40 protein-coding genes, 2 tRNA genes, 1 rRNA gene and 2 pseudogenes (1 of these 45 running past the window's edge) are annotated in these 57,671 nt (G+C 65.2%); 15 read left to right on the top strand and 30 right to left on the bottom strand.

The genetic code is table 11. The annotated features are described in order from the left end of the window. Together U0177_RS17965 and U0177_RS17960 are read right to left on the bottom strand one after the other, a co-directional pair. A protein-coding gene (locus U0177_RS17965; protein ID WP_409572031.1) for an ATP-binding protein crosses the window boundary here: on the bottom strand, window positions 1-841 show its 5' portion. It extends 368 nt beyond the left edge of the window; only the first 841 of its 1,209 coding nucleotides appear in the window; the start codon lies at window positions 839-841; the stop codon falls past the left edge of the window. Between the two features lie 54 nt (window positions 842-895). Beyond that, window positions 896-3,589 carry a cache domain-containing protein gene (locus U0177_RS17960; RefSeq protein ID WP_409572030.1) on the bottom strand — a complete coding sequence of 898 codons (2,694 nt, stop codon included), beginning with the start codon at window positions 3,587-3,589 and terminating at the stop codon, window positions 896-898. Between the two features lie 312 nt (window positions 3,590-3,901). Here U0177_RS17960 and U0177_RS17955 point away from each other — a divergent pair, with 312 nt between their 5' ends. Further along, window positions 3,902-4,546: an SdpI family protein gene (locus U0177_RS17955; RefSeq protein WP_409572029.1), complete on the top strand. Its 645-nt coding sequence runs from the start codon at window positions 3,902-3,904 to the stop codon at window positions 4,544-4,546. A gap of 8 nt (window positions 4,547-4,554) precedes the next feature. Here U0177_RS17955 and U0177_RS17950 read toward each other — a convergent pair whose 3' ends face one another. Further along, on the bottom strand, window positions 4,555-5,619 hold the full coding sequence (locus U0177_RS17950) for a polysaccharide deacetylase family protein (protein WP_409572028.1): 1,065 nt from the start codon (window positions 5,617-5,619) through the stop codon (window positions 4,555-4,557). A gap of 198 nt (window positions 5,620-5,817) precedes the next feature. Between U0177_RS17950 and U0177_RS17945 the strand changes: the two genes are divergently transcribed. Further along, the gene (locus tag U0177_RS17945; RefSeq protein ID WP_409572027.1) at window positions 5,818-6,315 is read left to right on the top strand and encodes a hypothetical protein; all 498 of its coding nucleotides are present in this window, start codon (window positions 5,818-5,820) and stop codon (window positions 6,313-6,315) included. Between the two features lie 305 nt (window positions 6,316-6,620). Here U0177_RS17945 and U0177_RS17940 read toward each other — a convergent pair whose 3' ends face one another. Together U0177_RS17940 and smc are read right to left on the bottom strand one after the other, a co-directional pair. Next, window positions 6,621-8,213, bottom strand: a complete 1,593-nt coding sequence (locus U0177_RS17940; protein WP_409572026.1) for an amidase — start codon at window positions 8,211-8,213, stop codon at window positions 6,621-6,623. A gap of 41 nt (window positions 8,214-8,254) precedes the next feature. After that, a complete protein-coding gene (gene smc, locus U0177_RS17935; RefSeq protein WP_409572025.1) occupies window positions 8,255-11,974 on the bottom strand; it encodes a chromosome segregation protein SMC in 3,720 nt (1,239 codons plus the stop codon). 311 nt (window positions 11,975-12,285) lie between these two features. Between smc and U0177_RS17930 the strand changes: the two genes are divergently transcribed. The 3 genes from U0177_RS17930 to U0177_RS17920 all read left to right on the top strand — a co-directional run bounded on the left by U0177_RS17930 (window position 12,286) and on the right by U0177_RS17920 (window position 14,073). Next, window positions 12,286-13,766 (top strand): 16S ribosomal RNA (locus tag U0177_RS17930). An 82-nt stretch (window positions 13,767-13,848) separates the two neighbouring features. After that, window positions 13,849-13,925 (top strand) — tRNA-Ile (locus tag U0177_RS17925). A 72-nt stretch (window positions 13,926-13,997) separates the two neighbouring features. Further along, window positions 13,998-14,073: transfer RNA gene (locus U0177_RS17920), tRNA-Ala, on the top strand. 637 nt (window positions 14,074-14,710) lie between these two features. On the opposite strand, the gene U0177_RS17915 is transcribed toward U0177_RS17920, so the two are convergent. The 7 genes and pseudogenes from U0177_RS17915 to U0177_RS17885 form a co-directional block, all read right to left on the bottom strand. Further along, complete coding sequence (locus U0177_RS17915) at window positions 14,711-15,406, bottom strand: MBL fold metallo-hydrolase (protein WP_409572024.1); 696 nt, start codon at window positions 15,404-15,406, stop codon at window positions 14,711-14,713. A 58-nt stretch (window positions 15,407-15,464) separates the two neighbouring features. After that, window positions 15,465-18,527, bottom strand: coding sequence for an ATP-binding protein (locus tag U0177_RS17910; protein ID WP_409572023.1), 3,063 nt, complete (start codon window positions 18,525-18,527; stop codon window positions 15,465-15,467). 73 nt (window positions 18,528-18,600) lie between these two features. Continuing rightward, window positions 18,601-18,810, bottom strand: a pseudogene (locus U0177_RS17905) (alpha/beta hydrolase); the annotation flags it as partial. Between the two features lie 141 nt (window positions 18,811-18,951). Next, entirely contained in the window at window positions 18,952-19,608 is a 657-nt protein-coding gene (locus tag U0177_RS17900; RefSeq protein WP_409572022.1) for a class I SAM-dependent methyltransferase, read from the bottom strand. Between the two features lie 387 nt (window positions 19,609-19,995). Next, window positions 19,996-20,283: a hypothetical protein gene (locus tag U0177_RS17895; protein WP_409572021.1), complete on the bottom strand. Its 288-nt coding sequence runs from the start codon at window positions 20,281-20,283 to the stop codon at window positions 19,996-19,998. A gap of 276 nt (window positions 20,284-20,559) precedes the next feature. After that, window positions 20,560-22,239 carry an ATP-binding protein gene (locus U0177_RS17890; protein ID WP_409572020.1) on the bottom strand — a complete coding sequence of 560 codons (1,680 nt, stop codon included), beginning with the start codon at window positions 22,237-22,239 and terminating at the stop codon, window positions 20,560-20,562. A gap of 531 nt (window positions 22,240-22,770) precedes the next feature. Continuing rightward, window positions 22,771-23,388, bottom strand: coding sequence for a hypothetical protein (locus tag U0177_RS17885; protein WP_409572019.1), 618 nt, complete (start codon window positions 23,386-23,388; stop codon window positions 22,771-22,773). A 167-nt stretch (window positions 23,389-23,555) separates the two neighbouring features. Between U0177_RS17885 and U0177_RS17880 the strand changes: the two genes are divergently transcribed. Both U0177_RS17880 and U0177_RS17875 read left to right on the top strand, forming a co-directional pair. After that, complete coding sequence (locus tag U0177_RS17880; RefSeq protein WP_409572018.1) at window positions 23,556-24,416, top strand: EamA family transporter; 861 nt, start codon at window positions 23,556-23,558, stop codon at window positions 24,414-24,416. A gap of 78 nt (window positions 24,417-24,494) precedes the next feature. Next, window positions 24,495-25,109 carry a general stress protein gene (locus tag U0177_RS17875; protein WP_409572017.1) on the top strand — a complete coding sequence of 205 codons (615 nt, stop codon included), beginning with the start codon at window positions 24,495-24,497 and terminating at the stop codon, window positions 25,107-25,109. 67 nt (window positions 25,110-25,176) lie between these two features. Here the strand turns inward: U0177_RS17875 and U0177_RS17870 are convergent, their stop codons facing one another. Continuing rightward, window positions 25,177-27,522, bottom strand: coding sequence for an RNA-binding domain-containing protein (locus tag U0177_RS17870; protein WP_409572016.1), 2,346 nt, complete (start codon window positions 27,520-27,522; stop codon window positions 25,177-25,179). A 365-nt stretch (window positions 27,523-27,887) separates the two neighbouring features. Here U0177_RS17870 and U0177_RS17865 point away from each other — a divergent pair, with 365 nt between their 5' ends. Beyond that, window positions 27,888-28,223 carry a hypothetical protein gene (locus U0177_RS17865; protein ID WP_409572015.1) on the top strand — a complete coding sequence of 112 codons (336 nt, stop codon included), beginning with the start codon at window positions 27,888-27,890 and terminating at the stop codon, window positions 28,221-28,223. Window positions 28,224-28,278: 55 nt separating this feature from the next. Here the strand turns inward: U0177_RS17865 and U0177_RS17860 are convergent, their stop codons facing one another. Then, window positions 28,279-29,637 carry an FtsW/RodA/SpoVE family cell cycle protein gene (locus U0177_RS17860; protein WP_409572014.1) on the bottom strand — a complete coding sequence of 453 codons (1,359 nt, stop codon included), beginning with the start codon at window positions 29,635-29,637 and terminating at the stop codon, window positions 28,279-28,281. Between the two features lie 75 nt (window positions 29,638-29,712). Beyond that, entirely contained in the window at window positions 29,713-30,795 is a 1,083-nt protein-coding gene (gene ychF / locus U0177_RS17855) for a redox-regulated ATPase YchF (protein WP_409572013.1), read from the bottom strand. Window positions 30,796-31,181: 386 nt separating this feature from the next. On the opposite strand from ychF, the gene U0177_RS17850 reads away from it, so the two are divergent. Then, a complete protein-coding gene (locus U0177_RS17850; RefSeq protein ID WP_409572012.1) occupies window positions 31,182-31,844 on the top strand; it encodes an RNA polymerase sigma factor in 663 nt (220 codons plus the stop codon). Window positions 31,845-31,861: 17 nt separating this feature from the next. Then, window positions 31,862-33,640 (top strand): DUF5667 domain-containing protein, encoded by a 1,779-nt coding sequence (locus tag U0177_RS17845; protein WP_409572011.1) that lies wholly within the window; start codon window positions 31,862-31,864, stop codon window positions 33,638-33,640. A gap of 74 nt (window positions 33,641-33,714) precedes the next feature. Here U0177_RS17845 and ndk read toward each other — a convergent pair whose 3' ends face one another. The 5 genes from ndk to U0177_RS17820 all read right to left on the bottom strand — a co-directional run bounded on the left by ndk (window position 33,715) and on the right by U0177_RS17820 (window position 40,294). Next, on the bottom strand, window positions 33,715-34,164 hold the full coding sequence (ndk, locus tag U0177_RS17840; RefSeq protein WP_409572010.1) for a nucleoside-diphosphate kinase: 450 nt from the start codon (window positions 34,162-34,164) through the stop codon (window positions 33,715-33,717). 145 nt (window positions 34,165-34,309) lie between these two features. Beyond that, the gene (locus U0177_RS17835; protein ID WP_409572009.1) at window positions 34,310-34,657 is read right to left on the bottom strand and encodes a roadblock/LC7 domain-containing protein; all 348 of its coding nucleotides are present in this window, start codon (window positions 34,655-34,657) and stop codon (window positions 34,310-34,312) included. Between the two features lie 32 nt (window positions 34,658-34,689). Beyond that, the gene (locus U0177_RS17830) at window positions 34,690-38,829 is read right to left on the bottom strand and encodes a tetratricopeptide repeat protein (RefSeq protein WP_409572008.1); all 4,140 of its coding nucleotides are present in this window, start codon (window positions 38,827-38,829) and stop codon (window positions 34,690-34,692) included. A gap of 389 nt (window positions 38,830-39,218) precedes the next feature. Then, the gene (locus U0177_RS17825; RefSeq protein WP_409572007.1) at window positions 39,219-39,611 is read right to left on the bottom strand and encodes a response regulator; all 393 of its coding nucleotides are present in this window, start codon (window positions 39,609-39,611) and stop codon (window positions 39,219-39,221) included. 320 nt (window positions 39,612-39,931) lie between these two features. Next, window positions 39,932-40,294 carry a hypothetical protein gene (locus U0177_RS17820; RefSeq protein WP_409572006.1) on the bottom strand — a complete coding sequence of 121 codons (363 nt, stop codon included), beginning with the start codon at window positions 40,292-40,294 and terminating at the stop codon, window positions 39,932-39,934. A 406-nt stretch (window positions 40,295-40,700) separates the two neighbouring features. On the opposite strand from U0177_RS17820, the gene U0177_RS17815 reads away from it, so the two are divergent. Beyond that, window positions 40,701-42,179: a phosphotransferase family protein gene (locus U0177_RS17815; protein WP_409572005.1), complete on the top strand. Its 1,479-nt coding sequence runs from the start codon at window positions 40,701-40,703 to the stop codon at window positions 42,177-42,179. A gap of 94 nt (window positions 42,180-42,273) precedes the next feature. On the opposite strand, the gene U0177_RS17810 is transcribed toward U0177_RS17815, so the two are convergent. Next, window positions 42,274-42,666, bottom strand: coding sequence for a response regulator (locus U0177_RS17810; RefSeq protein WP_409572004.1), 393 nt, complete (start codon window positions 42,664-42,666; stop codon window positions 42,274-42,276). Window positions 42,667-42,892: 226 nt separating this feature from the next. Between U0177_RS17810 and U0177_RS17805 the strand changes: the two genes are divergently transcribed. Next, entirely contained in the window at window positions 42,893-43,033 is a 141-nt protein-coding gene (locus tag U0177_RS17805; RefSeq protein ID WP_409572003.1) for a hypothetical protein, read from the top strand. 135 nt (window positions 43,034-43,168) lie between these two features. Here U0177_RS17805 and U0177_RS17800 read toward each other — a convergent pair whose 3' ends face one another. Continuing rightward, the gene (locus tag U0177_RS17800; RefSeq protein WP_409572002.1) at window positions 43,169-43,552 is read right to left on the bottom strand and encodes a response regulator; all 384 of its coding nucleotides are present in this window, start codon (window positions 43,550-43,552) and stop codon (window positions 43,169-43,171) included. A 739-nt stretch (window positions 43,553-44,291) separates the two neighbouring features. Here U0177_RS17800 and U0177_RS17795 point away from each other — a divergent pair. Beyond that, window positions 44,292-45,215, top strand: coding sequence for an undecaprenyl-diphosphate phosphatase (locus tag U0177_RS17795; protein WP_409572001.1), 924 nt, complete (start codon window positions 44,292-44,294; stop codon window positions 45,213-45,215). Window positions 45,216-45,469: 254 nt separating this feature from the next. Then, window positions 45,470-46,423, top strand: coding sequence for an alkaline phosphatase family protein (locus U0177_RS17790; RefSeq protein WP_409572000.1), 954 nt, complete (start codon window positions 45,470-45,472; stop codon window positions 46,421-46,423). 86 nt (window positions 46,424-46,509) lie between these two features. On the opposite strand, the gene U0177_RS17785 is transcribed toward U0177_RS17790, so the two are convergent. From U0177_RS17785 to U0177_RS17765, 5 genes are all read right to left on the bottom strand, one after another. Next, entirely contained in the window at window positions 46,510-47,094 is a 585-nt protein-coding gene (locus tag U0177_RS17785) for a TMEM175 family protein (RefSeq protein WP_409571999.1), read from the bottom strand. A gap of 167 nt (window positions 47,095-47,261) precedes the next feature. After that, the gene (locus tag U0177_RS17780; RefSeq protein WP_409571998.1) at window positions 47,262-48,140 is read right to left on the bottom strand and encodes an alpha/beta fold hydrolase; all 879 of its coding nucleotides are present in this window, start codon (window positions 48,138-48,140) and stop codon (window positions 47,262-47,264) included. Further along, on the bottom strand, window positions 48,137-48,484 hold the full coding sequence (locus U0177_RS17775) for a hypothetical protein (protein WP_409571997.1): 348 nt from the start codon (window positions 48,482-48,484) through the stop codon (window positions 48,137-48,139). The genes U0177_RS17780 and U0177_RS17775 overlap by 4 nt, the downstream gene beginning before the upstream one ends. 1,153 nt (window positions 48,485-49,637) lie before the next feature. Then, entirely contained in the window at window positions 49,638-50,834 is a 1,197-nt protein-coding gene (locus U0177_RS17770) for a mannosyltransferase family protein (RefSeq protein ID WP_409571996.1), read from the bottom strand. A 73-nt stretch (window positions 50,835-50,907) separates the two neighbouring features. Continuing rightward, the gene (locus U0177_RS17765; RefSeq protein ID WP_409571995.1) at window positions 50,908-51,171 is read right to left on the bottom strand and encodes a hypothetical protein; all 264 of its coding nucleotides are present in this window, start codon (window positions 51,169-51,171) and stop codon (window positions 50,908-50,910) included. Between the two features lie 361 nt (window positions 51,172-51,532). On the opposite strand from U0177_RS17765, the gene U0177_RS17760 reads away from it, so the two are divergent. Continuing rightward, window positions 51,533-52,984: an ABC transporter substrate-binding protein gene (locus U0177_RS17760; RefSeq protein ID WP_409571994.1), complete on the top strand. Its 1,452-nt coding sequence runs from the start codon at window positions 51,533-51,535 to the stop codon at window positions 52,982-52,984. 643 nt (window positions 52,985-53,627) lie between these two features. On the opposite strand, the gene U0177_RS17755 is transcribed toward U0177_RS17760, so the two are convergent. From U0177_RS17755 to U0177_RS17745, 3 genes and pseudogenes are all read right to left on the bottom strand, one after another. Further along, window positions 53,628-54,416 carry a toll/interleukin-1 receptor domain-containing protein gene (locus tag U0177_RS17755; protein ID WP_409572105.1) on the bottom strand — a complete coding sequence of 263 codons (789 nt, stop codon included), beginning with the start codon at window positions 54,414-54,416 and terminating at the stop codon, window positions 53,628-53,630. A 66-nt stretch (window positions 54,417-54,482) separates the two neighbouring features. Next, window positions 54,483-54,713 (bottom strand): annotated as a pseudogene (locus U0177_RS17750) (pentapeptide repeat-containing protein); the annotation flags it as partial. Window positions 54,714-54,762: 49 nt separating this feature from the next. After that, window positions 54,763-57,585, bottom strand: a complete 2,823-nt coding sequence (locus U0177_RS17745; protein WP_409571993.1) for a class I SAM-dependent DNA methyltransferase — start codon at window positions 57,583-57,585, stop codon at window positions 54,763-54,765. Window positions 57,586-57,671: the final 86 nt, after the last annotated feature.

The raw sequence follows: 57,671 nt of genomic DNA, 5'->3' as shown, positions 1-57,671 counted from the left end.
CGCCAAGGTAGGGCTGCGTCGGCTGGAGCATGCTCTCGAGCCGGACGCCCAGGCTGGCGGCGCGCGCCCGGCACTCGGCGAGCAGGCGCAGCATCATGTCGTAGATCGACACCGGCACGCGCCGGATCTGCGACGAGCGCACCTCCTGCAGGTACAGCAGGTTGTTGAGCTGGCGCGTCAGCATGTGCGCATTGCGCGCCACGACATCGATCGCCTGGCTCTGAGCCTCGCTGAGCGGGCCGAGCGTGCCGCGCTCAAACAGGTCGAGGTAGCCGAGGATCGACGTAAGCGGCGTACGCAGCTCGTGCGAGAGCGTGGCCAGGAACTGGCTTTTGAGCTGGTCGAGCACCTGCAGCTCGGCATTGGCGGCCATCAGCTCGCGCACCTGGTGCTCAAGCCGCTCGACGAGCTTGTGGTTGTACTCGCGCAGCAGCGCCGCCTCGGCGCCATGCGGCAGCGCCTCGCGCTTGCCGGCGATGAACTCCTGAAGCTGCTCGGGCAGCGTGCGCGGGTCGATCGGCTTGGTGATGTACCCGTCGCAGCCTGCCACCAGCGAACGCTCGCGCGCGCCGCTGCGGCTATCGGCCGTCACCGCGACGATCGGCACCTCGCGCAAGTGCTCCATCCCGCGCAGCCGCGTGGTGGTCTCGTAGCCATCGAGGCCAGGGATGTTGATATCGACCAGCACCAGCGAGGGGTGCGACTCGCGCGCCTGCGCCAGGCCGTCCGGGCCATCGCTCGCCAGCATCACCGTGTAGCCGCGCGCCTCGAGGATGCGGCGCACCAGCCGCTGGTTGTCGGCATTATCTTCGATGTACAGGATCGACGATCGGTTGAGCATAGCGCTGGATCGCCTTTCGCGCAATGATGGCTACGTTCGACACTCGGCATACTGCTACGCTGCGCCAACTGCGCGCTCGCGCGGCTCTTCGGGCGGCGGCGCGGCCTCGGGCAGCGCGCACGGCAGCGTGAAGGTGAAGGTGCTGCCCTGGCCGGGCAGGCTCTCGACCCAGATCTTGCCGCCGTGGGCCTCGACAAGGCGCCTGGCGATCGAGAGGCCCAGGCCGCTGCCCTGCTTGTCGCCGCGCCGCGCATTCACCTGCCGGAACTCCTCGAAGATCAGCGGCAGGTGCTCGGCCGCGATGCCGATGCCAGTGTCGCGCACGCTGATCGCGATATACGGCGTCACCCAGCGGCCGTCGCGCGTACGCACCGCGCCCTCGCCGGCGCTATCGCCGGCCGGGGCGGATGGCACCACGCAGCGCGCCGCCAGCAAGATCTCGCCCTGGTCGGTGAACTTCACCGCGTTCGACAGCAGGTTCAGCAGAATCTGGCGTACCTTGCCGACATCGGCGCGCGCCAGCGGCAGCCCCGGCTGCACGCTCGTGCGCAGCTTCACCGGCTTGTTGTGCAGCAGCCCACCAACCGTGTCGATCACATCGCCGATCAGCTTGCGCATATCGGCGCGCTCGATCTGCAGATCCAGCTTGCCTGCATCGATCCGCGAGAGGTCGAGCAGCTCGTTGATCAAGTGCAGGAGAAAGCGCCCATTCTGATTGATCGTCTTGAGATCCTCGCGCTGCATGGCCGAGATCGGACCGTCGAGCTCGTCGAGCATCACCGTTGAGAAACCGATAATCGCGTTCAGCGGGGTACGCAGCTCGTGCGAGATCGCCGCCAGAAACTGGCCCTTCAGCTGGTCGGCCTGCTGGGCGCGCGCCAGCGCCGTGCGCAGCTCGGTGGTGCGCTGCACCACCTGGCGCTCCAGCCCGGTGTACAGCTTGATGTTTTCGATCGTCAGGCCGGCCATGCTGGCGTAGGCCAGCAACTGCGCGGCGTCGCGCGCATTCACCACCCGGCCGCTGTACTGGTAGTCGGCCGAGAGCAGACCGATGATCTTTTCGCCGCGGCCGAAGATCGGCACCTGCACATACGAGTCGCTGCGCGACACCTGCTGCTTGGCCTGGAGCACGCGCGGGTGCTGCCAGGGGTTATCGACGATGACCGCCTGGCCGCTGCGGATGATATCGGCCTCGACCGTCTCGCTCTCGATCGTTATCGCCTGGGCGTTGGCGGTGGCCATAAACTCGGCCGCCTCGTCGGCGTGGTCGGCGCCGAACGATGCGCCGACTACCTGCAGCGTGGTGCCTTCGAGCATATACAGCGCCGCGCGCTCGAAGCCGAAATCCTCGCACACCGCGCGCGGGATGGCATCGAAGATCTGCGGCAGCGATAGGATCGCCTTGAAGCGGTTCGACACAGTGTTCAGCGTCGCCAGCTGGCGCAGGTTATCTTCAAGCTCGGCCACCTTCTGGTTCAGCGCGTTCGTCATGGCATTGAAGGAGACCACCAGGTCGCCGATCTCGTCGTTGCTGGCCTGCGGCATGCGGTGCTGCAGGTCGCCGGCGGCCACGCGCTGCGCGCTGCCCTGCAGCTGCAGCAGCGGGCCGGTGAGCAGCCACGAGAAGATCGCGCCCAGCACCAGCACCGCCAGCACGCTCAGGCTGGCCACCAGCACAATCAGCTGGCGCAGCCGGTTCTGGCTGTCGGCGATCACCGCGCCGACGCTCTCGGCCGGGCGGATGATCTCGGCCTCGGGGATGACAATGCCCACGCTCCAGCCGGTGCTCTCGATCGGCGCATAGGCCAGGTACACGCTCTCGCCTTTGTAGTTCAGCCGCTCGGCGCCCTGCTGGCGGCCGACCATGCGCTTGAAGGCCGCGCGCAGCTTGTCGTCGCTAGTGGTCAGCAGGTTCTCGCTGGTGAATGGCTCGTTCCAGCTCTTGCCATTCGCGTGCATGTCGGGCCGCACCAGCACTTGCCCTTCGTTGTTCACCAGAAATGCGTAGCCCGACGGCCCCATGTCGAGCTTCAGCAGATCCTCCTGGATCGTGTCAAGCAGCAGGTCAAAGCCGACCACGCCCAGCAGGGTGTCGCGCCGGTCGTAGAATGGCGCGGCGCAGGTGGTGGTCAGCTTGCCGGTATTCGCGTCGATGTAGGTATCGACCCACACGGTATGGCCGCCGACGCGCGCGCTGGTATACCACGGCCGCGTGCGCGGGTCGAACGGGCGGCGCGGCAGCAGGTTGTCGATCACGTCGTGGTCGAATGCAATCACACCGCCGTCGTCGAGCGCGATATAGCCCAAGCTCAGCAGCTTGTAGCGCTGCACCACCGTCGCGAGGATCGGGATGAACTGGCGCGCGCGCGCGACCGACTGCGGGTACCTGGCCTCGCTGGCCGCGTCGGGGCCATTCGGCGAGATCCACACCCGCCCCGAGCCGCTGGAGGGCGGCTGGCTGGCGGCCATCAGCGAGGTGACGCTTGTGGCCACGCCCTCGACCTGGCGCTGGATGTCGGCGAGCGTGGCATCGTAGAGCCGGGCTTTGTCGGCCGCGCGCTTGGCCAGGTTCGCCTCGGCCTGGCTGCGCAGCGCGTCGATGCTGGTGTTCGTCGCGGTGTCGCGCGCGGCGTCCAGGCTCGAGAGCCCCAGCATGCTCACGATCAGCAGCGGCGTCAGCGCCAGCCCAAGCGCCAGCAGCAGCACCTTGGTACGAATGCTGAGACGAATTGATCGAAACAGCGACATAGGCGGCGTGCCTGTCTCTGGCGCGGTATGCAGCGAACGCCCAACTGCCGGCTGGGCGAGCGGCGAGCCATGCCCCGCACGGCCCGCAGAGCTATTTACAAAAACTGGGATCGGTGTTAACCTGCGGCAGATCGTAGCACGCGCGCAGATGCCCTCGCAAGGTGCGCGGATGAATATTCGTTTACAATTCTCAGCTGTGGTTCAAAACCTGCCGGCGGCAGCAGGATCTATCATTGTGCGCGGTCCTTCCGCGCTCCTCGCGGAAAAACCGCACACCCACGCTCTGCGCTCAATCGCTCTGCGATAAACGTTATGATGCGAAATCGCTGGATTGGCCCGCTGTGTCTGCTCGCGATCGTGCTGTTCGGCTTTGCCGTATACGGCCGGCTGCCCGAGCGCGTGCCCAGCCACTGGGATATCAACGGCCAGGTCAACGGCACCATGGGCCGCCTGGCGTCGGTGCTGTTTGTGCCGGTGATCGGCGCGATCCTGCTGGCGGTGTTCTACGCGCTGCCGCGCATCGACCCGCTGCGCCAGTCGTACCCGTCGTTTGCGCCCACATACCAGCTATTTATCAACCTGATCCTGATCTTTCTCGCGCTGGTGCAGTTGGGGATTCTGGGCACGGCGCTGGGCTGGCAGGTTGGCGTGCCGCGCCTGATCGGCGTGGGGATCGGGCTGCTGTTCGCCGGGCTGGGCAGCGAGCTGGGGCGGGTCAAGCCGAACTGGTTTGTGGGCATCCGCACGCCCTGGACGCTGGCAGATCCCGAGGTGTGGCGGCGCACGCACGAGGCCGGCGGGCGCGTGTTTGTGGCAGTGGGCGTGCTGATGGCGCTGGCCGGCCTGCTGCTGCCGCCAAGCCTGAGCGCCTATACGATCATCGGCGGCGCGCTCGTGGTCGCGGTGTTTTCGATCGGCTACTCGTACTTCGTGTGGCGCCAGCGCAGCTCCGGGTAGAGCCGCGCTCACCCCTCAGCCACGATCCCCACAAACCCATCGAGGGTTGTGTCGCCCGCGACACGCCGCCGCGGCAGCGCCAGCACGTCGCTGTAGTCGGCGTCCCAGCGCGTCGTGGTGGCGTTGGCATAGCCGGCTGCAGCCACCAGCGCCTCGATATTCGCATCATAGAAGCCGGCCGGGTAGCAGAAGCTCGCCACGCTCACGCCCAGCCGGCTCTCCAGATCGGCCTTGGAGCGGCCGATCTCGTCGGCTGCGCTGGCCTGGTCGAGCGTCGTGAGGTTCAGGTGGCTCACCGAGTGCGCGCCGATCTCCATGCCTGCGTCGCGCAGAAGCGCGAGCTGCTCCCAGGTCATGTACCCTGGCTGGCCGACAAAACTGTTGACAATGTAGAACGTCGCGCGCATGCCGTAGCGCTGCAGGATGGGCAGCGCGGCGGTATATGCGTCTTCGTAGCCATCGTCGAAGGTGAGCGCGATGGCCCTGGCCGGGCATCCGCCGCCACGCATGCAGCGCTGCGCCACGGCCATTGTTACGCCGCTGTAGCCCTGCTGCTGAAGCCAGGCGATCTGCTGCTCGAAGTTCTCCGGCGTCACCGATAGGTTGTAGCCCAGCGGGTCGGCCGCGGCGTCCACTGTGCGGATGTAGTGGTACATCAAGATCGGCACCAGCGTTGCCTGGCCACCACTCTCGGGCGCAGGCGCGGATGGCTGGGTTGGGAACAGCGTAGGCAGCGGCTGGTCGGGCGCGCCAATCGGCGCCAGCGGGATCGGCGTGATCGTCGGCGTGGGCGCGGGCGGGGTTGCGCTCGCCGCCACAGCCACAGGCGCCGGCGCAGGCGGCAGATTCACGGCATCCGGCACCGCCGGCGCCAGCCGCAGCCGGGTGCCTGCGGCCACCGCCACGCCTGCGGGCGCTTCGGGCGCGCGCACATACGCCGTGGGCAGCGCCGCCGCCCCTGCGCTGGGCGCCAGCTCGCGCCAGCGCAGCAGCAGCGCCGCCGACAGAATAACAATCAGGCCCACCAGCAGCACCACGGGCCACGAGCTGCCTGGCCGGCGGTTCTTTCTCATGCGATTAGACTCGTCGTTTGATGGCACGGCCGCTGATTATAGCGCAAAAGCCGCGCCCTATCCAACGGTACTGGCAAAGACAGGACCAGAGTGCGGTTGCCAGATAGTTAAAGATCGGTATAATGCTTTGTGCAAGTCCACTATGCCTGCGTCTAGCCAGCCAGGTTTCGCTGTTTAGCTCAGGTTGGAGACCGCACCATGTCGATACCACACCGGTTGAGTCATTTGAACCACTCGGCCGCAGCCACTGGCACAACCACGAATGTTGGCCGCGCCGCGCACCACGCGCCGGTGCTGTTCGCCCCGCTGAGCGATGACGCCGCCGCCCGGCTCCTGAGCCTGTTCGAGCAGATCGAGCAGTCGCTCGCGGTTCTACGAAGTCTCGCCGGCATTGTGTTAGTCGGGCCGGCCGCCGTGCCCACCGGGCAGCCGCTGCGGGCATGGCTCGCCCCCAACGCCCGCCAGGCCGAGGCAGCCATTCACGATCTGCGCGGCCTTGGGCTGATCGCCTCGCCCGCACTGACCGAGCTATCGCAGCATCTGACGGTGCTGGTGCTGGCAGCCGATATGCTCAGCAATGGCCAGCTGACCGGCTCGGACACGCTGGTGTTCTACGAGCTGCTGCAGCGCAACGCCGAGGGCGCCATCCGCGCGCTGAGCCACCTGCGCGCTCTCACCGGCGTTGAGTCGGCGTAGCGCGCCAGCCACCCTTATATTATATTGCGGCCACGGGCATAAGCCCGTGGCCGCTGTCGTTGGCCTAATGTTACAGGACTTACGCGGTGCGCGTTTTTGCCTTCGGCAGAGCGGTACTTTTTCATGGATGGTGCTGAGATGTTGGCGCTTTGCGCCAACATCTCAGCACAAAAGAAAGCGAAGTACCACGCTGCCGCAGGCAGAACAAGCCCATATCGCGGGCGACCGCGTAACTCGTGTAATTTTAAGAGTAGGGCCATGTGCGGCTGGCGCGCTGCGCCACAACTGCATAGCCGGTACGAAAATCAGGGTTGCGCGGGCGTCAGCGCCGCCTCGATCGCCCGCGCGGCGCGCAACATTGTCGCCTCGTCCCACGGCCGGCCCGCAAGCTGCAGACCCAGCGGCAGGCCAGCATCGCTGCCAACCGGCAGGCAGATCGCCGGCCAGCCCAGAGCGTTGAACGGCCCGGTGAACGCAGTCGAACCGATGCTGCCAAGCGCCGGCGCGCTGCCTGGCTGGGCGGGGGTGCTGATAAGATCGACCTGGCCGAATAGCGCGTCGCACTGGCGGCGCAGCGCCGCGCGCGCCTGCTGAGCCTGCACAAACGCGCGCGGGCCATAGGCGTAGGCCGCAATCACGCGCTGGCGCATGAACTCGCCGTAGTCGGCTAGGCGCGTGCGCAGCATTGGCTCGTGGAACGCCGACGCTTCGAGCGCCAGGATGGCGCTGTTGATCAGGCGCAGCGACTCGAGCGCGGGTATATCGATCGGCACAAGCTCGGCGCCAGCCGCTTCGAGTGCGGCCAGGCCGGCACGCCAGGCAGCCAGCGCGGCATCGCTGCCAAGCGGCCCGCCCGAGCCGTCGTCGCCTAGCACGCCCACGCGCAGGCCGCGCGCGCCGGCGTCGAGGTTTTCGGGCAGCGCGAAAGCGCCATCGGGACGGGTGCGCGGGTCGCGCGAGTCGGGGCCGGCGAGCACATGGAGCAGCAGCGCGGCATCGCCGACACTGCGCGTCATTGGGCCGAGGTGATCGAGCGACCAGGCCAGCGGCGTGACGCCATATAGGCTGACGCGGCCGAAGGTGGGCTTCAGGCCGACGATACCGCACAGCGCGGCAGGGATACGGATGGAGCCGCCGGTATCGGTGCCGAGCGCGGCGAGCACCAGCCCCGCGCCCACTGCCGCGCCCGAGCCGCTGCTCGACCCGCCGGTGTCGCGGTCGGCGGCGTGCGGGTTGTGCGTCGGCCCGTAGTGGGCATTGTTCGAGCCGGGCGAGTACGCGAACTCCGACAGGCGCGTTTTGCCGACGATCACCGCGCCGGCGGCCTCGAGCCGCTCGACGGCGGCGGCATCGAAGTTGGTGACGCGCTCGGCGAAGATCTTCGAGCCGGCGGTGGTGCGCGTGCCGCGCAGCGCCAGCAAATCTTTCACGGCCACCGGGATGCCGTGCAGCGGGCCACGGTAGTCGCCGGCGGCGATCTGCCCCTCGGCGCGCCGCGCGGCGGCGAGAGCGTGGTCGGCCAGCACCTGCTGAAACGCGTTGAGCTGTGGATCGCGCGCGGCGATGTCGGCCAGCGCCTGCTTGGCCAGCTCGACCGGCGAGATCTGGCGCGCGCGCAATTGGGCCGCCAGGGCGCCTATCGGCGAGCTAGCGCCAAACACCCGCTCAGGCGGCTCACCTGGCAACCCCACGCTCGGGCTGGGCCGCGATTCATCAAGATAATCAGGCGTTGCGTCGCTTATCACGCCCTGGATCACCTGCTCGAAATCACGCAGGCGGCTGAGGAAACCTTTGTCGATAACGCCCTGAATATCGTCGGGGCTGGGCGCAATACCGGCAGCGCGCAGGTTCGCGTGCAGCTGATCGATCGCCCGATCGGGCACCGAGCTCGCAGTCATTGGCGTTTCCTCCTAACGTCGTTCGAGGTAGGCGGCAGCGCTTACTGGTCTTCCAGCAGCTCTTCGAGCCGGAGCGAGAGCACCCGCGACGCGCCGTCCTCGCCCATCGACACGCCGTAGATCGTATCGGCGGCTTCGATCGTACCGCGGTTGTGCGTCACGAGCAAAAACTGGGTCTGGGCGCCCAGATCGATCAGCGCCTCGCGGAAGCGGCCGACGTTGGCCTCGTCGAGCGCGGCGTCGACCTCGTCGAGCACGCAGAAAGGCGAGGGGTTGACCTTCAGAATGGCGAAGAGCAGCGCCGAGGCCGTGAGCGTGCGCTCGCCGCCCGAGAGCAGCGAGAGTGTCTGCTGGCGCTTGCCGGGCGGGCGCGCCAGGATCTCGACGCCCAAACCAGCGACGCTATCGTGCTCGGCGCCGTCGCCGTCGGCATTGCCGGATGCGCTCGCGCCGTTCGGGCGCGTAAGGATCAGCTGGGCCTGGCCGCCGCCGAACAGGCGGGTAAAGCTGCGCTCAAACTCCACGGCTACGGCGCGGAAGGTGGCCTCGAAGCGCATCTGCATCGCGCCGTCGAGCTCGGCGATCAGCTCGCGCAGCGCGGCCTGGGCCTGGCGCAAATCGGCGATCTGGGTCGTAAGGAACTCGTGGCGCTTGGCCTCTTCCTCGTACTCTTCAAGCGCGAGCGGGTTGACAACGCCAAGCCGCTGGATGCGCGCCTTGAGCGCCTGGATGCGCGCCTCAAGCGTCTCGGGCTGCTCGGAAGAGGCAGGGGCGGCCACCGCCGTTGAATTCTCAGCCGCCTCGGCAGTGCCGGCCGCAGCAGCCCCCTCGCCGCCAGCGGCAGCCAGCGCCAGCTCGCGATCCTCATCTCCCGAGCCCTTGGTTGCCTCGATGTCGATATCGTCGGCGGCGGCGCGCTCCCATAGCGCGTCGAGCCGGTCGCGGGCGCGCTGCATCTCGACGGCAGCGCGGCTATGCGCCGACTCAGCCGCCAGCAGCGCGCTCGTCAGCGCGGCCTCGTGGCGCTCGAGGCTAGCCTGGGTGCGCTCAAGCTCGGCCAGCTCATCCTCGGATGGGCCAATCTGGCCGCGCAGCGCGTCGAGCTGCCGAAGCAGCGCGGCATGCGAGCCCGCCAGCGCATGTAGCTGGGCATCGAGCTGGGCGCGCTCGTCGGCCAGATCCTCGATCCGGCGCTCGCCGGCAGCGCGCTGGTCGGCCAGCCGGGCCAAGTTCAGCTCGCTCGCCTGCAGCAGGGCGCGCTCGGCCAATGTCTCGCCCTCGGCGGTGGCGGCGGTGGCGCGCAGCCCGGCCGAGCGCTCCTGCAGCGCGCGCTCGGCCTCGGCGCGCCCCTGGTCGTCGGCGCGCAGCTGCTCGAGGTGCGCCTGGGCAGCGGCCTCGCGCGCGGCCAGGGCAGCCTGCTCGTCGTGCAAAGCGGCGAGCTGCACGTCGAGGTCGGCCAGCGCCGCAACCTGCTGCTCGCTGCGGCGGCGGCCCAGGTCGAGCTCGGCCTCGGCCTGCGCGGCGGCACGGCGGGCGCGATCGAGCACCCCGCGCAGCGGCTCGAGATCCTGGGCAGCGCGCGCGCGCGCCGCCTCGGCCTCGCGGGCCGCGCGATCGGCTGCGGCCACGCGCGCATCCACAGCGGCGCGCGCCTGTGCGGCCTGCTCGGCGCTGGCGCGCAGCCCGGCCACCTGATCGGGCAGCTCGCGCAGCTCGCGCTCGCGGCGCAGCGTGCCAGACTCCTTCACCTGGGCGCCGCCGGTCACCGCGCCGCCGCTGCTCACCTGCTCGCCCGACAGCGTCACCAGCGTCCAGCCGCCGGTGAGCCGGCGCAGCTCGCGCCGGGCGGTCGCCAGATCTTCCACCACCAGGGTGCGCCCGAGCAAGCTCTGCACAACCGGGCGGTAGTGCTCGTCGTACTCCAGCAGGTCGGCGGCCACACCAAGCACGGAAGCGCGGGCCGAGGGCAGAGAAGCCGACTCGGCCGGCGTGGCTCGTGGTTCCTGGCTCCTGGCTCTTAGAGTATCGAGTGGCAGAAACGTCGCGCGGCCCTGGCCGCCGCGCCGGAGCGCCTCGATCGCTTCCTCGGCGTCGGCCCATCCCTCAACGACAATATTCTGCAGGCGCGAGCCAAGCGCCACTTCGATCGCCGTCTCGAGGCGTGCCGGCACATGGACAATCGACGACACCAGCACAAAGCCAGCGCGGCCCTGCGCCTCGGCCCACTGCATCGCCGCCTTCACGCCCGCGAACGCGCCGGCGTAGCTGCGCTGCAGCCGCGTGAGCGTCTCAAGCCGGGCCTCTGCGTCGGCGAGCGCGCGGCGGGCCTGGGCCAGCGCCTCATCGGCGCGGGCGCGCTCGCCGCGCCGCGCCTCGTGGTCGTGTCGGGCTGCTTCAGTGGCGGCGGAGGCCTGCTGCAAGGCCAGATCGGCGGCCTGAAGCCGGGCCTGGGCGGCATCGGCGGCGGCCTGGCGCTCGGCCAGCAAACGCTCGGCGGCGGCCAGTATTTCGGCCGCGCTCGCGTGTGTTTCGTTGAGCCGGTGGCGCTGGGCGGCAAGCTGCTCGGCGCGGCGGCGGCGCTCGGCCAGCGCAGCGGCGGCCTCAAGCTCGGCGCGCTGGGCTGCCTCTAGCGTGCGCCGGGCGGCCTGGCGCTCTTGCGCGCGGGCGGCCACAGCGGCTTCAAGCTCGGCGGCGGCGGCGCGCGCGTCGGCCAGGCGCACCTCGGCCAGGGCCAGGCGCTCGGCCGTAGCGGCGCGCTCGCGCTCAATCTCCTCGCCGCGCAGGTCGAACTCGAGCAAGCTGCGCTCGAACTCCTCGCCGCGGCGGGTAAGCGCGGCCTGGCGCTCGTTGCCAACCGCCAGATCGCGCTGGAGCGACTCGGCGCGCGCGTGCAGCGCGCTGCTCTCGGCGTGGAGCGCGCCCAGCCGCTCGCGCAGCGCGCGCAGCTGCTCGCGGGTGGCGTGCAGCTCGAGCGTAGCGGCGGCTTGCTCGGCGCGGCGCGAGCCAAGTGCGGCGGCGGCCTGCTGCTCGGCAGCCTCGGCCCCGGCCAATGCCTGGCGGGCGGCGCGCCACTGCGCGGCATAGTGGCGCACCAGCAGAACGCGCAGCTCGGCCGCCAGCTCACGGTAGGTACGCGCTAGGCTGGCCTGGCGCTTCAGCGAGCGCAGCCGCGGCTCAAGCTCAGTCAGCACATCATCGCAGCGCTCAAGGTTAGCCCCGGTTTCGCGCAGCTTGCGCTCGGCGTCGTGCTTGCGCCCCTCGAACACGCTGATCTCGGCGGCATCTTCGAACAGGCGGCGGCGCTCCTCGGGCCGCAGCGTCAGCGCGGCGTCGACCAAGCCCTGATTAATGATCGTGTACGAGCCGCCGAGGGGGCCGACGGCCTCTTGCACATCGCGCAGGCGCACGCGATTGCGGTTGATGAAATACTCATTCTCGCCAGCGCGGGTAGCGCGGCGCGTGAGCGTCACCTCGCCGTAGGGCAGCGGTAGCAGCCGGTCGGCGTTATCGATCGTCAGCGACACCTCGGCCAGGCCGGCGGGGGCGCGGCGACCGCCGCCGCTAAACAGCAGATCTTCGGTGCGCTTCGAGCGCAGCGCGGCGTAGCTTTGCTCGCCAAGCACCCAGCGCACCGCGTCGGCGATATTGCTCTTGCCCGAGCCATTTGGCCCAACGACAGCGGTGATGCCAGGGCGAAACTCAAAGACCGTGCGGGCGGCAAAGGTTTTGAAGCCCTGGATTTCGAGGCGTTTGAGGTACACAGATCTTGGGCGCTCGTTCTTGTATGGCGAAATGGCGCGGGCATTATAGCACAGAATAGCCGATTGAAACGCCGCCGAGCGCCTGCGGCCGATCGCGCGATTGACAAAACCGCCATTCGGTAGTATAATTCTTGGGCGTTGATGCAGGGCATCCGTTTCACCTCCCTGAGGTAAACGATCACAAGGCGATACGAGCTAGCACAGCCACTGGCGTGCTGGTTTTTATTTGCCAAGGGCCGTGCATCTGCACTTTACCAACTCAACAATGCAAGTCAGTGCGGTGCAAACCAGCCTTTGAGCTGGGAAACCATGCCATGAAGAGTTTGATCCTGGCTCAGGACGAACGCTGGCGGCGTGCCTAATGCATGCAAGTCGCACGCAGAGGCTTCGGCTTCTGAGTGGCGCACGGCTGAGGAACACGTGGGAACCTGCCCGACCGTGGGGGATAACGCGCCGAAAGGCACGCTAATCCCGCATACGCTCGCAAGAGGAAAGCGGCAACGCGCGGTCGGAGGGGCCTGCGGCCCATCAGGTCGTTGGCGGGGTAACGGCCCACCAAGCCGATGACGGGTAGCTGGTCTGTGAGGACAGACAGCCAGACTGGGACTGAGACACGGCCCAGACTCCTACGGGAGGCAGCAGCAAGGAATTTTCGTCAATGGGCGCAAGCCTGAACGAGCAACGCCGCGTGGAGGACGACGGCCTTCGGGTTGTAAACTCCTTTTGCGGGGGATGACATCGACCGTACCCCGCGAATCAGGCTCGGCTAACTCTGTGCCAGCAGCCGCGGTAAGACAGAGGAGCCAAGCGTTGTCCGGATTGACTGGGCGTAAAGCGCACGCAGGCGGTCGTGCACGTGGGGTGTGAAACCTGGCGGCTTAACCGCCAGACGCCACCGCATACGGCGCGACTTGAGACTGGCAGAGGTTCGTGGAATTGCCGGTGTAGTGGTGAAATGCGTAGAGATCGGCAGGAACACCAAGGGGGAAACCAGCGAACTGGGCCAGTTCTGACGCTCAGGTGCGAAAGCGTGGGGAGCGAACCGGATTAGATACCCGGGTAGTCCACGCCGTAAACGATGGACACTCGGCATCTGGCGGCCGATCTTCGGCGGCCGGGTGCCCCAGCTAACGCGGTAAGTGTCCCGCCTGGGAACTACGAGCGCAAGCTTAAAACTCAAAGGAATTGACGGGGGCCCGCACAAGCAGCGGAGCGTGTGGTTTAATTCGACGCAACGCGCAGAACCTTACCCAGGTTTGACATGGCACTGCAAGCCCGCGAAAGCGGGTCGCCTTCGAGGGTGTGCCACAGATGCTGCATGGCTGTCGTCAGCTCGTGTCGTGAGATGTTGGGTTAAGTCCCGCAACGAGCGCAACCCCTACGGTCAGTTACTTGTGTCTGGCCGGACTGCCCTTTTCGGGAGGAAGGCGGGGATGACGTCAAGTCCGCATGGCTCTTACGCCTGGGGCGACACACACGCTACAATGCCGGTGACAGTGCGCCGCGACCCCGCGAGGGGCAGCAAATCGCCAACCACCGGCCCAGTGCAGATTGGGGGCTGCAACTCGCCCCCATGAAGGCGGAGTTGCTAGTAACCGCGTATCAGCCATGGCGCGGTGAATACGTACCCGGGCCTTGTACACACCGCCCGTCACGTCATGGGAGTTGTCAATGCTTGAAGTCCGTGGGCTAACTGGTTCGCCAGAGGCAGCGGCCGAGGGCAGGGGCAGCGACTGGGACGAAGTCGTAACAAGGTAGCCGTACCGGAAGGTGCGGCTGGATCACCTCCTTTCTAGGGAGCTCAGGCACTCATTCTTGCCTGACACCCACTGGCTTGCATTGTTGTGGTAAAGTTATGCTATAATATCGGGCGCGGGCGTATAGCTCAGTTGGTTAGAGCGCGATCCTGATAAGATCGAGGTCCCTGGTTCGAGTCCAGGTACGCCCACCATCTCAGTGAGCAGTAGGCAGTAGGCAGCTCGTTATTCTGTTTACTGGCTACTGCTTTCTGCATGTTGGCTCTGGGGCGGTAGCTCAGTTGGGAGAGCATCTGCTTTGCAAGCAGAGGGTCCGGGGTTCGAGTCCCCGTCGCTCCACCACATTGGGACGCGGAATCCTGAAAAGGGGCCGCGTCTTTTTTGTTGGTGGGGGAAGTTGCCATTATTCTGCCTCCTGCCAGTCAAGCAACTATCCTAAACTCTCGCCAGCCTCTCGCTTTTTCTCGCGTAGCGCGTGGGCATATATTCGTTCTGTGATCGCGCGCGATGAATGACCAAGCAGATCAGTAACGGCATGGCGGTGGTTCGACCATCGGTTGGCAGGCCACTGCTTTCGGCTGAACGCCGCTCAAGCTAACCGCGACCAGCTTTCACCCGCGTCCCGCGGCCTTATGCGGAAGCAAATGAGCAGCAGAGCTGGCGGAACTGCCCGAGGCCAGGGTGGTGCTGAAAGACAGGAAGATCGCCCTGCCAGGCTTGCACACGACGTCGCCGAATCAGCACCTTGTTCGACTCGGCGCTTGACTCTGCGAGCATTAGGCACTTCCCTGAAAACCACAAGTTACGCGGCGGTACGCGTACCGGGAGGTTTGGAGGGCGCAGCCCTCCAAGATCAAGGCTTTTTGGCTGCTATCCGGCACGGATGTGCCGGATAGCAGCCAAAAAGCGTTTTCTCTGGGGGCGGCTTTGCCGCCCCCAGACCCCCGCCGCGTAACTCGTGTGAAAACGAGATGCGCTACTACGCCCACATGCGGTTGAATCGAGTGGCCGCAGATCCGCTCAGCGCGCGGCCGTGCCCAAAGCAGACTGCCGCGAAGCGCAGCCCGGCCAGGCGGGCCAGCGAGTGCCGGCCCACAGCGCGATCCTCATAGCCGATACTGTAATACATGCGTGGCATGTTGCGGCAGGTATCGCCGGCGAAAAGCAGGCCGCCATCGCTCTCGAGCAGAAAGGCCAGGTGACCGGCGCTATGACCGGGCGTGTGGTAGACCCGCAGCCCACGGCCGATCGGCAGGAGGTCGCCGTCGGCCACCTCGTGGTCTACCTGGGCGGGTGCGATCGTCGCCGTTGAGTTGCGGATGATCTGGTTGTAGAGGAACCAGTTGAACAGACCCGGCCCGGGGCGCATGGGCGCGAGCGGCGCGTGACCACGCACTACCTCGGCGTCAAGATGATGCATCCAGACTGGTGCGTCAATTGTTCGCAACAGCGCGGCCAGGCTGCCAGCGTGATCTGGGTGGCCGTGGGTCAGCACAATCTGACGAATGCCGCCCGGCGCGTCAGCGATCGCGCGCGCGCCGGCGAGAATCGCCTGCTCGTCGCCGGCGTTTCCGGCGTCGAGCAGGGTCAGCCCATCGCCGTCGCGGAGGAAGAAGACATTGACCGGGCCAAGCGGAAGGACGTACACACCTGGGAAGATCTCGACTGGTGCCATACTGTACTCCGATCATTCTGCCTGCGACAACAATAGCAGCGTCGTGGCGACAGAGTGGCTACAGCACACCAGGGGCACAGGCTTCGGTCAGCGCCTGCTCCAATGTCAGCGTGGCGCCCGCCGCCCACGCTGCGGCAAACGCATTGTGGTCGCAGGCACTGCGGGCGATCGCGAGATAGTGATTGTGCTCGATCTGGTCAGGCAGCCAGGCGCGGATCGCCATCCGCTCCCATGCTGCAGTGGTGGCCCCCCACAGTCGAGCCGCCAAGATAGGCTTGCCGCGGGTGACGGCGACACAGGCCAGCCCAGCGAGCACCTCCACCGTACCGCGTAGCTGCTGCGCATGATACAAATCCAAACTCTGAGCAAAATACTCCAGCGCCGCATGCGTTTCGCCGCTGTGCAACGCCACAAACCCGAGGTTGTGCAGGAGGCGCGGGATGTCGCTGCGCCGGTCGGTGTCCTTCAGAAGCCGCAGACTGGTCTGATAATGTTCTCCAGCTGCCAGATAATCTCCGCGCACACGTGCCAGCTCGCCCAGATTATTCTGCACGAGCCCTTCGAGGTGACGATCCTTGAGCGCGCGCGCGAGATCTTGAGCCTCAATAAAGGTCGCTTGCGCCGCATCGTGGTCGCCAAGCCGCAGGCAACTTGTTCCGAGCTGGAGCAGCATCTGCGCGAGTCGGCTGAGATCGCCGATGATACGTATTTCGGTACACGCCGCTGCTAAAAAGCTGCGCGCGCGCAGATCATCGCCGCTGTGAACCGCAAACATGCCGTGACGCATCGCCACGAGCGCGCGAGCCGTCGGTTCATCACGCGCACCAAGCACCGCCATGCTGCGAGCATCGGCCGCGACAGCCCCTGCCATATCGCCCTGGATCGCGAGAACCGATGTGAGCTGATACCACATCAGTGTCGCGTCCCACATACGCCCAAGCTGCTCAAGCTGTGCGGCCGCAGCGGTACTACTGCTTGCCGCGGCGACGTAGTCGCCCTGGAAGAACAGCAGCGTGCTGTAGCTCATCAGTGCCTGAGCGATTGGCACATTGACCTGCAAGCCTGGTGTTGGCCACCCACCATGCGCTAGCGCTCCCTCCAACCACGCGCGGCCCTCGCCAATTGAAGCGCGCGTGATCCAGAACCAGCCGAGGGCGGCAGCTAGCCGCAGGGCAACCTCTACGTCGTGCGCAAGCGCCCAGGCCAGCGCCGCGCGCAGATTATCCTGATCACGCTCCAGTCGATCAAGCCAGGCGGCCTGACTATGGCGCTGCAGCTCAGGAGCGGCCAGCTCGGCCAGGGCGAGCAAGGCTTGGGCATGCGCCCGTTGCACCGCTGGCAGCTCACCATGCTCGACCAGGCGCTCCAGGGCGTAGGCGCGGATGCTCTCAAGCAGTGTGAAGCGCGGCTCCTTGCCCTGATCCGACACACGCTGAATCAGGCTCTGATCGGCCAGGCGCTCCAGCGTATCGAGCGCTCCCGGTCCGACCGTCATCTGCTCGGCCAGCGCAAGGCCGAAGCCGCCTGCACAGACCGCGAGGCGGCGCAGCGCCTGGCGCTCGGCGAGACCAAGCAGGTTGTAGCTCCACTCGATGGTTGCCAGCAAAGTCTGCTGGCGCGCCGGACGATCGCGTGGGCCACCGACCAGAAGTTCGAAGCGATGATCCAGCCGGGCGAGCAGCGCGTGTGGCGTGAGCACCCGCGTACGCGCAGCTGCCAGCTCGATCGCCAGCGGCAAGCCGTCGAGCCGCGCGCAGATCGTGGCGATGTCGGCGCGATCGCCCGCACCGAGCGGCTGGCCCGACACAACCGCCTGGGCGCGGGCGAGGAAGAGTTCCACCGCAGGCGCAGGTGCGCGGATTGGGTCATCGACGACCGTCAACGGCGGCACAGGAAAGACATATTCATCGGACAGGTGCAAGATCTCGCGGCTGGTGGCAAGCACGTGCACATGCGGGGCGGCTATGAGGATCTCGCTGATCAGCGGGGCGGCCAGTACGAGATGCTCAAGATTGTCAAGGACCAGCAGCACCTGTCGCTCACGTAGCACGGCGAGCAGATGCGCGCGCGCATCCTGGTCACTTGTATCACGCAGGCCACATGCGAGCGCGATCGCAGTGGCGAGCAGTGCTGGCTCCTGCACCGGCGCGAGCGGGACAAACACCATACCTTCGGTATATGTTGGAACAAGCGTCTCGGCCACCGCGCGGGCCAGACGAGTCTTGCCGATTCCGCCTGGGCCGGTCAGGGTCAGCAAGCGGATCTCAGGCCGGCTCAAAAGCGCCTGGACCGTCGCAATCTCGGCCGCTCGCCCGAATAGCTCGTCGGGTGGTGTAGCACGTAGCGTGCGGTGAGCCGGGCGGTCAGCCAGGGGCAGCGGACGATCGCGGGCAGCGAGATACGCAGCGCGGGTTGCGGGCAGCGGAGGCGCTTCCAGCTCACGCTCAAGCGTAGACACACAGCGCTCATACTGCCGCTCGACCGCCGCCCGATCGCCAACCGTCGCATAGAGCGTGATCAGCCGCTGGTGCAGCACCTCGTCGAGCTCATCAAGCTCCAGGCCGCGCTGGGCCGCCCAGATCGCCTCAGGATAACACTCCTCGGCAGTGGCACGCTCGGTGAGCGTGGTCAGCAGATCGCGGCCGATCCGCTCCCAGCGCGCCCGCTCTGCATCGATCCAGGCGGCATACTCTGGGCAGCCTGGCAGGCTGAAGCCTGCCAGGAAGGGGCCGCGCAGCCGTTCGGCCGCCCGACGTAGCGCCGCAAGCGACGCGTGCTCATCGGCAAGAACTTCGGCCAGCGCCGCTGTATCGCTCGCCGTGCGGGCCTGGTCGAGGGCGACACGCTCGCCATCGGCCTGGAGCAGGCCTGGGTCGGGCAGTGCGCGTCGCAGGTGCGTCAGCAGGTGAGTCAGGTTGCGCCGGGCCAACCCATCGGGGATATCTGGCCAGAACAGCGCGCAGAGCTGGTCACGCGAGGCTGGCCAGATGTCGGCGACCAGGCGATAGATCAGCGCCCGCGTCTGGCGGCGGGGAATCGGCAGTGTGACGCCAGCCCAGGTGATGGTGGGCGGGCCAAGCAGCGCGATCTCGAGCGCGATGGTCCCTGGCTGCGTAGGCATGGGCAGCTGAGTCCTGTGCGATCCATTGGATAGTCGGTATGATAGCACAGAAATCAGGCAGCAGTCTATGGCTGTTCGGCAGCGTGCTCGCAGCTAGCCGGGCGTAGGTCGGCGGGGTCGCCGAGTCGAAATCGCCGCCATTCAAGATCAAGGTGGGAATATCGCTGTGAACCGGTGCGGTCTCAGCAGGTTCGGCCGGGCCGGCCGCCCACGTGGGGCAGACCAGTGCAGCATGATTGGCCTTTCGACGCTCCAAGAGCGACCGCGCCGGTGCCGGGAGCATCGCAGCGGGGTGGCGACAGCATAGCAACAGGCCTGCTCCATGCGCAGTGCCACTCATAGCTCATACGGATTGATTGTCGGCATACGGTCACCTGGTCGCCGAAGCTGACCAGGCGAGAGCGGCGACAGGCTCAGGATGCCATTAGCGCGCAGCTGCCTTCGTGCCAATCACCAGCGTCATGCCGTCGCGGAAGTAAAAGTCGGGATGATTAACCGGATTGTCAGGCGCATCGGGCGCAGCACAGCGGCGCCACTGCGCCATGTCGGCCTCGGACAACGCTAACTTCCCGGCCTCGCCGGCAAAGAAGCGCAAGCTTTCTGCCACAAAGTCGTGGACCTCCGCAACCAAGGGCGCGCGGATCTCCTCCAAAAAAGTCGCCTGGGTGACATCGACCAGCCCGGCGTTTGTGAGCCACCGCGGCAGATTGACGACTCGCTGGAAGCCCGGCTGATACCCGACCCACTTCTCGATAAAACGCCAGTAGACAAATGGGTCGAGCGGGTAGAATTGAAGGGCGGTCATATCGGATTCCTTGATGGCAACCAGTCCTCCTGGCTTCAAGACGCGGACGAACTCATTGAGCGCCTGGATCAATTCGTCATTCGTCAAATACTGGGTGACGTTGGCGTTCCAAATCGCGTCAAACGAATGGTCGGCATACGGCAGATTCGTGAGACTCCCGATCTGGGTTGCGATGGGCGTAACGAACTCATGCGCCAGCGCTGAGACCTGTGCAATGTTTTCGGGCGCAAGGTCGAAGGCAGCGATGCGTCCGTGCGGCCCAACCAGCTCTGCCATAGCCGACGTCAAGAACCGGCTGGCCAAATCGCTGAATGAGCTCGAGGTAGAAGAAACGGTCTGGCCATGTGGAGGTGTCACCGCGCAGCACATCCCAGGCCTGGGCGATCAAGCCATTGTATTCGTAGTCCGGCAGATTCATAGATACTCTCCCTGATACGAGAAACGTCACGATACAGCACGAGATAGGTGATTGGTACTCGAATGTTTGTCATCGGTACACCTCCTTTCTGTGCTGCCGTGTGTCCTCGTGGGAAGACACCAGATCAGCCGAGCGAATTACACCAACTCAGCATAGGCCATCGGGGAAAGAGATCATCAGTCGTACAGCCGGTATTTGTTGTCCAGAATCGAGTGAACTGCTACGGCTGCTAGCGATATTCAACCTCACTCCTGCTCGATCGTGTAGAACTCGTTCGCGCCGCCGACGATCCAGTCGTTACCGACATCCGCGTTGTCTTTGAACTCCTGGCTGGCGAAGAGCGCGTTGCGCCACTGCTCGGCGGCGGCCAGGCTCTCAAAGCGCGTCTCCATGACCATGGTGTTCATCGGGCCGCTGAGGTCGGTCAGGATGCGCGGCCGGTTGGGGGCGTGGGCGGTGGCCTGTTTCATCCCGTCAACCGCCTGGCGGATGTGACCCTGGCGAACCTGAAAGATGATCCGAACGAGAATCATGGGAGCCTCCTCTTGTAGGTTCGATCAACTGACCCGAACACCATAGCAGATCAGTGGCGACAAACTGGCGACAAACGGGCGGAGCGTGTGGTTCTGGCGTCTCATACCAACTCCGTTTGATCACTTATAGAGTGTGTTGCACTACGTGGCTTGGCCACGTAGTGCAACACAATAAGAAGCGGGGCGGCGAAGCCGCCCCCAAACCCCCACCAAAGTGTACGTCATCAAGCGAATTGCGATCGACACACAAAACCAAGTGAGCAGCCGAATTTGGTTCTACGGCGCGCCCGAGTACCCGGCAGGCCGCGGCTCGGCGCGCACATCGGGCAGCAGCAGGGTAAATACGCTGCCGCTGCCATACTGGCTTCGCACCGCAATCTGCGCGCCGAGCAGCTGCGCCAGCTGCTGCGAAAGCCGCAGCCCCAGTCCGGTGCCCTCGCGCTGGCGTGCGTCGGCGGCGCCAACTCGCTCGAATGCCTGGAACAGCCGCGCCTGATCCGCCGCGCTGATACCCAGGCCGCTGTCGGCCACGCGAATCTCGGTGCGCCAGCCATCCACCGCCGCCACTCGCTCCAGCTCGATCGCAACAAAGCCGCGATCGGTAAACTTGATGGCATTATTCACCAGATTAACCAGGATGTGGTTGAGCATGCGCCGGTCGCTCGGTATGACGACCGGCTCGGCTGGGCACTCGACCCGCAGCTGCAGCGCTTTGCGCTCGGCGAGCGGGCTGAGGCTGGTAGCCACCTCGTCGATCACTTCCTGGCACACAACTGGCGCGATGCTAACTTCGAGCTTCCCGGCTTCGATCTTGGCAAGGTCGAGGATATTGTTGATCAGCGCCAGCAGGTGCTGGGCGCTACGCTGCACTGTGGTCAGCTGTTTCTCCTGGTGGTCGGTGAGCGGGCCGGGCAATTTCATCAGCAAGGTTCCGGTGAAGCCAATGATCGCATTCATAGGCGTGCGCAGCTCGTGCGATACACTGGCGAGGAACGCGCTCTTGGCGTGGCTGGCCCGCTCGGCCTCGGCACGCGCCTCTTCGGCCACGACGAACAGGCGCGCATTCTCGATCGCCAGGCCCGCACGGCTGGCCAGATCCCGCAGAAAGCTCTGGTCGGCCGTGGTGTACGGCCGGCCTGGCTGATCGCGCGACACGCCAAGGGTGCCCAGGATCTGGCCGTGCGCCAGCAGCGGCACGATCAGCAGGCTGGCCACGCCGAAGCGGTTGACGTATTCGTGGTAGGCCGAGTGGATTTCGCCGCGCATATGCTCGGCCTCCAGGCTCGGCAGAAGCAGCACCTCGCCCGTGCGCGCGACCCGTCCGGCCAAGCCGTCGTCGACCGAGTATTCGACGGACGCAAGCAGCTCGCGCAAAAAGCCAGCGCGAGCCGGGTTGGAATGGCTGATTGCAACGATTTCGAGCCGCCGGCCATCGGCCGAGCACAGCGTCAGCACGCAGGCGTCGCCCAGCTGCGACGCGATATGCGTCACGATCGTATTGCAGAGCGGCTGCAGGTCGCGGCCAATCCCAGCGAGCGATTGCGATAGCTCGGCCAGTGCACTCGTGCGCTTCGCATGCTCTTGAAGCTGCCGCTCAAGCTCCATCCGCTCGGCGATCTGGGCTTGCAAGCCGGCGTTAGCCTCTGTCAGCTCGGCCGTGCGAGCGGCGACACGCAGCTCGAGCTCGGCGTTCAGCTGGCGGATCTCGTCCTCGGCGCGCTGGCGCTCGCTGGCCTCTTGCTCCCAGCGCCGCAGCTCGCGCCGCAGTATGCCATACAGAAGCAGGGTCGTGACCGCGACAAACATCCATCCTTTGTAGGTTTGCAGCTGCACGATCGTATCGGGATCCGCGACAACAACGCGAAGCATTCTGTCGGAGAGCAGGATCCATATAGCCGCGACCAAGCTGTAGACCAGGCAGGTTCGTAGCACCAGGCGCGTGAGCTGAGATCGCATGGCCTGTTCTCCCTATCGTCGAATGTTGTGCCGGCACAATCTATGCCGCACCCCGCGCTTTAGGCAGTCGGTGGGGTAAGCAAGCTGCCAAGATGGCACTGGTTCGGGCGAGGGCTGGGCACAATCGAGCGCAAAATACGCTGCCGCACAGCCACATACCTGCCGGCTGCGCGCCATCGCCGTGCGCTGAGCGCGTATGCGACGTGGGCTACGCTGGCGGCCATTCAGCGGCCAATAACAACGGGAAAGTTCGCTGGATGAGGAAGCCGGGCCGCCCCTCACCACGTACGTCGGGTTGCGTGAAATGTGAGCTCGGCGCCGGCAGGCGTACGTGGCTGGCACGTGCGGCGAGATCGAGTATCGTCGAGAGGTTTATGTAACATCAACTGTTAAACGGGCGAGGCATAGCTATTTCTCGATGAGTATAACAACCTGCGCCACCGGCGTCAATCATAACAGCTGCCCCAACACAAAACCACGCTTCCAGCAGAAATGCCAGAAGCGTGGCCGTCGAGGGTGCAGAGCTGAGGGTTAGTGCGGCAGTGGCGCTGGGTATGCTGGCGATGTGGGCTTGCGCGTCGGCTCGGGCCTGCGCGTGGCGGTCGGCTTGCGCGTCGGCTCGGGCCTGCGCGTGGCGGTCGGCTTGCGCGTCGGTTCGGGCTTGCGGGTTGGCGTAGGCGCCGGCGTGCGATCGGTATCTTTGCGCACGCTCACGATCAGCTGCAGCGGCTCGCCCAGCACGCGCTGCCTGGACAGCACCTGCACAACCCCGGCCTGGGCTTGCGCGCGGCTGGCAGGCATGCTGATCGTAAAGACCAGCGTGGTCGGCACGCCGGCCGCAATATTCGCGAATTGAGTGCTGCTGGGCGTGGTAATCTTGGCAACATCGCCACTTACGCGTACAACCACATCGCTAAGCGCGACGTTGCTGACAAAACTGGCGGTAAGCTGTACGCTTTGCCCTGGCGCCAGCGCCTGGGTGAAACGGCCAGGCGTCCAGGCCAGGCGCGGCGGCTCGTTCGGGCGCGGGGTGGCGTGCGTATCGGCGAGCTGCGGGGCGGCGCTACCTTGCGCCGCAACGGCGCTGATGCTGAGCAGCAGCAGCGCGACGACGCCAAGGGTGACAAGGAGGCGTTGAGTGAGTTGCATGGGTGCGTTGCTCCTTATAATTGTGCCGGGCGACGATTCGCCAGCAGGCACTGTATATACCCGCGTGGTGGCCCGCCCGATATTAGTACAAAGGTCCTAAGCTTGGGCTGGTAGCCCAATATCACGAGAAACAAAGTACAGTACCAAATGACGAGAGGAACACACCAATGCCGGCTGTTGCCCTGTTGCTGCTGCTGGTGGCCGCGCTGCTGCACGCTAGCTGGAACGTGCTGGTCAAGCGCGCGGCCGAGAAAGATGCGTTCATGTGGTGGGCGTGGGTGGTCAGCTCGGTCGGCTACGCGCCGGTCTTGCTCTTCTCGCCAGCGCTGCCGCGCGCGGCCTGGCCCTACATACTCGTCAGCGGCCTGGCGCAGGCCGGCTACTCGGTGGCGCTGACACGAGCGTATCAGCTAGGCGACTTCTCGCTGGTATACCCGCTGGCGCGCGGCGCGGCGCCAGCCCTGCTGCTGCTCTGGGCCGTGGTGTTTCTGGGCGAGCGCCCCAGCGCATATGGCCTGCTTGGCGTGGCGGTGCTGCTGCTGGGGCTGCTGAGCGTGGGCGGCATGCTCGGGCGCATGGCCAGGCCGCGCGGCGCGCGCCTGAGCGGCGCGGCGATGCTGGCTGCGCTGGGCGTGGCGCTGTGCATCTCGATCTACTCGGCGGTCGACGGCGCGGGCGTGCGGATCGCCGCGCCGCTGCCGTACACCGTGGCCGAGTTTATCGTCGCCACAATCGCGCTCACACCGATCGTGCTACGGCGCTACCCGCGCGCAGTGCTGCGGCGCGAATGGCAGGCCAACTGGCCGCGCATCGTGCTGGTTGGCGCGCTCATCCTGCTGACATACGCGCTGGTGCTGCTCGCCTATAGCCAAAGCCACGTCAGCTATGCCGGCGCGATTCGCGAAGTCAGCGTGATATTCGCAGCGCTGATCGGCTGGCGCTGGCTGGGCGAGCCGCTAGGCACGGCGCGGCTGGCCGGCGCGCTGCTGATCTTCGGCGGCATTCTGATCATCGCGGCCGCAGGCTGACACCACGCGCCTGGACGGCACAGCTCTTGCTCGGCATAGCGCCATACGCAGATGACCAGAAAGGGGACAGGCGCTACCATGACAGAACAAGACAAGCGCACGCCACGCGCCGAGGGCGAGAACCGCTACGAAACTAGCGACCGGGTACTGAAAACCGACGACCCTGGCAGCGGGCCGCAGGGCATGCTCCCGAACCTGCGCTCGCGCATCGTGATAGGCGTATTCGAGCAGCTCGAGCAGGCCCAGGCGGCAGTGCACGAGCTCGAGGCAGCTGGCTACCCAACCAAGGATGTTTCGCTGGTGATGCAGCAGCCTGGCAGCGCGCCCGAGGTGGCCACAGGCGATACCAAAGCCGATACGGGCATAGCGGCCGGGGTTTCGGCTGGGGCGGTGATTGGCGGAATCGCTGGAGTTGCGGCGCTGGCGATCCCCGGGATCGGCCCGCTGCTGGCGGCCGGCCCGCTGGCGGCGGTGCTCGGAGCGCTGGGCGGGGCGGCGCTGGGCGGCCTGGTGGGCTCGTTCACGGGGCTGGGCATCCCAACCGAGCGCGCCAAAGAGTACGAGCAGGCGGTGCGGGCGGGAGGCATTGTGGTTGCGGTGAAGGCCGACGATCGCAGCGACGAAGAGCGCGTGCAATCGCTGATGCAGCGCCACGAGCCGCGCGCCGTACACAGCTATACACAGGCGCTATAGCACAAAGCATCCAGCGTGGAGAAATGAAGAGCGGGCGACTAGGCTCAATTTCTCCACCACAGGACGCTCAGATCTCGCCGTACTCGCTTAGCAGCTCGCGCCACTCACCCGAAAGCTCGTCGCGCCGCGCCGCGTAATAGATGTGATCGACCCCGTCTTCGTCGCGGTAGATCAGATCGACCTGGCTGCGCATCGGGCGCATATAGCCCACGTTGCCCCACCAGCGCACCTTGCTTTCGTCGAGCGGCAGGTCCTGCAGAGCCATGCGCGCGGCGTACTGGCGCACCGTGCCCTCTTCGATATCTTGCAGGCGCCAGGGCGCATTGCTGACCTCGCCGGTGCGCAGGTTGCGGAACACGAAGCGGATCTCGCTCTCGTCGTCGCTGGCCATGCTCACCACCTCGATGCCGGTGCGCGGCCGCCCGACGCGAATAAGGTTGAGCCAGGCTTCGGTCAGCTTCTCGCGCGGCACCGCCGGGAACTCCTGGATCGTCACACCCTCTTTATCTTTCATCGCCAGATCGAAGCGCGGCGCGTTGAGCTCGTCGGCGCGGATGTGCCACAGCCCGCCGCGCCCGCGCCAGCGATAGCGCCGCTCGCCCCACGGCGTCTCGCCATCGGGCGAGGGCAGCTCGCCATTCAGGCTCTCGGGGGTGAACTGCGGCTCGTCCTCGCGAAACGCGCGCGGCTCCTGCTCGATCGTCTCGCCCTCGCGCTCGCCCAGCAGCGCCTGCCAGCCCTCGCCCAGCCCCCAGTCGGACACGCCGAAGAACACGTGGCCGATTACGCCGTTGGCGTCGCGGTGCACCAGATCGTACTTGGTGCGGTTACCCTGCCGGTACGCGCGCCACAGGCCAAGCCGGCCACGCCACTTCACCTGGCTCTGGATGTCGATCCGGCCGTCGCGCAAGTCTTCGTAGCGGCTGATCGCGTACGACCACAAGCCCTGTGCCCGGTCGCGCGTGACGCCAGCGGTGGTGCGCAGGTCGCGCACCTCGTACTGCCACACGCCGGCGCGCTTCTGCGCGCTGACGATCTCGACGCCGCTGCGCGGCAGCTCAAGCTCCTGGCCGTTGTCGAGCGGCGACGAAGCGCCCTCGGCGATCGCGCGCCGGCAGAGCTGGATCACCTCGCCGCGATCGGCTGGTACCGTCTCGCTATTGCGCCGCACATAGATCACACCGTCGGCGCCGATATACGGCGGATGCTCGGGGGCGCGCACCTCGATCCGGATCAGGTCGTGGCCCTCGTAGTGCATGAGCTCCATGGTCAGGTACGGCTGAGGCGCGATCTGCTCGCTGACCTGGCGGCGCAGCTGCTCGCTCGCCTCGGCCGGGCGCGGCACGCCGGCCACGCCGCTGCCGCTGCCGTCGATGCCGACGATCACCACGCCGCCGCCCATATTCGCCAGCGCCGCGATATCGCGCCAGGCGCTCTCGATCGACGCCGGCGCGCCGCTGCGCAGCACCTGCCGCTCGCTGGGCTGGCCGGCGCGCAGCGTATCGACCTCCCACTGCTTCTGGTCGCGCTTGGGCACGCGTACGCGGTCGAAGTCTTGCGAGGCCAGCAGCGCCTTGAACGCGGCGAAGGAATGATCGGGCAGCTGCAGCTCGACATACCGGTCGCCGATGCCGTGGCGATGCCAGGCATTGCCATCGCCGGCCGCAGTGCGGCGCAGGCGGTGGGCGTCGGAGCCCTGGATGCAGAACATGCGCCGCTCGTAGTGCTCGGTTTTGCCGTTGTAGAAGCCGGGCGAGGTGAATTTCTCGTGGTCGGTGTAGAAGTTCACAAACTCAAGCGCGTGGAGCAGCGGGTGCTGCGTTGCGGCAATCCGCGCCTGGCCGCTAGTGCCCATGCGCAGCGTCTCGGTAATCACGCCGTTGGGGCCGTTGGCGTGCGCCGCGATCACCAGGCCGCCGGCGCGCCCGATGATATCGTAGGCATCGGTGACATGCCGCGTATCGGGCACCGAGCAAGCCCCGCGCTTGAGCAGGTCGGGCTGCACGCCAAGCTGCAGCAGCGTCGCCTCGATCAGGCTGATCGGCCGGTCGGGCGCGAATAGCGCCAGGATGTGCGCGCCAAAATGCGAGGTAAACTCAAAGCCCGGCAGCACGGTGATCTTCGCCAGCAGCCGGCGGTATTCGTCGATCCGCCGCTGCTCTTCTTCTGTCAGGCGCTGGGCGCGCTCCAGCGTCTGCAGGAAGTCGATCTCCTGGCGCATCTGCTCGTAGCCATGCACCGTGTTATGATCGGTAAAGGCGATGATTTCAAGCTCACGACGCTCGGCTTCTTGCAGTATCTCGAGGTAGGTAACATTCGGCTCTGCGTAATCTTCCGAAGCAGGTGTGTGAATATGTAAATCGGCCCGAATCCAACGATATCCTTCACGAACGGAACTTCCATTAGTTGTCATACTTTCTTGCTCCACCACGCGCAACATGCCAATATTTTTTTGCCGCAATGCGCAGGCAAAGCTTTAATCGCTGCGCGCGGCCGCCTTTTTTAACACTTTGCTCTACCGCCGCCCAAGCTTCTCGCGGCACACCTCCTTGCGTAACATTGCGGACGTCAATTTCAAACAACCTGCCGGCGCGGCCGGCCCGCGGGCTCAATTCTTTTACACGATGGATACGTATGATACTCCAAAGCGAGCTATCTGGCAATCTTTGGTACGCGCGATTATGGTATTATCGTGGCCGCGCGAATGTGCGCAGCCACACGCTATACGCGGCGAGTGCGGGCCGCCCCGCGACGCCGCGCAACGATCGGAAGATGCCCATGAGCCACGAGCCCGAGCAGATCGGCGATCTGATCTACACTTTTAACCCCGATTACCCCTACCCCTTCCCGGTAGACCAGCCGCCGCACTACTGGATGGCCGAGCAGACTGGCCGGCTTGCGGCTGCGGTCGAGCGCTATTTCAATGGCGAAGCGCTGGCCCCCGCCGAGCTCGCGCTGATGCGCCAGTACCTGCGGCAGTATCTCGAGCGCGCAGTGATGACGGGCGACGCCAATCGGGCCAGCCTGTTAAGTCGCATCGAGGCGCTACGGTCGACCCGCGATATCGAGCGGTTCGCCGACGAGTTAGCCGAGATCGGGGTTGAACCCTTCTGACAAGAAAACGCTCGCCAGTAGCAGAGAGATACGCCCTTGGCCCGAATCGCTGGCGCTAGCGCTCGGGCCCGGCCGAGATCCGCAGCAGCAGGCCGATGATCAGAAAGTTCATCAGGATCGACGAGCCGCCATACGATATAAACGGCAGCGTGATGCCCGTGAGCGGGATGAGCCGCAGGTTACCGCCAACGATGATAAACGTCTGCACTGCCAATATCGTCGTCAGCCCAACCGCCATCAGCTGCTCGAAGCCGCGAAAGCGGTTGGGCACGCGCAGCGCGATGTGAAAGCCGCGGAAGATCACCAGCAGGTAGGCTATCAGCAGCGCGATCGTGCCGGCCAGGCCCATCTCTTCGCCGATCGCCGTGAAGATGAAGTCGGTGTGCGCGGCCGGCACCACGGTGGGGAAGCCGCGGCCCAGCCCCGCGCCAAACACGCCGCCCGATGCCAGCGCGTAGATCGCCTGCACGATCTGGTAGCCGGTGCCCTGCGCGGTGGCCCATGGGTCGAGCCAGATGTTCACGCGCGTCTTGACGATCGTCACGACGTTGAACAGCACATACGAGCCGACCGCGAAGGCGCTAAGGCCGGCCAGCACATACCAGCCATTGCTGGTGGCTACGTAGAGCATCGCCAAAAACACGCTAAACAGCAGCAGCGCCGCCCCCAGGTCGCGCTGGAACACGATCAAGCCCATGGCCATGCCCCACATGCCCACCAGCGGCAGCAGGTACGGCAGCGGCGGCAGCGTCAGCGGGCCAAGCTGGTAGCCCTGCGCCACCACCTCGCGGTGCTCGTTCAGGTACGATGCCAGAAAGATCACCAGGATGATTTTCAGCAGCTCGGAAGGCTGAAAGTAGAACAGGCCCAGGTTGAACCAGGCGCGCACGCCGCTGTTGTTCGGGTCGGAGCCAAACACAAACGTGGCGACAATCAGGCCGACGCCGATCGTCAGCCAGGCGTAGCGGTGGTGGTCGAGCCAGTCCATCAGCGAGGTGCGCAGCGAGCGGCGAAACAGCGTGTCCCACGGGACGAACAGGATGCCGCTCAGCAGCACCACGCCGATCGTCACCCACAGCGACTGCTTCGCGTCGACGCCGGCGTAGTCGGCGCCCAGGCTAGGCTCGAGCCGCGCGGTCATCAGCAGGCCCATGCCCGCCAGCAGCGCCACCAGCGGCAGCAGCAGCTGGTCGGCGTCGGGGTTGCGCAGGCTCATGCCCACCGAGACGCCCAGGAACAGCAGGAACGGCAGCACCGATGGCCACAGGATGTCGACCACGCCGCGCACGGTCGGCACGAACTCCTGGGTGCGCGTGACGCTGACCACCAGGGTGTAGCCGGCGGCGAAGAACAGCAGCACGGTGATCAGCAGCTGAAGCTCGATGCCGCGCAGGTTGCGTGGGTAGCGAAGCATAGCAGTAAGCAGTGAGCAGCAGGCAGTCGGCGGCGCGCAGGTCTTCTGGCAGCCGGCTGCCTGCTGCTCACTGGGCTAGACATTAAACAGGAAATGGCACACATCGCCGTCTTTGACGATGTAGGTTTTGCCTTCCATGCGCACGGTGCCCTGTTTCTTGGCCTCGACCATCCCGCCGGCGCGGATGAGGTCGTCGTAGGCCACCACTTCGGCACGAATAAAGCCGCGCTGGATATCGGAGTGGATCGCCCCGGCAGCTTCGGTGGCCGGCGTGGCGCGGCGGATCGTCCACGCGCGCACCTCGTCGGGGCCGGCCGTGAGAAAGCTCATCAGCCCGAGCAGGTTGTACGACGAGGCGATCACGCGGTCGCGCGCGGCCTCGCTGATCCCCAGGTCGTCCATGAACACCTGCGCGTCGTCGTCGTCGAGCTGGGCAAGCTCGGCCTCGATCTTGCCGGCCAGCGCCACCACGTCGCTCTGGCGGTGCGCATAGGCGAAGTCCGGCGGGCTTTTGATCTGCGCCTCGCCGATGTTCAGCACCAGCAGCAGCGGCTTGGCCGTAAGGAATTGGTAGCCGCGCAGCAGCCGGGCCTCGTCGTCGTTCAGCTCGACATCGCGCACCAGCCGCCCGCTCTCGAGCTCGCCCTGAAGCTTCACCAGTAGGTCGCGCTCGACGATGCGCTGCTCGCGATCCTTGCTCGACATCTTGCCGATCTCGGCGTTCAGCTTGGCCAGCCGCCGCTCGATGATCGCCATGTCGGAAAACGCCAGCTCGAGGTCGACCGACTCGACGTCGCGGGCCAGGTTCACCGATCCCTCGGGGTGCGCCACGTCGTCGTCTTCAAAGGCGCGCGCTACGTGCAGCAGCGCGTCGGCCCCGCCGATGTAGTTCAGCAGCGCCGGCGGCAGGCCGCCGCCTTGGCCCGCGCCGCTGCTGATGCCGCCCACGTCGACAAACTGAACGTCGGCGGGAGTGGTCTTCTTGGGGTTGAACATGCGCGCCAGCACCGCCAGCCGTGGATCGGGCACCTTCACCGTCGCCACGTTCGGCTCAAGCTGCCCCGAGGCGTAGGCGGTGGTTTCGGCGGTACCGCGCGTCAGCGCATTGAACACAGTGGTTTTGCCGCTATTGGGCAAACCGATAATCGCAATCTTCATCTGGTATCCTCTGGCAAGCGCCTGGCGCCTGTCGTATGCAGCGAAACGCAGTATAGCGCGCCACTCTCAATCGCGCAACTGTGCGAAAACCGCCGCGCAGATCGTTCTAGTGTATACCAAATTATTTCCCGGCCGTGCGGCAGAGCTGCTACGGCTATGAGTAAATCATCAGGTCTATGTAACATAATCTTAACCGGCGCTGCCCTTACGGTTTCGGCCTCGTTCAGCTATAATGGTACAAGCATACAAACAGCAGCTTAACGAAGTTTTATCTTTAGTCGTTTTGTGAGCGTAACTTCTGGACGAGTCGTCGCGTTGGTATTGGTAAGACCTATCAGCGCACGGCGTCATCGCTGCCAGCCACGCACACAGGCGCCGAGAACGATATGGTCAGTGAATCGGAGCTGGAGTTACCAAAAATCATCGCACAGGCACAGCGGGGCGACGCCGGCGCATTCGGCGATCTGTATGCCAAATACGCCGGGCTGATACTACGATACCTGTATGTACGTGTGCGCGACCAGGAAGGCGCCCAGGATCTCACGCAAGAGGTGTTCGTCCGGGTGATCAAGGGTATTGGCGGGTTTGAGTACCGTGGCGAGAAATCGTTCCTCGGCTGGCTCTACACCATCGCCAACAACGTCTTGATTGGCCAAGCCCGCCGCAAGCGCGCCATATCGACGCCCTTGGACGAAAACATCGAGCTGGTCGACCCGCGCGGGCAAGACGAGGTTCTCTCGATCTACGACCGCGTGGCATTGCAGCAGGCGATCAGTCAGTTGACGCAGGATCAGCAGCAGGTGCTGACGCTGAAGTTCTTCGCCGACATGACCAACAACGAGATCGCGGTAGCAATCGGGCGCACCGAGGGGGCCGTCAAAGCCTTGCAGCACCGCGCGCTGCAGTCGCTCCAGCAGCTGATGGCCCGCGAAAACCAGGATCTGCTCGCCACGCGCGAGGTTGGCGGCGAATCGTGGAGTGGCTGGGACGAGCCGTTCCGTTCGCGAACGGTTGGCATCGACGATCTGAATAGCACGGATCGCCACTAGGCTAGGATACTCTGCATATGCAGATGAAGGAACGCAGCTTACCCGAGAGCCTGCCTGATGTTCTCGATCAGGCTCTCGCGCAGCTCCACTCGGGCGCAAGCGTCGAGGATTGCCTCGTCAGCTACCCCGAGCATGCGGCTGCGCTCGAACCACTGCTGCGCGCCGGCGATCTGCTCAACGCCCAGGCGACCATCCCGCTGCCGGCGGAGATGGAAGATTGGCTTGCGACTGGCGCCCACGATTTTGCCGCCATTGCCGCCCATATGGCCCCAAAATATGCGAAGCCTCCGCAGACAACCCGCCAGCGCGCACGAGCGACCGCGCAGGCACAGCACTATTTCGATGATGTTCTCGACCTGACGATCGCGCGGGCGCGCCGCGGCGAATCGATCGAGGCCTGCCTGGCCGATTACCCCGAGCAGGCGGCGGCGATCGATCCGCTGCTGCGGCTTGGCACGCGGCTGTATACCGATACGACGGTGCCTCTGCCGCCCGAGCTGGTGGCATGGCTGCCAACCGGCCGGCGCGAGTTTATGACGATCGCCGAGCAGCTGGCGCCGCGCCAGGCGCTCGCACGCCAGCGCTCCGCCGCGCGCCGACTCACCGCGCAGCGCGCCGCCGTTGCGGTGGTGGTGGTAGGCCTGATGATGGGCGCGGTCGACTCGGTATCGGCGCAGAGCCTGCCGGGCGATACACTCTACCCCTGGAAGCGCGCCAAGGAAAATATTTCGCTGGCGCTCGTGGCCGACCCGGCCGAGCGCAGCCAGCTGCTGGTCGAGTATGCCAACCGCCGGCTCGACGAATTCAATAACCTTGTGGCAAACGGCCAGACGGTCGACGCGACGCTGATCGCCGAGACGCTCAATAGCATGCTCGCGAACGTCGAGGATGCCATCGACGCGAACCAGCAAGCGCCGCGCGCCAGCCTGCGCAACGAGGCCGACACGCTGGTGCAGCAGGCACAGCGCGCGATCCAGGCGGCGAAGACAACGCTGCCGAATAGCGCGGCGTCGCTTGCGTCGGCCGAGCAGCAGGCCAGCACGCTCAAGCAGCAGATTGCGGCGCTTCCCGAGGTAACGCCAACGCCGGACGGGACAACGCCCGCGCCCGGCAGCACCAGCGAACCAGCGCAGGGCAACCAGTCGAATGGCGGCGGCCGCGCGCGCCCGACCAATCAGCCGGCCGTGGTGAACCCAAGCTCCGGCGCGACGGGCGCGCCAACCGATGCGGGCGCGCCAACCAGCCCGCTGGCGCCGACAAACACGGCGACGCCGCTGCCGGGCGACACGGCGACGGCGCTGCCGGCTACCGCCGCACCAACCAATACGGCCACCGCCGACCCAGCCACCGCAATTCCGCCGACGGTGGAAGCGAGCCCGGCGCCATCTGATACTCCGGTCAACACACCGGTGCCAACCAGCGCGCCGACAAACACGCCGGTTCCGACGGCAACAGCTGTGCCGGTGACCGAGGTGCCAACCGAGCCGCCGCCGCCCACGGTGCCGCCGACAACGCGACCAACACGCGTGCCGCCGACCGACACGCCCGTGCTCACCGACGCGCCGCCGACCGACACGCCCGTGCCCACCGACGCGCCGCCGACCGACACGCCCGTGCCCACCGACGTGCCGCCGACCGACACGCCCGTGCCCACCGACGTGCCGCCGACCGACACGCCGGTGGCTGCTCCGCTGGCGAATACCGATACGCCGCTGCCGCCCAGCCCAACCCCGGCGGCGCCGATTGGCCAGCAGCCGAGCAGCGGGTTGCCTTCGGCCTCGCGGCCACGCCGCTAGCCCGCGCTCGCAACCAGACCAACAGCAACGCCCCTGGCCGCTCGCGGCCAGGGGCGTTGTGGCACAGGCGGCGATTACTCGTAGATCCAGCGATCGGTGCTGCGCTCGAGCTCGACAAGCTCGTTCGCACCAAAGAACAGCGCGACTTCCTTTTCGCCATTCTCAGGCGAGTCCGAGGCGTGGATCAGGTTGCGGCCAATCTCCACGGCGTAATCGCCGCGAATAGTGCCGGGTGCCGCCGCCGACGGATTGGTGGCGCCAACTGTGTTGCGCACCGTCGCGATGACATTTTTGCCGGTAACAACCGCGACAACCACCGGGCCAGACGTGATGTACTCGACCAGGCCGGCGAAGAACGGCTTGCCTTCGTGCACGGCGTAGTGGCGGCGCGCCAGCGCGTCGTCGATGCGCATCAGCTTCAGGCCGGCCAGCTTCAGGCCGCGCTGCTCAAGGCGCGTCAGTATCGGGCCAATCAGCCCGCGCTGCACGGCATCGGGCTTCAAAATAATCAGCGATCGTTCCATACGTTTGTAACGAAGCTCCTTTCTGAACGTTCGACATGGCATATCCTACCACAGGACAGGCGGCTTCAGCGTGTTTAGCAGGCCAATGCCCGGCATCGCACCACGAAGCCGGGCACTGACGATCGCGCGCTACGCCTGGGGCAAGCTAGATCGGTACCGCTTCGCCAATACGCTTGGCGGCACGGCGCATCTCCATTTTTACCAGGCCCAGATTAACCATCCGCTGCGTAATCACCACCAGTATCAGCTCTTTCGACTCAAGCATCAGAATCGAGCCTTGCTCAGCATCGATGATTGTATCCATCAGCATGCCGACACCAATTCGCTTGGTGGCTTTATCGATCTCGCCAAAGACGGCAGCCGACATGGCTCCGAGGATTTCGGCATCTTCCTCATCCATCAGGGTGCTGGCGACCACCAGGCCGTCTTTGCCGACAAGCAGGCTGCCAATCACGCCTTCGACTCGAATGAGGTCTTCGACGATCCGCCTCATGATAGTAGCCTTTCCTTTGGTGGGTTGACGAGTTAACGCGTGCCGCGAGGCCCGCCAAGTGTCCAGCTATATTCATCGATCGCCTCGCGCAGCCGGCCCTGCTTCGCGTAGACATCGCCGAGCACGCGGTGCAGACCAGGCAGCAGGCGGGCATCGTCGCTGTAGGCGATCATGTCTTGCAGCTCGCTGCTGACCTGATCGAGCATACGGTTGTGCTTGACCAGGTGGCGATACTGCTTGAGTGCAACGTCGGGCATGCCGATCTGGCCGACGACGCGCGCCACCGAGAGGCGCAGCACATCGTTGTCGGGCTCGCTCTCGAGCTGGCGCAAAAATGCGTCGATGATGTCGTTGCCGGTTGATGTGATCTGTGCGGCATCGGCCATGCGCGGCGGCCGGGCCGGCGCGGCCGGCTCTGGCGCGCTCGGCACTTCTGCTGCCGGCACGGCTTCCGGCGCGCTCGGCGCTTCTGCTGCCGGCACAGCTTCTGGTGCGCTCGGCGCTTCTGCCACTGGCGCGGTTTCCGGCACAGCTTCTGGCGCGCTCGGGGCTTCTGCCACTGGTGTGGCTTCCGGCGCCGCGCTGTACGGCGGCTCGGTAGGCGGCACACTCGCAGCCTCGGCCGGTGGCGCGGCTGGGGCTTCGCCCAGACCGAGCGAGGCGATCTCCTCTTCGGAGAGCCCAAGCTCGTTGAGCGAGAACGGCGTCAGGTTTGGCTCATCGGCGGCCGGCGCTGGCTCGGAAGCGGGCGGCGTGGGCGTGCTCTCGCTGAGCCCCAGCGCGCTGATCTCTTCATCGGAAAGCCCCAGGTCGGCCAGCGAGAACGGCGCCATAGCAGCCGGCTCGGCGGCCGGCTCGGCGTCGGTGTCGGGCAGCAGATCGAGGTCGCGCGGGAATGGCGTGCGCGGCTCGGCGGGCGGAGCCGGCGCTTCGGGCGGCGGCAGATCGTCGTCGGCCTCGGCGTACTCGGCGTCCATATCGATGACCTCGTCGCCGTCGCGGATCTCGATGTGCGCCTCGTGCAGGCGCTGGCCGATCTCCTCGATCCGCTCGGCCTCGGCCTCGGGATCTTCGACATTGGCGATAATATCGGCGATATCGATATAGCCCTGCTGGCGCCCCAGCGCAATCAGCCGGTCGAGCACCAGGTCGCCGCTGGTGACCATGGCGTCGCCCGGATCGCCTGCGGCCGGCGGCTGACTCGGCGCCGAGCGCGACCAGTTCAGATCGCCGCCGTCGAGCCCTTCAAGCTCTTCTTCAGTCAGGCCCAGCCCGGCCTCGCCATCGACATCGCCGGCGCTCAGGCCAAGCGCGCTGATCTCCTCGTCGGAGAGGCCCAGGTCGGCCAGCGAGAACGGCTTGAGATCGCTGACAATCAGCGACTCGTCGTCTTCGACGCCGGGGAGCGCGCCGGCTTCGGCAAGCGGCTCGACGGAGAAGTCTTCGGCGGGGGCAGCGTCGGGCTCCTCGGCGGTTTCGGCGGGCGTGTCGCCCATGCCCATCGCCGCAATCTCTTCGTCGGAGAGGCCCAGGTCGGCCAGCGAGAACGGCTGCACCTGGCCAGCTGCCAGCGCGTCCTGCAGGTTGTCGATCTCGGGCGCGGCGCCGGGCGCCTCGGGCGCTTCGGCGGGTGTTTTGCCCATGCCCATCGCCGCAATCTCTTCGTCGGAGAGGCCCAGGTCGGCAAACGAGAACGGTTGCACCTGGCCGCTGGCCAGCGCGTCCTGCAGGTTGTCGATCTCGGGCGCGGCGCCGGGCGCCTCGGGCGCTTCGGCGGGTGCCTCAGACGCTTCGGCGAATGTTTCGCCCATGCCCATCGCCGCAATTTCTTCGTCGGAGAGGCCCAGGTCGGCCAGCGAGAACGGCTGCACCTGGCCGCTGGCCAGCGCGTCCTGCAAATTGTCGATATCGGGTGCGGGCGCCGCATGCGCAGGCGCCTGGGGCGATGCGGTATCGGCGTCGTCGCGCAGCGACACATCGTCGAGCGAGAACAGGCCCAGATGCTCATCGGGCGTAATCGACACGTCGGGCAGCGGCGGCGGTGGCGGCGGCTCGATGTTTTCGTGCTGCTGTTTCAGCTTCGAGAAGATCGAGACATCGGCGCCGGGCGGCTCTTCGGCCATCGGCCTGATAAAGCCCGGTTCGGGCTTCTGCGCGGCCTGCTGCCAGCTAAAGCCGCGCGGCTCGCCGCCTGTCTCGTCGAGCGCGGCATCGTCGGCGGCTGCGGGTGGTGCTGCGGGCGGCGGCGTGTCTTCGAGCGAGAATGGCTGAAGCGCGGACGGCAGGCCGCCGAAGTCGTCGGCGCGGGCCTCGCCGCCAAAGTCGATCTCATCGATCGAGAATGGCTGCAGGTCGAGCGGCAGCTCGTCGGCCGGCGTTTCGGGCGGCGTGGGCGCGGCGGGCCTCCCCGACGCGGCGTCTAGATTGTTCAAGCCAGCGATCTCGTCGTCCGACAGCCCGAGATCCGCCAGCGAGAATGGCGTCATATCCGGCTCGGCGGCGGGCGCAGGTGGCGCAGGCGCGGCCTCGGCGGCGGGCGAGGCATCGAGATTGTTCAAGCCGGCGATCTCGTCGTCCGACAGCCCGAGATCCGCCAGCGAGAACGGCGTCATATCCGGCTCAGCGGCGGGCGCAGGTGGCGCGGGCGCGGCCTCGGCGGCGGGCGAGGCATCGAGATTGTTCAAGCCGGCGATCTCGTCGTCCGACAGCCCGAGATCCGCCAGCGAGAACGGCGTCATATCCGGCTCAGCGGCGGGCGCAGGTGGCGCGGGCGCGGCCTCGGCGGCGGGCGAGGCATCGAGATTGTTCAAGCCGGCGATCTCGTCGTCCGACAGCCCGAGATCGGCCAGCGAGAACGGCGTCATATCCGGCTCAGCGGCGGGCGCGGGTGGCGCGGGCGCGGCCTCGGCGGCGGGCGCAGCATCGAGGTTGTTCAAGCCGGCGATCTCGTCGTCCGACAGCCCGAGATCGGCCAGCGAGAATGGCGTCATATCCGGCTCGGCGGCGGGCGCGGGTGGCGCAGGCGCAGGCTCAGAGGCGGGCGAGGCATCGAGATTGTTCAAGCCGGCAAGCTCGTCGTCCGACAGCCCGAGATCCGCCAGCGAGAATGGCGTCATATCCGGCTCGGCGGCGGGCGCGGGTGGCGCAGGCGCAGGCTCAGGGGCGGGCGAGGCCTCGGCGGGGGCCGGGCGATCGAGCGAGAGCAAGCTCGCCAGAAAATCGTCCATATCCATGCTCGTCGAGGGCTGTGCCGGGGGTGCCGGGAAGGCCGGCGCGGTTGGCTCCTGATCGAGCCACGACGACGCGAACACCGGGCCAGCCTCGGTGGGAGTGCCGACCGGCGTCACCGCCTCCATGGGGCGGGTCGCGGCGAGAGTTTCGTGCTCTTCGGCGGCACGGCGGCGGCGCCAGGCGGCCTCGTCCCACTCATCGAGCATTGGCTCGGCCGGCGCGTGGTCGGGCAGCGGGTCGAACAGCATCCGCGCGACGCTCTGGTAGGGATCCATCCGGCTGGCGGCCTCCCAGAAGCGCTCGCCCTCGGGGCGGCCCGACGACATCAGCAGATAGCCGAGCAGCAAGTTCGCCTTGAGCGACTCAGGGCGCTCGGCGAGGATCTCGCGGCACTGATCGATCGCCTCTTCTTCCTGGCCATCGCGCCACAGTGTCTCGGCCAGCGCGACCTTCGCATCGAAGCGCTGGGGCTGCTCGGCGATCACCTGGCGAAACTCGCTGATCGCCTGGGGCAGCATATGGCCCTTGGCGTACAAGCGCGCCAAGCCGGCGCGGCTCAGGCGCAGCTGGGCATTTTCGCTGCCCCAGCCTTCGGTATACAGGCGCAGCAGCTGGCTGCGGATCTCGGTCATGTCCGGCTTGATCTCAAGCGCCAGCTCAAACTCGGCGATCGCGCGATCGAGATGATTCTGGCGCTCGGAGGTAATACCGAGGCCAACGTGCGCGGGGATGTTCTCGGGATCGGAGCGGAGCACGCGCTCGAACGACTCCTGTGCGCGGTCGAGCTGGCGATTGGCGAGGTGCGTTTCCCCAAGAATCCGGTAAGCCTCGAGGTTGTCGGGGTAGGTGTCGAGAATATGCTGCGCCAAACCAATCGCCCGATCGAGATCGTTGCTTTCGAGCGACTGCCGAGCTTGATCGTAGGCTGATTGCAGGCTCATGCTTGCCATGTCGATCCTCCCGCTGCTGAGTCAGCGCGACGGCTTCAAGTGTAATCTTTTACGAGTTGAACGGTGTAGGTTCGTTCCGAAGGCAGAATAGCGCCCTATAATGTGTAAAGCTATGCGGGTATTATATCGCAAGCGTCAAGGCGTTGCAAGGGGATGCGGCACACAAGATTGTGCGGCGTGGCACGTGGCGGCGATTGTAACACGGAAAAAAGCGCCATGCAACCACTGTGGCGGGCGGCGGGCCAGCGCTGGTGGCTGCCCTGAGGCGCGTGGGCGCGTACCGGCACCAGGAAGCGCCTGGCGCAGCGCCAGGCTGCCATTGCGCGCGGCACATGCGGCGAGCCGGCGCCGGGGCGACGTACGGCGGAGTGTAAACTATTTCATGCCTGCTTGCCATTCACCTCGCGATCGAGCGGGAGCAGCAGGCGCATCTTGCGCAGCAGCCGGCCAAACTCGATCGGCTTGGTTTCGTACTCGTCGCAGCCGGCGTCGAGCGCGCGCATACGGTCGTTCGAAAGCACATAGGCCGAGAGCGCGATGATCGGGATGCTGCGCGTGGCGGGCATGGCCTTCAGCTGGCGCGTCGCCTCCCATCCATTGATCAGCGGCAGCCCCAGATCCATCAAGATAAGATCGGGCTGCTCGGCCAGGGCCAGGCTAAGGGCTTGCTGGCCGTCGCTGGCGAGGATCACCGCGAAGCCTTCCCAGCCAAGCCGCCGCGCGATCATATCGCGGTTCAGCGCCTCGTCCTCAACGATCAGAATGCGCGCCATGGTACCTCCTCCGGAGCGTCACTGCCCCCCACGCTTGAGTGCAACGTATATCGGTAGTGGAAGAAGACGCGGCGCGGCCTGAAAAGTCACAGCGCTGCCGCAGGCAAAGCTGCGCCATGTGCGCCACATAGGCACAGAGACAGGCGCGCGAGCACCGAGCGCTGTACGCAGGCTCAATGCTCGCGGCGGATCGCGTGGGTATGCACTCATACCCGGCGTGTTTGGTATTGCAGGTTTTCAGCACGCCGCGCAGCCGGGCCGCACGGCGTGCTGAAGGGTTTTCTCAGAGCCTGTTTGCATTGGGCAGCGTAGGCCAGTGCTTACACCACCAGAGTCTGGCGCGCCTCGTAGACGCCCCAGCCGATATACCCCAGCCCAAGCACGCAGCCCAGCCACAGCTCAAACGGCTCGCCGCTGAACGGCACTACGCTGTTTGGCGCGGTGCCCTGAGCCAGCGCGCCAGTGCATGCCGTCAGCAGAAAGCCACCGGCCAGCGCCGGCAACAGCGCCCAGAGCGAGTAGCCCTGCTTCGCAACAAACCACAGCACCGCTAGCACCACCACCACAAGCGCTGTTAGCCATAAGCCCGCCGTCGGCATCTTCATAAACAACAGCATCCCATACAATACGGGCAGCAGGCTTGCGATTGCCTTCCAGGGGTTCAGCATACCATCGGTCAACATGTGCACCTCCGTCGGTTCGGCCCGATTGGTCGCATCCGGGCTCGGCGTGCACGGGCGCTACGCCGGGCCCTGCGGTGGTATTTGAAGAAACGAATTTGGCGGCTATACGGATACGGCTAGTATTCATGTCGCGCCGCGAACAGCAAGGCTCATGCAGCGTCGACCCTCACCCCTTCTCCCGCATGCGGGAGAGGGGGATTATTGTTGGCCGTGTGGTGCGGTCGCGGCGGCGACGCCCACACGAGGAGGGTCGAAAGACCTTGCACGAGCCCTGAGCAGCAATAGCAGGCCGTTGCGCAAGGCAATAAGGTATGCTACACTCGAACGTGCCCAGTCTGCCCGCACAATTAAACAAAAGATCGCCGGATCGTTCCGCAGCCCGATCCCGTCGTGAAAAGGAACAGCCATGGCTACCGCCGTCCACGGCGCAGCTTTGTCGACCCATGCAGATTCCGCGATCGATCCGGTGGCAAGCCCGGTGCTGCAGCGCGAGCTGCCTGGAATTGCCGATGCGTTCAACGAACAGCACATGCGCGACTGGTTGCAAGTTGCACTGTTCGATCAGCAACATGCGTACCATCCGATCGACAATTGCGAGGTTGAGCAGGCCACGTATTTGCCCGGCGAGGGCTGCGTGGTGCGCTACCTGCTGACACTCGGCGGCGCCGGCGCGCCCAGCGAGCCGCTGCTGGTGAGCGGGTATGTGTTTGGCGACGCCGAGCGCGCGGCCGCGTTCTTTCACGAGCGGCTGGAGCCGCTGGCGGCGCGTGCCGGCAACACGCCGTTCGCCCGGCCGATCGCGCTGCGCGACAGCCCCGCCATGGTAGTGTTCGCCTACCCGATCGACGCCGACGTGCCCGAGCTGATCGATGCCAACGACGGCGCACTCATGCGCGCGCGGCTCGCGCCGTACCTAGGCGCAATCGCGCCTGCCGGCGCGCAGATTGTGAGCTGCCGCGCCGAGCTGGTGGACTACGGGCGCCAGCGCCGGGCCACGCTGCGCTACTACCTGGGCCTCGACGGCGCGGCCGATACGATCGTGTATGGCAAACTGACGGGCGATGGCAGCGGCGCGCTGGCCGGCGACGTGAGCGCGGCACTCCGCGAGCTGGGCCAGCACGGCGCCACCGGCGCGCGGTTTGGCGCGCCGCGCGTGCTCGACTGGCTGCCCGACCTGAAGCTTTCGCTGCTCGAGACGCTGCCGGGAAAAGATATCATTGGCGATCTGCTGAAGGCCCGGCTACGCGATAAGCCCGCGCCGAGCGATGTGCCATCGCTTGAGGAGGCAGTCGAGGCGTGCGCGCGCATCGCGGCGGCGCTGCATACCTCGGGCGTCGCGCTTGGCCCGGCCCGCACGCCGGCCGACGAGCTTGGCCGGCTGAGCGCGGCGCACGCGCAGGTGCAGCGGATCTCGCCCGAGCTAGGCGCGCTGCTCGCGCCGTGGTACGACCGGCTGGTGGCAGCCGAGGCGCAGAGCCAGGCGCTCGCGCTGTGCTTCAACCACGGCGACTTTACGGCCGGGCAGGTGCTGTTCGACGGGCACGCCTGCGGGCTGATCGATTTCGACTCGGTGTGCCAGGCCGAGCCGGCGCTCGACATTGCCCAGTTCCTGACATACCTGACCGTCGGCGGGCAGAAATCCAAGCGGACGGCCGAAGAGACGCGCGCGATCTTCGCGGATCTGACCGCGCGGTTTGTGAATACATACCTGGCGACGGCGGGCTACTCGGAGGGCGACGCGAGCCGGCTGATGGCGCGCGTCGAGGTGTACCGCGGCATCAGCTTGCTGCGGCGCGTGCTGCGCAGCTGGCAGAAGATGAAGCCTGGCCGCATCGCCGGGGCGCTGGCGATGATGCAGGAGGCGCTGGCGCCGCTCGGCGCGTGATGTGCCATTCGGTGTGATAGCTCGTGTTTCGCGTGCGGCGCCGATCTTCGCCGGGCGCCGCACTTGAAATTTCGGCCTGTTCGCGGCGCACGGATCAGCTGCGCGCGCTACACTCGGCGGCGCGGTCGGCGCGGCAGAAGCGATCGACTTTGGCGAGCAGCGTGGCGACACTCACCGGCTTGATTGCGAAATCGTCGCAGCCGTAGGCCTGCGCGATCAGCGAATCGATCAACTGGTAGGCCGTGAGCGCGATCACCGGGATGTGGCGCGTGAGGCTGTTGGCCTTGAGCTGGCGCGTCGCCTCGAGGCCGTTCATCTCGGGCAGCAGCACATCCATGAGGATCAGCTCGGGGTAGCACGCCATCGCCAGCGCGATCGCGTCGACGCCGTTGCCGGCAAGCCACACGGTGTGGCCGGCCATATGCAGGACGCGCTCGATCAAGCTGCGCTGCAGTGGGTCATCCTCAACCAATAGTATGCGGCTCATCCTGGCCCCCGTTCCAACCCGCGATCTCCGCCCGGCCGCCGCCACGCGCCGCAAGCGCTTGGCAAGCATCGTGGCCGGGTACCCCACGCTATGCAGAGCGTTTCTTAATCGCAATTTAATGTTGGGACGATATGCTGCGGCGACAACCATTGCGCGGCCAGGTTGCCATGGGTGAAAAGCAGCCGCGACGCTGTAGTAATAATAGCTAGAGTAAGGTGGGACTCCAATGTACTACGACATTCGGCAAATTCGCATTATCTTGATCGTGGTCGGCCTGATCATTCTGGTAATGGCGCTAGCCGCCTTTGGCGTGCGCCACGGGTCAGGTGTGTCGGCGAGCGCGCTTGCCGGGCCGATATTCTCATAGATTAGCGCTCAGACTGGCTGTTTAGGATGCTCGGAGTGCCTATGGCCTCCGGGCGTTCTGCTTTTTCCAGCTCCGACGCAGCCGCCAGGCTGAGCGCGCACGAACGCCAGCACCCATCCCCTGAGCTGCCACACGCTAATTCGCGCCGGGCAGCGAGCCGGCCCGCAGCTGATTGATCTTACGGATCAAGCTTGCGAACTCGATCGGCTTCTCTTCATAATCGTCGCAGCCCACCGCGCGCGCAGCCGACCGGTCGAACGAGTCGGTATAGGCTGTGACCAGCAGGATCGGGATGTGGCGCGTGCGCGGGTGCGATTTGAGCCGGCGCGTCGCCTCGATGCCGTCGATCTCGGGCAGGCCGCCGTCGAGAATAATGACCTGCGGCTGGATCTGGATCGCGAGCGCGATACCCTCGGCGGCGCCGGCCACGGCGCGCACGGCGTAGTGTTGCGTCTCGAGAATGCGCCGAATAATATCGCGGTGGGTCGGGTCGTCTTCAATCAGCAGAATGTTGGTCATGACGCCACCTATCGAGCCGCCGGCTCTGGCACACGGCCATAGCCAGGTGCAAAAGACAAACGGCCTAGCTGCTTGCGCACACTAGGCCGCGGTTGTTCGCTCTGATCGCGGCCGAAGCGACTTCGGTTGCGCGTATGTTTCTGTGAAGCCGGGCGGCGAGGCGATTGGGCCTGCACGCCACCGCATCACAACCGATATTATACCGCAGTTTGCGATTTTGTGTGCGGCCGCGCCCTGTTCCTTCAGGGCTCGTGCAACGTCTTTCGACCCCTCCCCCTACCCCCTCCCCTGACAGAGGAGAGGGTGAACACATCTGGCTGTGTGGTGCGGTCGCAACGGCGACCGCACCACGCCAACAATAATCCCCCTCGCCCGCGCAGAGAGTGATTTTGGAAGGCTTGCGCCCTCCAAGCCTCCCACGCGCGAGGACACCGCATTTCTCGTGTGATACGCTGTTCGTTTGATCACGCATAGACTGTGTTGCACGACGTGGCGAAGCCACGTCGTGCAACACAATACAAGTAGGGCGGCGAAGCCCCAAACCCCACCAAAGTGTATGTCACAAGCGGATTTGGTATTATAACGCATCCATACGGTGAATTTAATCCAAACCTAATTGATATTCGCTAGCATACGAGCTATGGCCAGCGCGAGGCACGAACTGTGCCAACCACAGCCAGCAATCCATGCTACGCGAGCCAGCGTAGATCAGGAAAAAGCAGAAGAGGAGCCTCGCAGCATGACCCAGCAGCCCTTAGCGCCACCCACGGCCAGCGAGCCAGAGTCGGTGAATGGTTTGTCGCAGTTCGCCTTGCCGCTCGCGACAGCATGCGCTATGCTGCTGCTCGCAACAGTGCTGTGGCGGCTGCCGTTTGTGTATGTCGTATCGGTGACGCTGGGCATGGTGCAGGGCCTGGCCGAATTTCTGCCGATCTCGTCGTCGGCGCACCTGATCCTGACGCCCTGGTTCTTTGGCTGGCCCGACCCAGGGCTGGCATTCGATGTCGCGCTGCACGCTGGGACGCTGGTGGCGGTGGTGGTGTACTTCTGGCGCGACTGGGTGCTGCTGCTCAGGGCCGCGCCGCACCCGCGCACGCCCGACGGGCGGCTGTTCTGGCTGCTGCTGCTTGGCGCGATCCCCGGCAGCATCACCGGCATCCTGCTCGACTCGTACGCCGAGAGCTTGCTGCGCAGCCCGCTGCTGATCGCCACAACGCTGGCGCTGATGGGCGTGGTGCTGTTTGTGGCCGATCGGCTGGGCAGCACCGAGCGCGCGGCGGCCGACATCGACGTGGCCGACGCGCTGGTGATCGGCGCGGCGCAGGCGCTGGCGATCATTCCGGGCGTGTCGCGCGCGGGCATCACGATCGCGGCGGCGCGGCTGCGCGGGATCGAGCGCGCCACGGCGGCGCGGTTTTCGTTCTTGCTCGGCACGCCGATTATTGTGGGCGCGGCTGCCTACAAGCTGCGCTACCTGATCGACCGGCCCAGCACGTTCAGCGGGCCATTCCTGGCAGGCACGGCGGTGGCCGCGCTGACGGGAACGCTGACGATTGGCCTGCTGCTGCGCTACCTCGAGCGCGCCGGGCTGGGGATCTTTGTGCTCTACCGGCTGGCGCTTGCGCTGGTGGTGCTGGCGGCGATACTGGCCGGCGCGCACTAGCGCACACACATACAGCGGCGCGAGCGTTCGTGCCCGTACGGCGGCATCTTGGAATGCTGTGATAGGACAAACGTAGCTGGCGTGTTCAGCCTTCGGCAGGGCAGTTGTTCTGCGCGGAATGCGGAACAACCGCACACAGAAGGTGAACAGGTACCATGCTGCCGCAGACTCAATCTCGTACTCTGAGGAAGCCGAATCACGCAAGTGCGTAACTTCTACTGTGAATTGAAACATACTTAGAGGAAAAGAGAACCATGCGTGCTATACGACCTTTAACAATTACGCTGCTGCTGATCATGGCAGGCGTGTTAGCCGCGTTTCTGGCCGGAGCATTCGGCGTGACGCCAAACCCGACGGTGGCGAGCACGCCGACGGCGCCGGTGCCGGCATTCAAACATATCTTTGTGATCATGCTCGAAAACAAAGCCTACGACGAGATCGTCGACAGCAGCAACGCGGCGTATATCGCCAAGCTCGCACACCAGTATGCGCTGGCCAGCCAGTTCTACGGCGTCGGGCACCCAAGCCTGCCGAACTACATCGCGCTGACCAGCGGCGACACGTTCGGCATCACGCGCGATTGCAACGACTGCTTCTTGAACCAGCCCAACCTGGCCGACCAGATCGAGGCCAGCGGCCGCAGCTGGAAGGGCTACATGGAGTCGATGCCGAGCGCGTGCTTTGTCGGCGACGCGCCACCGCTGTACCGGCAGAAGCACAACCCGTTCATCTACTACGACTCGATCCGCAACAACCCGGCGCGCTGCGCGCGGATCGTGCCGTTCAGCGAGTTTGCCAGCGATCTGCAGGCGAACACGCTGCCGGATTTTGTGTGGATCACGCCAAACATGTGCAACGACGGCCACGACTGCCCGGTGAGCAGCGCGAACGCCTGGCTCGAGCAGTGGATCCCGCAGATCCTCGCGTCGCCGGCGTGGAAGGACAATGGCGCGCTGTTCCTGACATTCGACGAGGGCGAGAAGGCCGACGACGGCGGCTGCTGCCAGTACGCCACCGGCGGGCGCATCGCCACGCTGGTGATTTCGCCGCTGGCCCGGCCGGGCTACGAGTCGACGGTGGGCTACACGCACTACTCGCTGCTGCGCACGATCGAGTCGGCGTGGCAGCTGGCGCCGCTGGGCCACGCCGCCTGCGATTGCTCGCCAACCATGGCCGATTTCTTCACGAAGGGCGCGGCGACGCAGTAGGGCAAGAAAGTCGGGGGCGGATTCGCCGCCCCCGAGCCCCCACTATCACCATACAGCACGTGTTCAGCCGCATATTGAGCCATGCCCTACTCGCCGAGCGCGCGCTCGATCCGCGGGTCGGGGATGAACCACATCAGCGCTACCAGCACATACAGCGCGCAGGCGACCCAGCGGTTAACGAAGGCCAGCGGCACTGCGATGGTATACATCAGCATCGACAGCAGGCCCTTCACGTCGATGCCGACCGCCGAGGCCAGCAGCGAGTCTTTGCCGTTGGCGGCGATCAGCGTGCGCTCGAGGATATAGTAGGCCACGCCGCACATCCACAACACCGCGCCATACAGCGCCACCGGCCAGGCTGCGAAGCTGTTCTCGCCCATCCAGGCCGAGGTAAATGGGATGAGCGAGAGCCAGAACAGCTGAAACAGGTTGGCCCACAGTGCCCCGCCGCTCACGCGCTTGCAGCTATGCAGCAGGTGGTGGTGGTTGTTCCAGTAGATCCCGACATACACAAAGCTCAGCACATAGCTCAGAAACACTGGCACGAGCGGCAGCAGCTGCTCGGGCGTGGCCACGCCCTCGGCGTGCGGCACCGCCAGCTCGAGCACCATGATCGTAATGATAATCGCGAACACACCATCGCTGAACGCCTCAAGCCGGCCCTTGCTCATTGGGTGTACCTCCTTGGCTCTTGCGGCCGAGCTGCGCCGGCGCAGAGCGCTGTATATGGCGGAGCGCATCGGAAACACTGCCTGCCGCGCGAGGCGTGCGGCGCAGGCACGCATACCAGCCCGCAGCCCTGCGCGGGATGGCGGCAACAAACGGGCGCGAGGCGCGATCAAGCCGAGGCGGTAGACTGGAGGAAGCCGGCCAGCGCCCGAGACAGCTCGGCGGGGGCTTCTTCCTGCACGTAGTGGCCGACGGTATCGAGGCGAAGCGTGCGGGCGCCGGGAAAGGCGCGCTGCCACTGCTTCAGCTCTTTTTCCCTGAAGGCGATGTCTTTCATGCCCCAGACGATCAGCGTGGGCGTATTGCGCAGCGCGCCGATCTTGCCCCAGATCCCAGCCAGCCAGGCCGTCGAGCCGACGATCTGGCGCGGAAACACCATGCAGCCGGTGCGGTCGGCCGGGTTAGCGAGCGGGCGCAGGTACTGCTCGTGCGTGGCCGCGCTCAGCCGGCGATTATCGCCAAATGCCTGGCGCATAACCGACGTGGCGAAGAAATTATAGCGCCGGATGAGCATGCGGCCGATCGGGCCGCCCATGATGCCGCTGAAAAGGATATAGTAGGGGTCGCGGTTCACCGGCCAGGCCCAGCTATTCATCAGCACAATCCGCGCGACATTCTCGGGGTGCGCGGTTGCGTAGGCCAGGCCGAGCGGGCCGCCCCAGTCTTGCATCACCAGCGTAATCCGCTTCAGCCCGAGGGCGTCGATCAGCGCGGCGAGGTTGGCCGCGTGGGCTGCGGGCAGGTAGCTCCAGCCCGCCGGCTTGTCGGAGAGGCCGAAGCCCAGGTGATCGGGCGCGACGCAGCGGTGCTCGGCGCGCAGGCACTTGACCAGGTTGCGGTACAGGAACGACCAGGTGGGGTTGCCGTGCAGCATCAGCACCGGCGAGCCGCTGCCTTCGTCGACGTAGTGCATGGTGCCGGCCGCCAGTTTAAAATAGTGCGACGCGAACGGGTACTCCTCGCGGTCGATCCAGCTGGTGGCGCTCATGACGCTCCTCCGGCCTGCTGTGCGAGCAGATAGCGAACAGCTTCGTCGAACACTGCCAGGTAGCCGCGGTACTCTTCCGAGCGCTCGAGGTTGATCTGCACCCACTCGCGCATTCTGGCCTTGCCCATCGGCTGAAACGGCACGACGTTCGCGTCCTGCGCGAGCAGCGCGGCGGCCGACGGCTGCGGCAGCTTGATGCCGACGCCCTGCTCGTACAGGCAGGCGCACAGCTTCGCGCCGACATAGTACGCCGGGAAGCCAAACATCTTGCCGGGCCGCACCTGCGGGTAGCCAAGCAGCAGCTCGTCGAGCACACGCTTATGCTCAGCGCTGAAGCGCGCCATGTTCGCATCCTTATCGGCGCCGGCCAGGCGATCGGCGCGGCATAGCGGCGGGCATGCAACGCCCTGGCGCGCACAAGGTATGGGTAGCAATGCCGGGCTTGCCTGTGGGCACACAGGCGCGCGATGAGTATAGCATATTGTTGGCCGGGCGACGCAAAGGCACCTTTCCCCCCAGGACTCGTGCAACGTCGGCCCTCACCCCCCTCGCCCCCCTCTCCCGCGCGCGGGAGAGGGGATTATTGTTGGCTGTGAGGTGCGGTCGCGGCGGCGACCGCACCTCACAGCCAGATGGTTTCCCCTCCCCTGACAGGGGAGGGGGTAGGGGGAGGGGCGGTGCCGGGAATAACTTTCGCAGCACCGGGAGTATCTTTCGCGGTGCCGGGAATAACTTTCGCAGCACCGGGAGTATCTTTCGCGGCACCGGGAGTATCTTTCGCCGCACCGGGAATAACTTTCGCCGTGCCGGGAATAACTTTCGCCGCACCGGGAATAACTTTCGCCGTGCCAGGAGTATCTTTCGCCGCGCCAGGAGTATCTTTTGCGCGCGCGAGATTATCTTTGAGCCCGCGAATTTAATCCTAGCGCCTCCAGTTTTAAATTTGAGCCCGCAGATTAATATTAGCGGCCTCAAATGATCGCCCAGCCCGCTCGATCGTGGCCCGTGGCGGCCAAAACTTTGCCTCGCGCGCCGGCGGGAGTATATTTTGCGCGCGCCAGGGTAGTTTTGGCGCCAGCGGGAGTATCTTTCGCGGCGCCGGCAGTATCTTTCGCGCGCGCGAGATTATCTTTGAGCCCGCGAATTTAATATTAGCGCCTCCAGTTTTAAATTTGAGCCCGCGAATTTAATATTAGCGCCTCCAGTTTTAAATTTGAGCCCGCGAATTTAATATTAGCGCCGCTAATTTTAAATTTGAGCCCGCGAATTTAATTAGGAGTTACGCGCTTGCGTGATTCGGCTTCCCGAAGCCGTGCATGGTGCCTGCGGCAGCAAGGTACTTTTTGCTCATCGTGTGTGCGGTTTTTCCGCGCTACGCGCGGAAAAACCGCACACGATACAGAGAAACAGTACCGCTCTGCCGAAGGCTGAGCGCGCCAACCGCGTAAGTCCTATTACTATTAGCGGCGGCCGGGCGAGCATTCGCGGCCGGCAGGCTCAGCCGATCCAGTAGAGCTGGCTCCACGCGGCCATGAGCAGGGCCTGCAGCACCAGAAACGCAACCGTGAGCAGCTGATCGAGCGCGCGCCGCCGGGCCAGCAGGGCCATCACGATAAACAGCGGGAACAGCACCGCGCAAAACCGCGCGCTCGACACCAATGTTCCGCTCAGCAGCGGCGGCAGCATCAGCAGCAGCGCGAACAGGCCATAGGCGAGCGAGGGCAGGCGGCGAAGCGCGATCAGCGCAAGCAGCAGAAAGCCGACAGTGGCGAGCCAATCGAGCGGCGTAATAAAGGCGACCACGCCCACGGGGTGCAGCAGCGTCTGCCAGGGCATTGCGAAGCCGCGCCCCCACGCGCCCTGCACCTGGATCGGCGCAAAAAAATTGCCGGTGAGCGGGTAGAGGCTCGCGAGAAAGCCCAGCAGGCTAGCCGGGATAAGTGCGAGCGCCGCCAGGCCCCAGCCAACCTTCCGCACGCGCCAGCCCAGCGACTCGAAATACAGCCACGCGAGCGGCACGGCGATCAGCACGCCCGGCGGGCGCGCCAGCGCCAGCAGCGCGCCCAGCACGGCGGCGAGCCAGAACAGCCGGCGCTGCGCCGCGTAAAACGCCGCCACCGACAGGAACAGAAAGATCGACTCGGTGTACATGCACGAGAAAAAAAAGCTGGTGGGGAAGATCAGCAGGTAGAACACCGCCCTGCGCGCGACGGCTGTGTCGGCGAAAAGCGCGACGACGAGCGCGTACAGCAGGGCCAGCGCCGCCAGCAGCAGCAGGTTCGAGAGCAGCGCGCCGGCCAGCAGCGTCGCGCCGGGGGTGCGCAGGCGCGCGGGGATGAGATACGCAAGGCAGCGCACCAGGAAAGGGTAGAGCGGAAAAAAGGCAATGTTGCTCTGGGTGGTCTGCGGCGCGCCATTCAGCGCATAGCCGTGCGCGGCGATGTCGAGGTACCAGCCGGTATCCCAGCGGCCCCAGATATCGACCAGGCGGTAGGGCGAAAAATGCCAGCCGCGCGCGACGGCCTGCTTGATCGGGTAGGCGGCATTGCGCGGGAAGAACTGCGCGAACCAGCCCACCAGCAGCAGCGCGCAGCGGGTGATCGCAAACGGCACGATGACCTCGGGCCACAGCCAGCGATACTGCGCTACTTTCTGGCGCGCGCGCGGCCAGGCCCGAGCGTTGGCGACGGTCATGCTGCTCCTCGATAATCTGCTGAGATGTGTCATAGCTGGCCGATCGGCGGCCGCGCAGCGACTTCTTGGCGCGCTACTGCGGCTGCGCCAGGAATCGCTCGGCCTGGCTCAGCACGCCCTCAGCGTCATTGCGCGTCGTATCGAGCTGCAGCACAGGCAGCGCCGGCGGAAGCAGCCCCGGCAGAAGCCTGAAGCGCTGGTTGGCCGCCTGAATGACATCCAGCGAGAAGTATAGATCCGGCTGCTGATTATAGCGCCGCGCCAGCTCATCGGCCGAAGCGGTCAGGACGACCAGGCGAGCGTCGTCGACGGGCGCAAAGGCCTTGCGGTGTTGCACCCCCGCAGAAGTAGATTGTAGCGCATTCTTCTCCTGATGATATCAGCTCTATTCTCCGGCACCATAGTGGAAGGTGTATGCTTATCAATAACAGGACTTACGCGGTGTCCTCCCGCGCGGGAGGCTTGGAGGGCGCAAGCCCTCCAAAATCACTCTTTTGGCTGGTGGCGGCCACGGCGGTGGCGCCACCAGCCAAAGAAGTTTGGGGCGGCTTTGCCGCCCCAAACCCCACCGCGTAAATCTTGTCAATAATAAGGCAAGTCTTTCTATAAGAAGTAGGCTTGCCCGTCCATATCGATGCGGCGATCTTCTATGTAGCTGTTATCTGTGCTCTGTCACGGTACACGAGAGGAGGTTCGCCATGAAACATCCACATGTTGTACTACTAACCCTTCTGATCACGACGCTGATGGTGATTGATGGCTGTGGCTCCGCGCCGCAATCCGCCCAGCCAACTGCATCACTCCCACTGGCCACACAGCCAAACCCAACCGCGCCGCCGCCAGCTACGCCCACCCCATCCCCAAGCGCGCTCCAGCAGGCATTCGCTGGGAACTACAAAACCAGAATCGTCACCGTCGGTGCCGAGTGGATGGACACCGATTATCTGACGATGCTCAAAGAGTTCGAGCGCCGAACCGGGATCAACATCCAGTACTCTAGCATCTCCGACGAGCTCGACTCGCAGCTCGCCAGCGAGATCAACGCCGGCAAAGGGCCGGATGTGGAGGAACTCTCATCGCTATCGTCGCTGCGCGATTGGGCGAAGCAGGGCAAGCTGGTGGACATCAGCACGTTCGTGGACATGAGCACGCTGCGAGCGAGGTACGACCAGGACGTGCTGGACTGGGCAACAGTCGACGGGCCACACGGGCCGATCGTCGCCGGCGCCTGGAGTATGGCCTTTATCGCCGGCGTGGTCTGGTATCCCAAAGCGGCCTTTGACAAGGCCGGCTACCAGGTGCCCGCGACCTGGGCCGAGCTGCTGGCGCTGTCGGATCGGATCGTCAAGGACGGCGGCACGCCCTGGTGTATCGAGAACGGCGGCGGAGGATACCAGGGCGGCGAGGCCGCTCGCTGGATGTCAGAAATCATGCTGCGCACCAGTTCCCCGGCCGACTACGACAAGTGGGTCGCAGGCGGGCTGAAGTTCGATTCGCCACAGGTCAAGCGCGCGGCCGAGCTGATGTCTGAGATCTGGTTCAAGCCCGGCTACACGTATGTCAAACGGCAGGAGATCAACCGAACCTACTGGTGGAGTGTCATGACGCGCATGATGGAGAACCCGCCCCGCTGCTGGCTGTTCAACGCGCCGAGCTTCATCGCCGGCTGGGACGGCCAGAATGTCGATACTGCGTTTACGAGCAAGGCGTTCGGCAGCGACTACGGGTTCTTCGTGTTGCCGCCGATCGAGCAGTCGTACGGCGCGCCAGTGACCATGTATGGCCATATTATCGTGATGTTCCACGACCGGCCCGAGGTGCGCGCGCTGGTAGAATATTTTACGACCGGCGCCCCGCTCGAGGCGTGGATTACGTCTGCGCACCGCTTCGGCTTCTCGCTGCACAAGGATGCCCAGCTCGAGTGGTACCCTGAAGCTGGCGGCGAGCGGGCGGCGGCTGAGGTCGTTCGGAACGCCAACATTCGCCGCTTCGCCGCAGCCGATTGGATGCCGCACGAGCTAAGCGATTATTTCTGTAAGACGCTCAGCGCCTATGTCTCGGGTGAAATCGATCTTGATGCCGCCCTAAAAAAGATCGACGCGAAGGCTGCTACCATCAATTCCATGGCTACATCGACGGCGACGCCATAGACGTAAGTGCACTCACGCATGTGTTATACCAACTCCGTTTGATTACTTGTGTTTTCTTGTGCGGGGGCGCGGGGCTGCCGCATAAGAAAAAGAATTCTGGGGCGGCGAAGCCGCAGACCCCCACCAAAGTGTAAGTCATCAAGCGAATTTGGTATTACAGGCATGAGTGCAGCATAGCGAAATGATGGGGCCCAAGCGCCGAGCAAACTGCGGCGCTTGGGCTCCGTGCTGTGAGGGCGCCAATTCGCGCGGCGCTACGCCAAGCTGCTGCACCTACCGCTCACGGCGCACGTGCTGCGGCACACGTTTGCTACCTGGGCTGCGCGGCCACGATAGAACGACGCGCGTAGCTGGCCTGCAGCCCGGTATTTCGCTGGAGCTACGAGCTTATGGCGCAAGTTACGCACGTACAATCCTGAAGGGCGCCTCTTCTCTGTTTAAATGAATATCCATATCTCAACGCGATCGAGCACCGCGCGGCATCCGGCCTCATGCTTCGGCGCTCGCCTCCGCCCCGGCCGCGCCGGCCAGCACCTCGCCGCGACACATCCGATCGCGCCTGCTCGATCGCCAGGGCAGGCGAACACTCACAGCGGCCCGATCTCGCTACCGAGATCGGGCCGCTATCTCTCTGGCGCCAGGTCTAGGGCGCGGGCGCCGCCCCGCCGTCGCCAAGCTGCCTGCGCAGATCTTCGATCTCCATGGTGATATACGGCGGGGTGAGGATGCCCATCGCGCCCTGCTGCGCCTCCAGGATCGCCAGCCGCCGGCGCTGCTGCGTCTGCGGGTCGGCGGGGACGCTTGGCTCGAAGCGCGGCGCGGGCGGCGCGCTCACGGCTTTGAGCCCGGCCAGCAGCTGGGCAAAGCTGTGCTCGAAGGCGTCGTGCTCTTTCCAGCGCCGAAAGTCGGGGATGAAATACTCACGGATTTCGGCCGCAAGGTCGGCGCCGGTCTCGGGGTCAAGGCACTCCCACGTATCAAGCGCCCGGTAGTCGAGCAGGCGGATCGGGAAAAACTTGCGCCGCCCGCTGGCCAGCTCGGCGTGGCGGGTGCGCCGCACCTCGCGCATCACCCACTTGCTGCGCAGGCTCTCAGGCGAAAGCACCAGGACGACCTTGTCATACACGCGGATCGCCTCGTCGATCTGCTCGTGGAGTGTGCGCCCGCCCTTGAGGTCTTCATCGGCGAACCAGACGCGCAGGTTCTGATCGCGCATCGCCGAGTAGAGGCGCTTGGCGAACGCCTCGTCGGTGGCGCTGTAGCTGATGAAGCAGGAGTAGAACTGGATCGGTTGCATCGCGCCGATCAGCGCGGGGATGTACTCGATAAAGCTCTCGGGGACGCCGCAGCCGCGCAGGAAGCCTTCGGGGATGCGGCCGTGCGACTGGACGATCGTATCAATGCCGATGGTGGATGGGGCAAGATATGCCACTGTCTCAAGACCCGTGACACCACTCAGGTCAAGGTCTGCGAAGATGGTGTGCTCTAGCACTGCATCTCGCAGGTTCGCCCCTTGCAGGTTGGCTCCTTGCAGGTTGGCCCCTGCCAAGTAAGCCCCTGTCAGATTGGCCCCTTGCAGGTCGGCTCCTGCCAGATTGGCCCCTGACAGATTGGCCCCTGACAAGTAAGCCCTTTCCAGGTCGACATGCACACCAGGGTTGGCTTCTCGCCAAGCATTCCACGCCACAACGCCCTGGAGCAGCCGATTTACATGTTTATGATTCGCCATGGTCGCCTCTACCAAGGCCGGCATATGCGGATCGAGCGCTCATCGGGCATTATTCAGCATCCTCACCGTCGGCTCCGATCGCCACCGCGCCGCCCTGGGCTGCCGCGCGCGCAAGGTTCAGCGCCAGCAGGCGCTCAAGAATCTGCTCATCGGTCAGGTCGGCGGGCCAGCCGTAGGCCGCGAACACGGCCGCGTCGAGCTTGGTGTGCGCCAGGTCGAGCCACGCTGGGCGCTGGTTATACAGGTTCGTGAGCGTGCGCTTTTTCAGCTCGGCCTCGCCGGCGCCGGGCGGATTTAGCCAATTATCGCGCAGCTCGACCAGGCGGCGCGCAGCGGCGGCGATGGCCTCGACGCGCGGATCGCCCTGCGGCTCGCGGCCAGGTGGCCAGGGGAAGGGGAAGGTTTCGAAGGTGCGCGATGAAGAGTAACTAGGGTCATTACCTACTCCCATCCAAGAACATAGAGCTAGTGACCACACTTCATGGACATGTGATTGGAGCAAACCAAAAAAATAATCATCGTCACGTGTAAAAACATGGAGTTTATGATCTGGTATGATGAACGTTTCTATCCAAGAAAACACTCGATGCTTGGCTACTTCTGGTGTAACGATACATCGGCTCAATCCTCGTAAAGCGGAACGAAGTCCTCGGCGTGGCTCTCCGAAAATCCACCATCGTCGTTTCATCGTTTCCCGTCGATTTTGATCTCGCAAGGGCTTTACATGTTTGCGGATGTACTCAAATGGGGCTTCATATTCTGCAGCTTCTTCCTCTGTCGTATCTACGCCGAAATCAATTATCCAAGTATCTCTTGGTCGGCCCGTAATATCCTGTCCCCCTACACGACGCTTGATCACATCTGCATTTGACCGACCATTGGGATTGATTGGTAAAGATAACATTGTGTGAGCTTGTTGCGTGGTGAGGTCGAAAGGGCCTGCTTTCATCATGCCTAGAAAGCAAATATTGGAATTCTCACGTAGTTGTTTCACACTAGAAAGATCGACTGATGCGGTAAGGTCAGAGTTGATTAAGGTCACAAGCTCCCCATTCAATATTCGATGTGCCTCGGTTCCCTCATCAAAGCCAACCATTGAAACACGCACCGCTGCACCGTCGAGTATCCACGGACGATCGGCCCAGGCCATGAAGATGTCGCCACTGGTTTTGATACGCTCAAGCACTTCTCGATTTGCTCCACTACGGATGGAGTTAGTCGAAAGTAGACCTGCACGTCGAGCTTGTTTTGCAGCTATTAATGTCCGTGCCCGTTCAAACCAGTAAAGGACAAGGTCTGCTCCACCTCGGATACGTCCTTCATAAAGCCCGCGCAACGTCTCAACATAGTCGTCGCCTAGCTCTGCACGCATTTTCTTGTCGCCCAAAAACGGCGGATTGCCAACGATCACATCGGCCTCGGGCCATTCCGGCTCGACTGGCTTTCCCTCGGCGTCGAACGCCAGGATCGCGTCCATGCGCTTGACCGTATCGAGCGGCTTGAGGATGGGATCGGCTGGCGCACCAAAGCCATTGTCGCGCAGCCACTGAATGTAGCCGATCCACACGGTGATCTGCGCCAGCTCGTGGGCATACTCGTTCAGCTCGATCCCGCGCAGCTGCTCGGGCGATACGCTCGGGAAGAACGCGCCCGCGCCAACGTCGCCGGCAAACGCGATCACTTCTTTCTCAAGGTCGAGCAGCTGCTTGAGCGCCACATACAAGAAGTTGCCGCTGCCGCACGCCGGGTCGAGCACACGCACGGCCGCGATCTCGCCGGCGAAGCCCACCAGCAAGCGGCGCAGATCGCCGTCAAGCTTGGTGCGCTGGCCAGCGGCGGCCGCGTCGCGTTTCGCGGCCAGCTCGCGCGCCTGGGCCTGCACGGCCTGCCAGCGGCGGCGCAGCGGCGCCATCAGCACCGGCTCGACAATCAGCAGGATGTCGTCTTTGCTAGTGTAGTGCGCGCCGAGCTGCGAGCGCTTCTCGGGCGCGAGCGAGCGCTCAAACAGCGTGCCCAAGATCGCCGGCTCGATGCTCGACCAATCCAGCGCACTGACGCGCGCCAGGATGTCGAGGCTCTCGCTATCCAGCTCCAGCACATCGGCGGTATCGAACAGCCGGCCGTTGAAGTAGCGGATCTCGTCCGAGCCGAACCAGCCGCCGCCGGCCATGGCATCGAACAGCAAGCGCAGCTGCTGGGCAAACGCCGCCGGCTTGGCGCGCGTGCGCGCAATCAGGCGCGAGAACAGGTTATCGGGCAGCAGGCCGATATCCTCGGCGAACAGGCAGAACAGCAGCCGGATGAGGAAATGCGCGGTGCGCTGCGGATCTTCGCCCCACTTGCGCAGCAGCTCGGCCAGGCGGGCAAACTCGCGCGCAGCGGCCTCAGTGACTTGCGCGGTGGTCTGGGGCGCTTTGAAGGCGTCGGGGTTCTCGAAGATCGCGCGCAGCCGCTTGAGCCCGGCCGGCGTCAGCAGATCGTCAAGCGTGATCGTCGTGACCTGCTTGACCGTGTTGGTGAAGTTGGTATGGACGACGATCGACTCGAGATCCGAGACAACCAGCAGCGGCGGATTCTGCAGCGACTCGCGGTACTGCAGCAGCTGCTGGTATGCCTTCTCAAGGTTGGCGTGCTTGCCCTTGTATTCCCAGGCAAAAAAGCCGCGCTTCCAGACATCGGCCCAGCCCTGGCCGCCCTTCTGCTTGCTGCTGCCGGCCTCAAACGTGAAGCGCTCGCCGCTGGAATCGTCGCCGGGGGTTTCATGGCCGATCAGGTGGCACAGATCAATAAAATGCTCCTGGGCGGCGCTGCGCTCTTTGAGCGTGCTGGCGCGCCACTTGCGCACGAAATCTTGCGGTGTCTGGGCGGGCATGCAGGAACCTCACAAGGCTGTTGGGCACGGGCAGCGGGTGCGCACGGCAGTGCAGATACACGAGTATAGCATATTGTAAACGACGC

The organism is Kouleothrix sp. (assembly GCF_046328425.1).
GTDB lineage: Bacteria > Chloroflexota > Chloroflexia > Chloroflexales > Roseiflexaceae > Kouleothrix.
This window is presented reverse-complemented; position numbering and strand designations above follow the sequence as displayed.

What these genes read in the sequence shown, in the direction of transcription:
- U0177_RS17960 (WP_409572030.1), bottom strand. Translation starts at nt 3,589, where the DNA reads ATGTCGCTGTTTCGATCAATTCGTCTCAGCATTCGTACCAAGGTGCTG.
- U0177_RS17955 (WP_409572029.1), top strand. Translation starts at nt 3,902, where the DNA reads ATGATGCGAAATCGCTGGATTGGCCCGCTGTGTCTGCTCGCGATCGTG.
- U0177_RS17950 (WP_409572028.1), bottom strand. Translation starts at nt 5,619, where the DNA reads ATGAGAAAGAACCGCCGGCCAGGCAGCTCGTGGCCCGTGGTGCTGCTG.
- U0177_RS17945 (WP_409572027.1), top strand. Translation starts at nt 5,818, where the DNA reads ATGTCGATACCACACCGGTTGAGTCATTTGAACCACTCGGCCGCAGCC.
- U0177_RS17940 (WP_409572026.1), bottom strand. Translation starts at nt 8,213, where the DNA reads ATGACTGCGAGCTCGGTGCCCGATCGGGCGATCGATCAGCTGCACGCG.
- U0177_RS17915 (WP_409572024.1), bottom strand. Translation starts at nt 15,406, where the DNA reads ATGGCACCAGTCGAGATCTTCCCAGGTGTGTACGTCCTTCCGCTTGGC.
- U0177_RS17910 (WP_409572023.1), bottom strand. Translation starts at nt 18,527, where the DNA reads ATGCCTACGCAGCCAGGGACCATCGCGCTCGAGATCGCGCTGCTTGGC.
- U0177_RS17900 (WP_409572022.1), bottom strand. Translation starts at nt 19,608, where the DNA reads ATGGCAGAGCTGGTTGGGCCGCACGGACGCATCGCTGCCTTCGACCTT.
- U0177_RS17895 (WP_409572021.1), bottom strand. Translation starts at nt 20,283, where the DNA reads ATGATTCTCGTTCGGATCATCTTTCAGGTTCGCCAGGGTCACATCCGC.
- U0177_RS17890 (WP_409572020.1), bottom strand. Translation starts at nt 22,239, where the DNA reads ATGCGATCTCAGCTCACGCGCCTGGTGCTACGAACCTGCCTGGTCTAC.
- U0177_RS17885 (WP_409572019.1), bottom strand. Translation starts at nt 23,388, where the DNA reads ATGCAACTCACTCAACGCCTCCTTGTCACCCTTGGCGTCGTCGCGCTG.
- U0177_RS17880 (WP_409572018.1), top strand. Translation starts at nt 23,556, where the DNA reads ATGCCGGCTGTTGCCCTGTTGCTGCTGCTGGTGGCCGCGCTGCTGCAC.
- U0177_RS17875 (WP_409572017.1), top strand. Translation starts at nt 24,495, where the DNA reads ATGACAGAACAAGACAAGCGCACGCCACGCGCCGAGGGCGAGAACCGC.
- U0177_RS17870 (WP_409572016.1), bottom strand. Translation starts at nt 27,522, where the DNA reads ATGACAACTAATGGAAGTTCCGTTCGTGAAGGATATCGTTGGATTCGG.
- U0177_RS17865 (WP_409572015.1), top strand. Translation starts at nt 27,888, where the DNA reads ATGAGCCACGAGCCCGAGCAGATCGGCGATCTGATCTACACTTTTAAC.
- U0177_RS17860 (WP_409572014.1), bottom strand. Translation starts at nt 29,637, where the DNA reads ATGCTTCGCTACCCACGCAACCTGCGCGGCATCGAGCTTCAGCTGCTG.
- ychF (WP_409572013.1), bottom strand. Translation starts at nt 30,795, where the DNA reads ATGAAGATTGCGATTATCGGTTTGCCCAATAGCGGCAAAACCACTGTG.
- U0177_RS17850 (WP_409572012.1), top strand. Translation starts at nt 31,182, where the DNA reads ATGGTCAGTGAATCGGAGCTGGAGTTACCAAAAATCATCGCACAGGCA.
- U0177_RS17845 (WP_409572011.1), top strand. Translation starts at nt 31,862, where the DNA reads ATGCAGATGAAGGAACGCAGCTTACCCGAGAGCCTGCCTGATGTTCTC.
- ndk (WP_409572010.1), bottom strand. Translation starts at nt 34,164, where the DNA reads ATGGAACGATCGCTGATTATTTTGAAGCCCGATGCCGTGCAGCGCGGG.
- U0177_RS17835 (WP_409572009.1), bottom strand. Translation starts at nt 34,657, where the DNA reads ATGAGGCGGATCGTCGAAGACCTCATTCGAGTCGAAGGCGTGATTGGC.
- U0177_RS17830 (WP_409572008.1), bottom strand. Translation starts at nt 38,829, where the DNA reads ATGAGCCTGCAATCAGCCTACGATCAAGCTCGGCAGTCGCTCGAAAGC.
- U0177_RS17825 (WP_409572007.1), bottom strand. Translation starts at nt 39,611, where the DNA reads ATGGCGCGCATTCTGATCGTTGAGGACGAGGCGCTGAACCGCGATATG.
- U0177_RS17820 (WP_409572006.1), bottom strand. Translation starts at nt 40,294, where the DNA reads ATGTTGACCGATGGTATGCTGAACCCCTGGAAGGCAATCGCAAGCCTG.
- U0177_RS17815 (WP_409572005.1), top strand. Translation starts at nt 40,701, where the DNA reads ATGGCTACCGCCGTCCACGGCGCAGCTTTGTCGACCCATGCAGATTCC.
- U0177_RS17810 (WP_409572004.1), bottom strand. Translation starts at nt 42,666, where the DNA reads ATGAGCCGCATACTATTGGTTGAGGATGACCCACTGCAGCGCAGCTTG.
- U0177_RS17805 (WP_409572003.1), top strand. Translation starts at nt 42,893, where the DNA reads ATGTACTACGACATTCGGCAAATTCGCATTATCTTGATCGTGGTCGGC.
- U0177_RS17800 (WP_409572002.1), bottom strand. Translation starts at nt 43,552, where the DNA reads ATGACCAACATTCTGCTGATTGAAGACGACCCGACCCACCGCGATATT.
- U0177_RS17795 (WP_409572001.1), top strand. Translation starts at nt 44,292, where the DNA reads ATGACCCAGCAGCCCTTAGCGCCACCCACGGCCAGCGAGCCAGAGTCG.
- U0177_RS17790 (WP_409572000.1), top strand. Translation starts at nt 45,470, where the DNA reads ATGCGTGCTATACGACCTTTAACAATTACGCTGCTGCTGATCATGGCA.
- U0177_RS17785 (WP_409571999.1), bottom strand. Translation starts at nt 47,094, where the DNA reads ATGAGCAAGGGCCGGCTTGAGGCGTTCAGCGATGGTGTGTTCGCGATT.
- U0177_RS17780 (WP_409571998.1), bottom strand. Translation starts at nt 48,140, where the DNA reads ATGAGCGCCACCAGCTGGATCGACCGCGAGGAGTACCCGTTCGCGTCG.
- U0177_RS17775 (WP_409571997.1), bottom strand. Translation starts at nt 48,484, where the DNA reads ATGGCGCGCTTCAGCGCTGAGCATAAGCGTGTGCTCGACGAGCTGCTG.
- U0177_RS17770 (WP_409571996.1), bottom strand. Translation starts at nt 50,834, where the DNA reads ATGACCGTCGCCAACGCTCGGGCCTGGCCGCGCGCGCGCCAGAAAGTA.
- U0177_RS17760 (WP_409571994.1), top strand. Translation starts at nt 51,533, where the DNA reads ATGAAACATCCACATGTTGTACTACTAACCCTTCTGATCACGACGCTG.
- U0177_RS17745 (WP_409571993.1), bottom strand. Translation starts at nt 57,585, where the DNA reads ATGCCCGCCCAGACACCGCAAGATTTCGTGCGCAAGTGGCGCGCCAGC.